The organism is Vibrio sp. YT-19(2023), assembly GCF_033337395.1.
In genome coordinates this window covers 1-47,396 of the sequence record NZ_JAWOQN010000037.1, presented here as the reverse complement: position 1 = coordinate 47,396, position 47,396 = coordinate 1, and the positions used below count along the sequence as shown (strand labels likewise).

46 protein-coding genes, 1 pseudogene and 1 riboswitch are annotated in these 47,396 nt (G+C 40.7%); of the genes and pseudogenes, 30 read left to right on the top strand and 17 right to left on the bottom strand.

All coding sequences use genetic code 11. The features are described from left to right. Positions 1-77 precede the first annotated feature (77 nt). Positions 78-1,334, top strand: a pseudogene (locus R7E78_RS20725) (sulfatase-like hydrolase/transferase); the annotation flags it as partial. A 189-nt stretch (positions 1,335-1,523) separates the two neighbouring features. Here R7E78_RS20725 and R7E78_RS20720 read toward each other — a convergent pair. From R7E78_RS20720 to R7E78_RS20690, 7 genes are all read right to left on the bottom strand, one after another. Beyond that, positions 1,524-2,945: an aspartate kinase gene (locus R7E78_RS20720; RefSeq protein WP_005377768.1), complete on the bottom strand. Its 1,422-nt coding sequence runs from the start codon at positions 2,943-2,945 to the stop codon at positions 1,524-1,526. An 86-nt stretch (positions 2,946-3,031) separates the two neighbouring features. After that, positions 3,032-3,418, bottom strand: coding sequence for an ectoine synthase (locus tag R7E78_RS20715; RefSeq protein WP_005377769.1), 387 nt, complete (start codon positions 3,416-3,418; stop codon positions 3,032-3,034). A 14-nt stretch (positions 3,419-3,432) separates the two neighbouring features. Beyond that, positions 3,433-4,698, bottom strand: a complete 1,266-nt coding sequence (gene ectB / locus R7E78_RS20710; protein WP_017820939.1) for a diaminobutyrate--2-oxoglutarate transaminase — start codon at positions 4,696-4,698, stop codon at positions 3,433-3,435. 34 nt (positions 4,699-4,732) lie between these two features. After that, a complete protein-coding gene (gene ectA, locus R7E78_RS20705; protein ID WP_005393379.1) occupies positions 4,733-5,266 on the bottom strand; it encodes a diaminobutyrate acetyltransferase in 534 nt (177 codons plus the stop codon). 314 nt (positions 5,267-5,580) lie between these two features. Further along, positions 5,581-7,239 (bottom strand): BCCT family transporter, encoded by a 1,659-nt coding sequence (locus R7E78_RS20700; RefSeq protein WP_005377772.1) that lies wholly within the window; start codon positions 7,237-7,239, stop codon positions 5,581-5,583. A gap of 192 nt (positions 7,240-7,431) precedes the next feature. After that, positions 7,432-8,178: a 3'-5' exonuclease gene (locus R7E78_RS20695; protein WP_318058201.1), complete on the bottom strand. Its 747-nt coding sequence runs from the start codon at positions 8,176-8,178 to the stop codon at positions 7,432-7,434. Next, positions 8,178-10,058 (bottom strand): DUF294 nucleotidyltransferase-like domain-containing protein, encoded by a 1,881-nt coding sequence (locus tag R7E78_RS20690; RefSeq protein ID WP_130546075.1) that lies wholly within the window; start codon positions 10,056-10,058, stop codon positions 8,178-8,180. The genes R7E78_RS20695 and R7E78_RS20690 overlap by 1 nt, the downstream gene beginning before the upstream one ends. 438 nt (positions 10,059-10,496) lie before the next feature. Between R7E78_RS20690 and proV the strand changes: the two genes are divergently transcribed. The 6 genes from proV to R7E78_RS20660 all read left to right on the top strand — a co-directional run bounded on the left by proV (position 10,497) and on the right by R7E78_RS20660 (position 16,913). Further along, on the top strand, positions 10,497-11,684 hold the full coding sequence (gene proV, locus R7E78_RS20685) for a glycine betaine/L-proline ABC transporter ATP-binding protein ProV (protein WP_017633996.1): 1,188 nt from the start codon (positions 10,497-10,499) through the stop codon (positions 11,682-11,684). Between the two features lie 4 nt (positions 11,685-11,688). Further along, the gene (gene proW, locus R7E78_RS20680; protein WP_005377778.1) at positions 11,689-12,774 is read left to right on the top strand and encodes a glycine betaine/L-proline ABC transporter permease ProW; all 1,086 of its coding nucleotides are present in this window, start codon (positions 11,689-11,691) and stop codon (positions 12,772-12,774) included. Then, positions 12,767-13,774, top strand: a complete 1,008-nt coding sequence (proX, locus tag R7E78_RS20675) for a glycine betaine/L-proline ABC transporter substrate-binding protein ProX (RefSeq protein WP_054865582.1) — start codon at positions 12,767-12,769, stop codon at positions 13,772-13,774. Before proW ends, proX begins: the two co-directional genes overlap by 8 nt. A gap of 194 nt (positions 13,775-13,968) precedes the next feature. Next, a complete protein-coding gene (locus R7E78_RS20670) occupies positions 13,969-15,918 on the top strand; it encodes an LTA synthase family protein (protein WP_318058200.1) in 1,950 nt (649 codons plus the stop codon). Positions 15,919-16,064: 146 nt separating this feature from the next. Continuing rightward, positions 16,065-16,430, top strand: a complete 366-nt coding sequence (locus R7E78_RS20665) for a VOC family protein (protein ID WP_318058199.1) — start codon at positions 16,065-16,067, stop codon at positions 16,428-16,430. 99 nt (positions 16,431-16,529) lie between these two features. Continuing rightward, entirely contained in the window at positions 16,530-16,913 is a 384-nt protein-coding gene (locus R7E78_RS20660; RefSeq protein WP_005377782.1) for a hypothetical protein, read from the top strand. A 90-nt stretch (positions 16,914-17,003) separates the two neighbouring features. On the opposite strand, the gene R7E78_RS20655 is transcribed toward R7E78_RS20660, so the two are convergent. Both R7E78_RS20655 and R7E78_RS20650 read right to left on the bottom strand, forming a co-directional pair. Next, a complete protein-coding gene (locus tag R7E78_RS20655) occupies positions 17,004-17,738 on the bottom strand; it encodes a chromosome segregation ATPase (protein WP_017820934.1) in 735 nt (244 codons plus the stop codon). Between the two features lie 31 nt (positions 17,739-17,769). Then, positions 17,770-17,928 carry a hypothetical protein gene (locus R7E78_RS20650; protein WP_005377784.1) on the bottom strand — a complete coding sequence of 53 codons (159 nt, stop codon included), beginning with the start codon at positions 17,926-17,928 and terminating at the stop codon, positions 17,770-17,772. 618 nt (positions 17,929-18,546) lie between these two features. Between R7E78_RS20650 and R7E78_RS20645 the strand changes: the two genes are divergently transcribed. The 3 genes from R7E78_RS20645 (at position 18,547) to R7E78_RS20635 (ending at position 21,292) form a co-directional block, all read left to right on the top strand. Continuing rightward, complete coding sequence (locus R7E78_RS20645; RefSeq protein ID WP_318058198.1) at positions 18,547-19,821, top strand: site-specific integrase; 1,275 nt, start codon at positions 18,547-18,549, stop codon at positions 19,819-19,821. A 457-nt stretch (positions 19,822-20,278) separates the two neighbouring features. Then, positions 20,279-20,857 carry a hypothetical protein gene (locus R7E78_RS20640; protein ID WP_318058197.1) on the top strand — a complete coding sequence of 193 codons (579 nt, stop codon included), beginning with the start codon at positions 20,279-20,281 and terminating at the stop codon, positions 20,855-20,857. 123 nt (positions 20,858-20,980) lie between these two features. Continuing rightward, entirely contained in the window at positions 20,981-21,292 is a 312-nt protein-coding gene (locus tag R7E78_RS20635) for a superinfection immunity protein (protein ID WP_153645782.1), read from the top strand. Between the two features lie 86 nt (positions 21,293-21,378). Here the strand turns inward: R7E78_RS20635 and R7E78_RS20630 are convergent, their stop codons facing one another. From R7E78_RS20630 to R7E78_RS20620, 3 genes are read right to left on the bottom strand one after another with little or no spacing between them, the layout of a single operon-like run. Next, positions 21,379-21,750, bottom strand: coding sequence for a hypothetical protein (locus R7E78_RS20630; protein WP_318058196.1), 372 nt, complete (start codon positions 21,748-21,750; stop codon positions 21,379-21,381). A gap of 14 nt (positions 21,751-21,764) precedes the next feature. Next, complete coding sequence (locus R7E78_RS20625) at positions 21,765-22,124, bottom strand: hypothetical protein (protein WP_140101676.1); 360 nt, start codon at positions 22,122-22,124, stop codon at positions 21,765-21,767. An 18-nt stretch (positions 22,125-22,142) separates the two neighbouring features. Then, positions 22,143-22,427, bottom strand: coding sequence for a hypothetical protein (locus R7E78_RS20620; protein ID WP_154204375.1), 285 nt, complete (start codon positions 22,425-22,427; stop codon positions 22,143-22,145). Positions 22,428-23,835: 1,408 nt separating this feature from the next. On the opposite strand from R7E78_RS20620, the gene R7E78_RS20615 reads away from it, so the two are divergent. The 15 genes from R7E78_RS20615 to R7E78_RS20545 all read left to right on the top strand — a co-directional run bounded on the left by R7E78_RS20615 (position 23,836) and on the right by R7E78_RS20545 (position 37,235). Then, the gene (locus tag R7E78_RS20615) at positions 23,836-24,468 is read left to right on the top strand and encodes a hypothetical protein (protein WP_225472869.1); all 633 of its coding nucleotides are present in this window, start codon (positions 23,836-23,838) and stop codon (positions 24,466-24,468) included. 572 nt (positions 24,469-25,040) lie between these two features. After that, positions 25,041-25,658 (top strand): Bro-N domain-containing protein, encoded by a 618-nt coding sequence (locus R7E78_RS20610; RefSeq protein ID WP_318058195.1) that lies wholly within the window; start codon positions 25,041-25,043, stop codon positions 25,656-25,658. Positions 25,659-25,959: 301 nt separating this feature from the next. Continuing rightward, a complete protein-coding gene (locus tag R7E78_RS20605; protein ID WP_140101680.1) occupies positions 25,960-26,181 on the top strand; it encodes a hypothetical protein in 222 nt (73 codons plus the stop codon). Then, positions 26,181-26,348, top strand: a complete 168-nt coding sequence (locus tag R7E78_RS20600) for a hypothetical protein (RefSeq protein ID WP_193237675.1) — start codon at positions 26,181-26,183, stop codon at positions 26,346-26,348. The genes R7E78_RS20605 and R7E78_RS20600 overlap by 1 nt, the downstream gene beginning before the upstream one ends. 244 nt (positions 26,349-26,592) lie before the next feature. Further along, the gene (locus tag R7E78_RS20595) at positions 26,593-28,197 is read left to right on the top strand and encodes a hypothetical protein (RefSeq protein WP_318058194.1); all 1,605 of its coding nucleotides are present in this window, start codon (positions 26,593-26,595) and stop codon (positions 28,195-28,197) included. Between the two features lie 89 nt (positions 28,198-28,286). Continuing rightward, positions 28,287-28,721, top strand: coding sequence for a hypothetical protein (locus R7E78_RS20590; protein WP_318058193.1), 435 nt, complete (start codon positions 28,287-28,289; stop codon positions 28,719-28,721). Between the two features lie 222 nt (positions 28,722-28,943). Continuing rightward, positions 28,944-29,537 carry a hypothetical protein gene (locus tag R7E78_RS20585; protein ID WP_318058192.1) on the top strand — a complete coding sequence of 198 codons (594 nt, stop codon included), beginning with the start codon at positions 28,944-28,946 and terminating at the stop codon, positions 29,535-29,537. Positions 29,538-29,913: 376 nt separating this feature from the next. Continuing rightward, positions 29,914-30,114 (top strand): hypothetical protein, encoded by a 201-nt coding sequence (locus R7E78_RS20580; protein WP_193285748.1) that lies wholly within the window; start codon positions 29,914-29,916, stop codon positions 30,112-30,114. Positions 30,115-30,164: 50 nt separating this feature from the next. After that, positions 30,165-30,674 (top strand): hypothetical protein, encoded by a 510-nt coding sequence (locus R7E78_RS20575; RefSeq protein ID WP_213963562.1) that lies wholly within the window; start codon positions 30,165-30,167, stop codon positions 30,672-30,674. Positions 30,675-30,691: 17 nt separating this feature from the next. Continuing rightward, complete coding sequence (locus R7E78_RS20570; protein ID WP_140260776.1) at positions 30,692-31,762, top strand: S49 family peptidase; 1,071 nt, start codon at positions 30,692-30,694, stop codon at positions 31,760-31,762. Positions 31,763-31,853: 91 nt separating this feature from the next. Further along, positions 31,854-32,699: a hypothetical protein gene (locus R7E78_RS20565; RefSeq protein WP_140260775.1), complete on the top strand. Its 846-nt coding sequence runs from the start codon at positions 31,854-31,856 to the stop codon at positions 32,697-32,699. A gap of 37 nt (positions 32,700-32,736) precedes the next feature. After that, complete coding sequence (locus tag R7E78_RS20560) at positions 32,737-32,901, top strand: hypothetical protein (RefSeq protein WP_169644173.1); 165 nt, start codon at positions 32,737-32,739, stop codon at positions 32,899-32,901. A gap of 9 nt (positions 32,902-32,910) precedes the next feature. Continuing rightward, positions 32,911-33,534, top strand: coding sequence for a phage baseplate protein (locus tag R7E78_RS20555; protein ID WP_140260774.1), 624 nt, complete (start codon positions 32,911-32,913; stop codon positions 33,532-33,534). Between the two features lie 5 nt (positions 33,535-33,539). Beyond that, positions 33,540-35,288 (top strand): hypothetical protein, encoded by a 1,749-nt coding sequence (locus R7E78_RS20550; protein WP_318058191.1) that lies wholly within the window; start codon positions 33,540-33,542, stop codon positions 35,286-35,288. Positions 35,289-35,636: 348 nt separating this feature from the next. Beyond that, positions 35,637-35,736, top strand: a riboswitch (glycine riboswitch). 122 nt (positions 35,737-35,858) lie between these two features. After that, positions 35,859-37,235 (top strand): alanine/glycine:cation symporter family protein, encoded by a 1,377-nt coding sequence (locus R7E78_RS20545; RefSeq protein WP_226083641.1) that lies wholly within the window; start codon positions 35,859-35,861, stop codon positions 37,233-37,235. Positions 37,236-37,352: 117 nt separating this feature from the next. On the opposite strand, the gene R7E78_RS20540 is transcribed toward R7E78_RS20545, so the two are convergent. Continuing rightward, on the bottom strand, positions 37,353-37,919 hold the full coding sequence (locus tag R7E78_RS20540) for a hypothetical protein (RefSeq protein WP_005385713.1): 567 nt from the start codon (positions 37,917-37,919) through the stop codon (positions 37,353-37,355). Next, a complete protein-coding gene (locus tag R7E78_RS20535) occupies positions 37,919-38,554 on the bottom strand; it encodes a LysE family translocator (RefSeq protein WP_017820932.1) in 636 nt (211 codons plus the stop codon). Before R7E78_RS20535 ends, R7E78_RS20540 begins: the two co-directional genes overlap by 1 nt. A 223-nt stretch (positions 38,555-38,777) precedes the next feature. On the opposite strand from R7E78_RS20535, the gene R7E78_RS20530 reads away from it, so the two are divergent. Continuing rightward, positions 38,778-40,250: a carboxypeptidase M32 gene (locus R7E78_RS20530; protein WP_318058190.1), complete on the top strand. Its 1,473-nt coding sequence runs from the start codon at positions 38,778-38,780 to the stop codon at positions 40,248-40,250. A gap of 70 nt (positions 40,251-40,320) precedes the next feature. Here R7E78_RS20530 and R7E78_RS20525 read toward each other — a convergent pair whose 3' ends face one another. The 3 genes from R7E78_RS20525 to R7E78_RS20515 all read right to left on the bottom strand — a co-directional run bounded on the left by R7E78_RS20525 (position 40,321) and on the right by R7E78_RS20515 (position 42,537). After that, positions 40,321-41,271 (bottom strand): LpxL/LpxP family Kdo(2)-lipid IV(A) lauroyl/palmitoleoyl acyltransferase, encoded by a 951-nt coding sequence (locus tag R7E78_RS20525; protein ID WP_318058189.1) that lies wholly within the window; start codon positions 41,269-41,271, stop codon positions 40,321-40,323. 420 nt (positions 41,272-41,691) lie between these two features. Further along, the gene (locus R7E78_RS20520; protein WP_069593657.1) at positions 41,692-42,027 is read right to left on the bottom strand and encodes a DMT family transporter; all 336 of its coding nucleotides are present in this window, start codon (positions 42,025-42,027) and stop codon (positions 41,692-41,694) included. Between the two features lie 123 nt (positions 42,028-42,150). Next, positions 42,151-42,537 (bottom strand): DUF6559 family protein, encoded by a 387-nt coding sequence (locus tag R7E78_RS20515; RefSeq protein WP_047100669.1) that lies wholly within the window; start codon positions 42,535-42,537, stop codon positions 42,151-42,153. A 340-nt stretch (positions 42,538-42,877) separates the two neighbouring features. On the opposite strand from R7E78_RS20515, the gene metA reads away from it, so the two are divergent. The 4 genes from metA to R7E78_RS20495 all read left to right on the top strand — a co-directional run bounded on the left by metA (position 42,878) and on the right by R7E78_RS20495 (position 47,378). After that, entirely contained in the window at positions 42,878-43,819 is a 942-nt protein-coding gene (metA, locus tag R7E78_RS20510) for a homoserine O-acetyltransferase MetA (protein WP_005377792.1), read from the top strand. Positions 43,820-43,998: 179 nt separating this feature from the next. Further along, positions 43,999-44,724: a type IV pilus biogenesis/stability protein PilW gene (pilW, locus tag R7E78_RS20505; RefSeq protein ID WP_017820928.1), complete on the top strand. Its 726-nt coding sequence runs from the start codon at positions 43,999-44,001 to the stop codon at positions 44,722-44,724. A 267-nt stretch (positions 44,725-44,991) separates the two neighbouring features. Continuing rightward, positions 44,992-45,921 carry a phosphate/phosphite/phosphonate ABC transporter substrate-binding protein gene (locus R7E78_RS20500; protein WP_047100670.1) on the top strand — a complete coding sequence of 310 codons (930 nt, stop codon included), beginning with the start codon at positions 44,992-44,994 and terminating at the stop codon, positions 45,919-45,921. After that, on the top strand, positions 45,921-47,378 hold the full coding sequence (locus tag R7E78_RS20495) for a diguanylate cyclase domain-containing protein (RefSeq protein ID WP_318058188.1): 1,458 nt from the start codon (positions 45,921-45,923) through the stop codon (positions 47,376-47,378). Before R7E78_RS20500 ends, R7E78_RS20495 begins: the two co-directional genes overlap by 1 nt. Positions 47,379-47,396: the final 18 nt, after the last annotated feature.

Below are 47,396 nucleotides of genomic sequence, written 5' to 3'. Positions count from 1 at the left end.
GCTACGACGATTAATGGGTGTAGCCGATCAGATCGTAGCTTCTTGATTTAGTTCCATCGATTTAAGCAACAAAGCCCCACGGTATACCTGATTGGGCGCCAACCATTGCAGATCTGTTAAAAGAACAAGGTTACATGACGGGTCAATTTGGTAAAAACCACTTAGGTGACCAAGATAAGCACTTACCGACCAAACACGGCTTTGACGAATTCTTCGGTAACTTATATCACCTAAACGCAGAAGAAGAGCCTGAAACTTATTACTACCCTAAAGACCCAGAGTTTCGTAAAAACTATGGCCCTCGTGGTGTCATTAAGTCTTATGCCGACGGTAAGATTGAAGACACTGGCCCGATGACACGAAAACGTATGGAGCACGCAGATGAAGAGTTCCTAGAGAGCTCTTTGGCATTTATGGAAAAAGCAGTTAAGGCGGATAAACCCTTCTTTATTTGGCATAACGCCACTCGTATGCACGTTTGGACTCGCTTGCAGGAAAAATACCAAGGTAAATCAGGTGTAAGCATTTATGCCGATGGTATGCTGGAACATGATGATCATGTAGGTGTTTTACTCGACAAGCTGGATGAGCTAGGTGTTGCAGACAACACTATCGTTATCTACTCAACGGACAACGGCGCAGAAACCATGACTTGGCCAGATGGTGGCGCAACACCATTCCATGGTGAAAAAGGTACAACTTGGGAAGGCGGTATGCGTGTTCCTCAACTGGTTCGTTGGCCAGGCGTCATTAAGCCAGGAACCAAGATCAATGAAATGATGGCACACCAAGACTGGTTGCCTACATTATTGGCAGCTGCTGGCGTACCTGATGTAAAAGAAAAACTGGCAGAAGGCTACAAAGCAAATGGCAAAGAGTGGCGTGTACATTTAGATGGTTATAACTTCATGCCATACTTTGAAGGTAAGGAAGAAAAAGGCCCTCGTGAGTCGCTGCTTTACTTTACGTCTAATGGTGAATTAAACGCTGTCCGCTGGAATGACTGGAAACTTCACTTTGCAACGCTTGAAGGGAACCTAAGTAACGCAGTTCGTTTTGCTCCGAACTGGCCTAAAATCATCCACCTACGCGCTGACCCATTCGAAAAAGGCCCAAGCGAATCACAAATGTACTTGCGTTGGATGGCTGACAACATGTGGCTATTTGTACCTGTTCAAGACGTTGTGGGAGAGTTCTTTAAAACACTTCCAGAATACCCAATGCAACGTGGCACAGCGATGAACCCTGCTTCACTAAACTACGACTCTCTAAAAATGCAAGAGAAGCTGCAGCAACTAGACAAAGTTGAACAAGAAATCACCAAGTTTAAGTAAACTAAGTTAACGTTAGTTAATCAGTAACATTAAGCCAGCAGACCATTCTGCTGGCTTATATGTATCGCCACACAGGAACTTACTTAAATCGCCTGTTTAGCCTATACAAAGCGGGCATTGTGAGTACAAACTGAAAAACAAAAAAAGGAGAGCTAACCTGCTCTCCTTTGTATTTTAACCGTGGATAAACTAAGCCACATTAACCGATTTAGCTAAACTGCTACTTTGGAAAAACTCATCATGCAATGCGCAAATCGCGTGCTGGTATTCCTTATCACCGACAACAAATTGAACATTTACATTTCTCAATGATGAGTGCAGTGCAACTGGCGTAACACCATTATTCATCAATGCAAGTACACCTTTTGCCAACGTCTTGTTGGTATCAATTTGTGAACCGATGGCTGAGATAAGCGCGACCATACGACCTTTAATCGAGGCATTCGGATAACGTTTCTCGGCTTTATACAATACTTTGTTTAAGCTATCTGTACTGCCACCTAGATAGTAAGTAATAGAGTTCGCGTTCATCTCTTTACCAACCAAACTTACACGAGCATCGGAGATGATTTCCATCAATTCGTAACTAACGTTATCGGCTTTTCCTACCATTGCTTGGTCAAACAAATGCAGTGCAAATACTTTTTCTTTACCTGCGATGATCTCGACTTTGTCTTCTTCCGGACGATAGCTTGAAGAGATTAAAGTACCTTCGTGTTCAGGTTCGAATGTATTTTTAATCTGTAGCTCAATACCACTTTCACGCAAACCCGCAGCGGCATTTGGGTGAATAGCTTCCATGCCAAGGTTCGCAAGTTGGTCCGCTACGTCATAGTTTGTACTACCAATTGGTAATACTTTTTCAGGGCCAACAACGCGTGGGTCCGCTGAGCTCAAGTGGTACTCTTTGTGAATTACTGCTAAATCCGCTTTTGTTATTGCTGCAATTCGGCTAAATGTCATCTCACTATAACCTCGGTCATAAGTGTGCATTAGGCCCTCTTTACAGTAAGCATAACCTGTCACGATTGGCAGTTCTTTTGATACATCGATATCAGCAAACGCGTCACTGATCGACTCATCAAGGCTTCTTGGCGCTTGATTATCCCAACCAGACAGGTCAACGAACTTAGCGTTAATACCCATATTTTTTAGTTTTAGTGCTGTGTTGTAAGCACTATGTGCCTCACCGATAGACGAGAGAAACTCTCGAATTTGAGGCAAGTACTGGCGCAACGAAAATTGACCGTACTGACAGGTTTCTAAAATATTCGCGATACAGTTTTTCGCTTCAGCAATGCGGGAGCGAATGAATTTATCCGCACGGATACGATTCATTGGGTCCGCAAAAATATTTTCATTGGTCAGCAACATACGGCTTTCAACGTACGCTAACGCTTCTTCCCATTTGTCGTCGCGTTTCGCGATAAGCTGATAAACGCCTGGTTTACTGGTTTTTTTACACTCGAGCAGCGCATCGGTCATACCACCGTATGCAGATACGACAAAAATACGATTGTATGGCGTTTTGGGACGAAGAATAATATTGTCGAGAACAGCATCAAATGCTGTCATTGATGTACCGCCGATTTTTTCTACGGTAAATGTCATGATAAGCCTTTTTTGATTGGTAACTTTAAAAAGAAAAAAGAAGAGATAGTAAAGTGTGGGGTGGCAAAGCACCCCACCATCATCTTTTAGTCAACGAGAGGATAAACACCGTTTTCATCGTGCACTTCAGCGCCAGTAATCGGTGGGTTAAACACACACGCCATTACCATTTCTTTATTCTTATAAGCTCTCAAGTAGTGCTCATCGTGTTTATCAAGGATGTATAATGTACCTGGTTTGATTGGGTACGTTTCTCCACCTACAACTTCAATCTCACCTTCACCACTCATACAAAACACCGATTCAAGGTGGTTTTGATAGTGAATATGAGTTTCTGTATCTTCATAAATCGTTGTGATGTGGAAAGAGAAACCCATGTTGTCGTCTTTCAACAACATGCGGACACTTTCCCAGTTATCTGAAACAACACGTCGTTCGCTGTTGCGGCATTCATCTAGAGTTCTGACGATCATAATTAAAATCCTTATTAAGATGCTTGTTTGAAATGTTTCGCAGCGATAGTCTCTACTGCATTTTCAAAGATGCTTAGTCCTTGATCTAGCTCTGATTCGCTGATGGTTAGTGGACAAAAGAACTTCACAACTTCATCGTCTGGACCCGCTGTCTCTATCACCATTCCATTCTCGAAACAGTTTTTCGCAATTTCAGATGCCATGTCGCCATTGATACATTCAATACCAACCATCATGCCGCGGCCTTTTTTCTGCACAAACATTTGTGGAAAGCGACGAACACAACGGTCAATAACAGCACTTACCTTGTCTGAACACTGCTTGATGTGTGTTTCAAAATCATCGTTTGCCCAGTAAATTTCTAGTGCTTTTGCAGCAGTAATAAAGGCGTGATTATTGCCACGGAACGTACCGTTATGCTCGCCTGGCTTCCACTGGTCAAGCTCAGGCTTAAGTAATACGACAGCCATCGGCAAACCGTAACCACCGATCGACTTCGATAGCGTCACGATATCCGGTTGGATACCAGACGGCTCGAAACTAAAGAAAGTACCGGTACGTCCACAACCTGCTTGAATGTCATCGACAATCACAAGAATGTCATTGGCTTTACAGATTTTGCTCAAACGTTGTAACCACTCGTTTGAAGCAGCATTTAAACCACCTTCACCCTGCACAGTTTCAAGAAGTACAGCGGCTGGTTTATCCATACCTGCAGAGTTATCATTTAGCATGGTTTCGAACAGCGCAAGACCATCTACGCCAGCGTAACCTTCAAATGGAATACGAGTGACGTTACTTAGACTAGAACCGTTACCTTGTCTGTGATGCTGGTTACCCGTTGCAGCCAGTGCGCCAGCAGTACAACCATGGAAACCGTTAGTAAACGCAACGACGCTGTCGCGGCCTTTTACTTTTTTAGCCAGCTTCAATGCCGCCTCAACAGCGTTAGTACCTGTTGGGCCCGTAAACTGAACCTTGTAATCCAAGTTTCTTGGTTTAAGGATGTAAGTATCCAACGCTTCCAGAAACGATGCTTTCGCTTCTGAGTGCATATCCAAACCGTGAGTAATACCGTCCATTTCAATGTACTCAAGCAACGCTTGTTTTAGTACTGGATTGTTATGGCCGTAATTTAGAGATCCCGCTCCAGCAAGGAAGTCTAAGTATCGTTCACCTTGTTCTGTTTCTAGCCAGCAGCCTTTCGCTTTACGAAAAACGACCGGGAAATTGTTTGAATATGAGCGTACGTTGGATTCCTGCTTTTTGAAAATATCCATGATGAGACCGTTTTTAATTCCTATTGTTTGAGGATTATTTGAGAGGAATGCGATACAAATATTCTGTATCGTGTTTGCCTTTAAAGTGGGCTTCTTCATCCAAAAATGTGCTTACTTGGCCAGAATTGCCGTTCATCGCATCTAACTTTTTGAACAGTGCCCAAGAGGCTTTATTATCTTCCGTGATGGTAGTTTCTACCGATTTAACACCGCCTAATTCCTCTCGGGTGAGAAGTTCTTTCAACATGCGGAATGCTAAACCATGACCTCTAAAGCGAGGTGAGACTGCAACTTGCCAGACAAATAAAACGTCTTGCTCGTCTGGTTTCTGATAACCGGAAATGAAACCTGCGATTTCGCCTTTTTGCTCAACCAAAATACTGGTTTTGCTGAAATGCGTAGACTGTAGGAAATTGCAATAAGATGAGTTCATGTCCAATGGAGGACAGTCTGCAATCAAGCTGTAAATGTCGTCACCATCAGAGATTTTAGGCTCACGAAAAATCCATTTTTTACTTGAGTCTTCTCCAATCTCTGGATAAAGGACCCAAGGTGCTGATGTGATCATGTGAAAATACATATCCTTTGAGGTCTAATTAAATTTCCTTTTTATTATGGGCATCCCTCGCGACTAAAAATCAAATAATCCGCCTTTTCATCGGCATTTTTGTGACACATATCACAAAAATGAACCTATTAACCAAAAGTTAAAATAGTTCGAGGTCTAATTTATTAAATAGTCACCCAAATGCACAGCACAAAAAATAACCAGAATAAGACCGTTTTCCATGCTGTTCATTTCTCAGAGAAAAATAGAAATCCAAAAAAAAGCGGCATGCTTTCGCATACCGCTTTTATCAATAATTTAACTGCTGATACTAGTTATTTTGATTTCTTAGAAACCGCCTTTGGACGAGGTTCATCCATCAAACCTTTTATCAAAGATACCGTTGCAACAAGCAAAACAATAGTAAATGGTAAACCAGTCGTCACCGCCATTGCTTGAGCAGCAGCTAGACCACCACCCAACATCAATGCAATCGCAACCAAACCTTCAAACGTACACCAGAACACGCGTTGTGGCGTTGGTGCATCGACCTTACCGCCCGCAGCAATAGTATCAATAACCAGTGATCCTGAGTCAGAAGAGGTAATGAAGAACACCACGACTAAGATAATGCCGACAAAAGATGTTATCTCAGCCAATGGCATAACATCTAACATGGCAAAAAGTTTTAAAGGTAGTTCTGCGTTAAACACCGCCTCGTAGCCATCATTAACGTATTGGCTAATTGCGTTACCGCCAAAAGCCGTCATCCATAACACACAAACTGAAGATGGGATAAGAATAACGCAAATAATAAACTCACGAACTGAACGACCGCGAGACACACGTGCGATGAACATACCCACAAATGGTGACCAAGAAATCCACCACGCCCAGTAAAACGCCGTCCAGCCTTGAGAGTAATTCACATCCTCTCGTCCAAATGGCATAGATAAGGCAGGGATATTAGCCACATAGGAAACGATGTTCTCGAAGAAACCAGTTAAAATCGCAATCGTCGGGCCAACAACAATAACAAATAGCAATAGCAGCGCTGCAAGACCCATGTTGATTTCAGATAAGATTTTCACGCCCTTATCGAGTCCAGCCACAACAGAGATTAAAGCGAGCGCAGTAATACCAATAATCAATATAACCTGCGTGGTATTGGTCATTGGGACATCAAACAGGAAGTTCAAACCCGTTGCGGCTTGAGACGCACCGTAGCCTAGCGATGTTGCTAAACCAAAAACCGTCGCTACCACTGCAAGAATATCGATAATATGACCAGTCCAACCCCATACACGCTCACCAAACAAAGGGTAAAAAATTGAGCGCATGGTGAGTGGCAAACCTTTGTTAAATGAAAAGATAGCCAGTCCAAGAGCCAAGAGCGCGTATATTGACCACGGATGAAGTGCCCAGTGGTAAATCGTCGCAGCCATCCCTAATGCCGAAGCTGCAGTTGCATCGCCCTCTGCACCACCTAGCGGTGCCCAGTCAGTACGTACACCATTCTCAACGCTCACGCCACCAATCGCAGAACTAAAATGGGACATCGGTTCTGATACACCGAAGAATACGAGACCAATGCCCATACCTGCAGCAAATAGCATTGCCAACCATCCGGCATAGGAGTAATCCGGTGTTGCTTCAGTACCACCGATTCGCACACGGCCCAATGGTGTGAAGATCAATCCGACACAGACAATGACAAAAATATTACCTGAAGCGAGAAAAAACCAGTCTAAATTGTGTAACAAACCCGCTCGTAGGTCTGCAAAAAACGGCTCTACCTGTTCTCGGAATAATAGTGTTATCACAACAAACATGACGATTGCTAAGCCAGAAATTGCAAAAACACGGTTGTGAATATCAAGGCCAAATGGGCCTACCTTTAGCGCAACGTTATCCTGACCAATTTGATAGTCAGTATCTATTGCGTTTACTTTTCCATCGGGGCGTTGAATGCCACCGTTATTATCGGTGCTCACGGATAATCTCCTTAAAAATACGTGACCAAGTTTAAATTACTTTCGTCGGAGTTCGAGTAATGAAACGTCTTCATCACTACCAAGCACATGTTCATAAAACATTGTTCTTATAAGCGGTTACTCAATCCGCCATCATAATCTTAAAGCCCCCTATCTCTCATTGCATTTTATTGTTTTCACCATAAATAACGCCTATTGCCAAACCGAAGATATTGGCATGTTTCGATTAAAGTGATACTGCAGTTGTGCTTGAAACAGCTCCGCAGTTGCTAACGCATCCGTCAGGGCATGGTGAGGTTGATAAGCAGGGAGGCCATATCTTTCACGAGCGTGCCCTAATCGTACAGAACCGGGTTTCTTGCCTTTCAACTTATTGATAAAACCTCTGCATTCACGGCGTTGTATCGCATACTCAATATCTAACGTATCAACAACAGGAAACTGTATCCCCTCTCCGATGCTATTTAGCAAGGCGTTATTAAAGAACTGCCTTTCAATGTTCTTGTAGTGAACAAGTACCACTTTGCCTGACAACGCATCCAATATTTCACCCAAGATCTGAGACAGCTGCTGCGCGTTTTTAACCTCAGAGTCAGTGATACCGTGAATGATGACAGACTCGTGGTTTAACTCTCTGTTTGGGTTAACGACCCAATGAGCAGAACCATTACATTGAACACGATCAATAGTAAACGGCACAAGTCCGATCGTGAGAATGACATCCTCTTCCGAGTTCAATCCTGTTGTCTCAAAGTCTACCGAGACAAATGGCACTTGTTCAATTGGTGTTTCCCCATTAACCATTGGTGTCGAATAATAGCGTTTGAGCCTCTGGTCTTTCGCTTCTTTAGCGAGTTGTTTGAACAACATTGACCACTCTGGCGTCTGGGATGTATCCAACAACGGCTGTTCTTTTTCTACTTTTTTTGAGAACCACATTATTTGCTACTTCTCTGGTATCGAAACTTAATGAAGTTCTGAGCGTTACTTAGAATTTGAAATGCTGCTTTTAAGTTTCTACGTTCAAATTCAGACATGTTCTCCGGCTCAATATTGTTGTCTGGCTCTTCTCCATTTTCTATATCAAGGGCTTGGTGACGAATTCGAACCATGTAGATTAGCTCCATCGCATCCCTTAAATCCAAACCTCGACCTTTCGGTAAAATGCCAGCATCATTAATGTCATCTAAACGGTCGAAAGAGTTTTGCGATCGCGAACCGATTGCCAGAGAATGCACCCGTATTAAATCGGCCAACGGAGCCGTCCCCCTTCGCTTCAAGTTAATCGAGTTGCGATGACGACCATCTTTCTCCATCACAAAGTCTTTGAAAAAGCCCAGTGGAGGCGTCCTACGTATTGCGTTATACGCCATACAAGCAAGAAAGCGGTTATTTCTTTTCGCTCGTCTCACAATAAAGCTGCTTAATTGCTCCGCCCATTTCACTCGCCCATGCACACCGAGGAGATCAAAAAAGATATTACTATTTAACAATCTCTCAGGGGTTGGATTGTCTATCCAGTTTCCAAAGCATTCTTCCCATTCTGCACGAGTTTTTCGCCATTCTGGGTTGGTAGCCATAATGTCTCCAGTACAATAAGCATAGCCGCATGCCGCTAAACCATCACAAACAAATTTAGCAAACTTTTCAAAGTACTCTCCGTGAATCTCAACGTCATAACTGTTATCGAGAATAAGCGCGTTATCTTGATCCGTTACAATTAGCTGCTCATCCCTCGCCATTGAACCCATTGCGACTAAACAATAAGGAATGGGCGCTGGGCCGAACTCTTGCTCAGCTAATTCAGCGAGGCGTTGTTTGAAACTACTGCCTATAACCGACATGGCTCGACCAATCATATGCGCGTTGGCATCTTCATTGACCATTCTTACGAAACAGTCTTTTACTTGTTCAGAAACCTGCTTGAGATCCTCGACACTGGTTTGCTGAAAAATAGAGCTCACTAGCAATAGGCTGTTCTGAGATTCGTAACGAACGATGTCCGTCATGCCAATAATTCCTATCGGCTTTTTATCTTTTAAAATTGGTAAATGATGCACGTTGTAACGCAACATGGTTAACATGGCCTCAAACACATAGGCGTTATAATCCAATGAAACCACGTCATAACTCATGACCTCACTTACTGGAATATTGGTATCAATACCCTGAGCTAGTACGCGAATGCAAAGATCGCGATCAGTCAATATTCCAAGCAGCTGTTCGTCATCTTCTTCTGTGAGCTCCTCTGTCGGGCGAATAATGAGCAGAGAGGTGACATTTTCCTCTGCCATTAGTATCGCAGCTTCCTGAATTGAAGCCGTTGCCTCCAGAGTTACTGGCTCTCTTGCTAAGATTTTACGTGCCTTAGCGGTGGTAAAGTCATTGCTTTCGGAGCGGCTAGATATTGCGCTTCGCAAACGCGCGCTATCTTCCAGTTCCATGTAGTCCGCAAAGTTTTCAAACTCATCACAAAGTTCATTGAAGATGTTTTCCGGAATACAGTAAACGAGAGTGTCTTCTATCGCTTTGGCTGGCATCCGTACGCGGTTGTTCATCAACAACCCCATCTGACCAAACAGTCCACCAGCATCAATCCTGTTATAGAGTTCACCTTTACGTCGATAAATCTCTACCGCCCCACTTCTCACCATATACAAGTCGCGGATCGTATCTCCGAAGTTAAGGATTTTTGTTCCTTGCCGAAAGTATGCAACCTCGGCATTGAGAGCAATTTTTCTAAGCTGCTCTTCAGGTAGGTCATCAAAAGGTGGGTACTGGCTAATGAAATTGAGCACTTCTAACTGTTCGGCTTCCATTTTTTATTCCATACGTTGCCTAAACTACAGCGATAAATATCACCCTGAGTGAAATCAAGCAATAAATAAATCTAAGGATAACAGTACCTAACCGATTTCACAGGACCAAGTCTTAATCAAAAATTAGAGCTCTAACCTTTTTATATGTAGAGTTCTAAGCTATCACAGCTTATATCTATGCAAGCGAGTTGAGTTGAAATGTACAAAAAAATTCAAAATAAATTCAACCCTACGTCAGGGCAACGTTATGGCGGATAAAAACACATCACAAGCAATTGTTTTAAATATAAAAAACAAGAATTGAACATACCTTGCTCAACGAACTCTCTATGCACGGCAGAACTAGTTAACCAACCCCCTTTCGTTGAAAGTTGAACTAAAATTAATTAGAGTACAAATCGTTAAACAGTTATAAACACACGAAAAAGGACAGATAACATGGATCCCATACTGGAAGTTAAGGGACTGTATAAAGTGTTTGGAGAAGACCCAGAGAGAGCCTTCTCGCTTATCGACAAAGGCGTCGATAAAGACGGTATTTTTGAACAGACAGGTTTAACAGTCGGCGTAAACGATGTATCTCTCACCATAAATGAAGGGGAAATTTTCGTAATCATGGGCCTTTCTGGCTCCGGGAAATCCACCCTTGTTCGACTTCTTAACCGGCTCATTGAGCCGACTAAAGGTAGTGTTTATCTCAAAGGAAGAGATATCGCCCACATCTCCGAAAATGAACTTCGAGAAGTTCGTCGTAACAATATCTCAATGGTGTTTCAAAGTTTCGCACTCATGCCACACATGACGGTGATTGAAAATGCCGCCTTTGGTTTAGAACTTGCCGGCATCGACGTTAATGAGCGTCAGAAAAGTGCCCTTTCCGCCTTAGAAAGAGTGGGTTTAGACCCTTATGCAGAATCTTTCCCTGACGAATTATCCGGTGGTATGAAACAGCGCGTTGGTTTAGCGAGAGCGTTAGCTTGTGATCCAGACATCCTATTAATGGACGAGGCGTTTTCCGCTTTAGACCCATTGATCCGTTCTGAGATGCAAGATGAGCTTATTCGTCTACAGAACGATGACAAACGCACAATTGTCTTCATTTCTCATGATTTGGATGAAGCAATGCGCATTGGCGACCGTATCGCCATCATGCAAAACGGTGAGGTTGTTCAGGTTGGTACACCTGATGAAATATTACACAGTCCAGCAAATGATTATGTCGAAGCCTTTTTCCGCGGCGTAAACATCGCAAGTGTCTTGACAGCAAAAGATATCGCGCGCAAGAAGCCAGCGGCTGTTTTTAAGAAATCGGAAAATGACGGTCCAGGCTCTGCGATGCAGATTCTGATGGATCACGACCGTGATTACGGTATTGTCGTCGATAAATCTAGCCGATATTCCGGCATCGTATCTCTTGATTCACTACGTTTGGCTCATAAAGAAAACCGTTCGTTAGCCAGTGCTCAATTACCGGATGAAGTTACTCTTCAGCCTGATCAGTCAATTAATGACATTTTGGGTCTGGTTGCTGGTGTTCCTTATGCCGTGCCTGTCGTAGATGAGCAAGGAACTTACTTTGGTGTCGTGACTAAATCACGTCTTCTACAAACACTAGATAAGGATTAACACGATGTCTTCAGAGCAAACTAACAATGATCCCTGGTCAAATACTGCTCCTGCGCAAGATGATCCTTGGTCGCAAGGTACAGAGGCCGCGCCAAGTAATGATTGGCTCAACTCAGAAACTGTAGAGCAAGCACCATTCGATATTATGAACCCATTCCAAGATGCGGTTTTACCCCTCGATAGCTGGGTAGAGTCCGGTTTGAACTGGCTGGTGGAACATGGTCGACCTGTTTTCCAAGCAATACGAGTTCCAATCGACTTTATTCTAACGTCGTTTGAAACTGCTTTGGTGTCTACACCTGCGCCTATAATGGTACTCATTTTATTTTTGCTAGCGTGGCAGTTTTCCAATGTAAAACTTGGTTTTTCTACTCTTGTATCCCTTGTTTTCATCGGCCTAATTGGTGCGTGGTCACAAGCGATGACAACGCTAGCACTGGTGTTAACCGCCGTTTTCTTCTGTTTGCTTATAGGGCTACCAATGGGGATATGGTTGGCAAGGAGCCAAACCGCTGCCAAATTTGTTAGGCCAATATTAGATGCAATGCAAACGACTCCCGCGTTCGTTTACCTTGTGCCAATTGTTATGTTGTTTGGTATTGGTAACGTTCCTGGCGTAGTAGTAACGATCATTTTCGCCCTGCCTCCCGTTGTGCGCCTGACTATTTTGGGTATTCAGCAAGTACCTGAAGAGCTTATCGAAGCTGGCCACTCTTTCGGGGCAAACAAAAAACAGATGCTTTATCGCATCCAGTTACCGTTGGCGTTACCAACCATCATGGCAGGTGTAAACCAAACCTTAATGCTGTCACTTTCTATGGTAGTGATTGCTTCAATGATTGCTGTTGGCGGCTTAGGCCAAATGGTACTTCGTGGTATTGGCCGACTTGATATGGGTCTTGCTGCCGTTGGTGGCTTAGGCATCGTTATTCTTGCGATTTTGTTAGACCGTATCACCCAGGTGTTAGGGGTTAATGCGGGCAACACTAAACTTCGCTGGTATCACACAGGTCCTGTTTCATACCTATTAAAACTGAAAACAAAGACGAACCAAGACGATCTAAAACTTAGGAGAAACATCAATGAATAATTCATGGAAGAAAGCGCTCTCTGTTGGAGCTCTAAGTACTATCGCATTTTCAACTTATGGTGTGGCAAGTGAACTACCGGGTGAAGGTGTCACTGTTCAGCCTGTTCAATCAACCGTTGCAGAAGAAACATTTCAAACGTTGATCGTAAACCGCGCACTTGAAGAGCTTGGTTACGATGTTAAACCGACCAAAGAAGTGGACTACAACGTAGGCTACACCTCTATTGCTAAAGGTGATGCTACTTTCTTAGCGGTTGGTTGGTTCCCTCTTCACGCCGATAAGTACACGATGTCGGGCGGTGATGATAAGTTCTTCCGTAAAGGCCAATACGTAAGTGGTGCTGCGCAAGGTTATTTGATCGATAAGAAAACCGCGGAAAAATATAACATCACGAACATTGGTCAGTTAAAAGATCCAAAATTGGCGAAGCTATTCGATGCAAACGGCGATGGCAAAGCGGACTTAACTGGTTGTAACCCAGGTTGGGGGTGTGAAATGGTTGTTGAGCATCAGTTGGATGCTTTCAAACTTCGTGACACAGTAACACACAACCAAGGTAACTACGCGGCGATTATCGCTGATACGATCTCACGTTACAAAAAAGGCGATCCGATTCTTTACTACACTTGGACACCGTACTGGGTAAGTGGCGTTTTAGTTCCAGGGAAAGATGTTGTGTGGTTAGAAGTGCCATTCTCTTCACTTCCTGGTGAGCGTAAGGACATTGATACGACACTAGAGAACGGTAAGAACTACGGCTTCGAGATGAACTCTATGCGCATCGTTGCCAATAAAGAGTTTACGGAAAAAAACCCTGCTGCTGCGAAGCTATTTGAAATCATCAAACTAAATATCAATGATGTTAGTGCTCAGAATATGATGATGAGCCAAGGTAAGAACAGCTCAGCGGACATCGAGTCTCATGTAAATGGTTGGATCAAAGCGAACCAGAAAAAGTTCGACGCATGGGTCGAAGAAGCGAAGAAAGCCGCAATGTAATCATGCCTTTATCAATCTCTAGAGCCAGTTGGTGTTATCAACTGGCTCTTTTTTTACACAAACGCCCCTCCCCCTTACATAGACATACCAACACTTACACTACTCGACCATAAACCCACATTATAATTCACGTTTATTTCACGCTTGCTTTGCTAAAAACAACACAACATAACAATTAAACTATTCGAATAAATATGAAAAACTTATCAAAGAGCTCTGTGTGGGGGCCTTTGCAGCCAATTGCTGCCTTTTCTTTGTTTTCACTTCTATTTCTGTCTATCTCAAGAGTTTTGCTAGCTTTTTGGCAGATTGACCGTATTGACTCTCTAAACGACTTAATTTACATCCTAGGTCAAGGTTTGCGCGTAGATATTGCAACGCTTTGCTGGTTATTTATTCTTCCAGCACTGTTTTCAACCTTCATGCCATTAACCGGTAAGATGGGAGAGTGTTGGAAGCGAATATTACGCATATGGATGGTTTTAGGGCTTTGGGTGCTTGTATACATGGAGCTCGCAACAGCGCCATTCATTCAGGAATACGACCTACGTCCAAACCGCCTGTTTGTGGAATACTTAATCTACCCAAAAGAAGTCTTGAGTATGCTCTGGACTGGCTACAAATTAGAACTGTTTATTGGTGCGTTAGGTACAGTTTTAACCATCACTTTAGGTTGGAAGTGGAGTAAGAAACTGACCGATAAGGCGCAGCAGGTCAACTGGAAATGGCGACCACTATTGGCACTTTTCGTTGTTCTTTTTGGGGTTGCAGGTGCTCGCTCATCTTTAGGTCACCGCCCGCTAAATCCTGCTATGGTCGCCTTTTCTAACGATCCACTGCTTAACGACTTAGCACTGAACTCATCTTACTCATTGTTGTTTGCGGTTAATAGCATGAAGTCAGAAAAGAGCGCGGAGCAGTTCTACGGAAAAATGGACACTCAAAAGATGTTGGAATTAGTTCGCACTTCATCAACAAAGTCCGACTTCACCCCTTCATTACTCCCAACCATGAACAGTAACCCCGCGACTTACCAAGGTAAACATAAAAACTTAGTGATTTTGCTACAAGAAAGCTTAGGCGCCCAATTTGTCGGTGCTTTGGGTGGTTTGCCTCTAACACCAAACCTTGATGAACTCATGAAGGAAGGTTGGCAGTTCACACAAATGTACGCCACTGGTACTCGTTCTGTCCGTGGAATTGAAGCCGTAACCACGGGCTTTCCTCCATCTCCGTCTCGCGCGGTAGTGAAGCTGAGTAAAAGCCAAACGGGTTTCTTTACTATCGCGGACTTACTAAAAGCTCAAGGCTATCACACGCAATTTATTTACGGCGGTGAAGCCAACTTTGACAACATGAAAACTTTCTTCTTTGGTAACGGTTTTGATCAAATAGTAGAAGAAGACGATTATAACAACCCAAGCTTTGTTGGCTCTTGGGGGGTTAGCGATGAAGATCTATATAACAAAGCAAACGAAGAGTTTGAACGCCTTTCAAAAAGCGACAAACCTTTCTTTAGCTTAGTTTTTACGTCAAGTAATCATAGCCCTTATGAGTATCCGCAAGGCAAAATTGAGCCATACGATTCAGAACATATGACGCGTAACAACGCCGTAAAATATTCCGATTACGCTTTGGGCACTTTCTTTGAAAAGGCGAAAAAGTCATCTTATTGGGATGATACCATTTTCATTGTAATTGCAGATCATGATGCACGTGTTTCTGGCGCTAACCTTGTTCCGGTTAAGCACTTTCACATTCCAGCATTGATCCTTGGTAAAGGCATTCAACCACGTAAAGATGACCGCATAGCAAACAACATAGACATGCCGCCTACACTGTTATCTCTAATTGGGGTAGATGCTAAAACACCGATGATTGGTCGTGATTTAACGAAGCCACTGGCTCGCGAAGATGAACGCGCAATGATGCAATACGACAAAAACTTTGGTTATTTAACGCGCGACAATCTCGTTGTGCTTTCCCCTGGTGAAAAGGTATCGACCCTGGCGTACGACTTTAAAGACCAAACCATGAAGCCGCTAGAGGTGGACGAGTCTATTATCGAGCGTGCAAAAGCAAACGCATTATTTGCATCTAAAGCGTATCAAAACAACTGGTATTCTTCCAAACACACTCATTAACACCAATGATTCCGCTGATAAAAAGGAGCTAAACGGCTCCTTTTTCTTATTCTTTCACTTACCTTCGAGAATGTGCTACTGACAACTCCTGTCGTTCCTTTCCGTTAGATTGCCCCTACTATTTCTAATTGATTAAGGAACAAACCATGCTGACTATCAATTCATTCGTTCTCTACGTTGAGGACATCCACATAAGCCAAGTTTTTTATTCGAAACTGTTCGAACGCAAAGTCACGCAGTTGTCTCCAACCTTCGCCGCTATTCCACTGACCGAAGGCTTAACGTTGACACTCAAGCAAAGAGATAATCTTTCACCCTACAGCGGCATTCGAGGTGGTGGTACCGAGTTGTCTTTATCAGTGCCCAACAGGCATACGTTAGAGCGCATTTACAAGCGCTGGAAAGACCTAGGTGTTGAGTTTGTTCAACCACCAGCGACATCAGTGTATGGGTTAAATTTTATGGCTATCGATCCAGATAAGCATCGCATTCGCGTTTTCATGAATGAATAAAAATGCGTTAAAAATGCTTTTTACCCATTCCCAATGTGACTTCAATAAATTAGACTCAAGGAAACATCAAAAGCGGCGTAGTAATAAGAAGGAATGCCCATGAGCTCAAGTATGATCCTTAGCGAATCCCTAATCGAGAGCGGAAGAGATATCCCCCTCAAAGAACTGCTTTATGCAAAGCGCGTGCTGGATAACTACATGGCAGTAGCCAAAGAAAGTAGCCCGCTTGAGCTATTAACTGAGATGAAATCGGCAGCAAAGCAAGTAGAATACTTTACAACGACGAGTAACCCGTGTGAGGCTCGTAATGTCATCAGTCAGATGATTGATAAAATCGACACCGCGGAATCTTTTGCTTCGTTCAAAGCATTAGCAGGTAAGCCATCTCAAGCACTCAATGAACTAATTGAAGATCGAGCTCAGCTGATTAAACACGAACGAGAACTCCTGCTCGCCTCAGGCTATGACGCCTCACGAATCTAATATACGCGACAGGCTAAAAGTCATAGCTAACAACGAAAAAGGAGCTCTTAAAGAGCTCCTTTTGCTTTTCAAAAATCGGATACAAAAGACTTAAAGGCCGATATCTTCCGTTATTGCTTTGATTTGTTTGAGGTCCATTTTATAGACTTCAATCATTTGATCGACCTGACTTAGTCGTGAATTAGCTTCATCATGTTTATCACACGCGTCCGACTTCACGTCCCAAGATTTGCCTTCTAAAAATACGTCACACTCTTTCTTGAGTTTCTCAATCTTAGGTAATAATTTTGACCGTTCTTTCTCGAGAGACTCTAATTCTTGCGAAATTTTTAGCTCTTTCTGGAATACTTCGCGGGACCGCTCAAACATAGTCGCTTGCATATCCGCTTGACGACTCAACTTCTCATTTTCTGACTTCGTCGTGTTGATCTTATCTGCCTGCTGCTTCAATTGAGACTCTAGTGACAAGTTGACCTTCTCGACCTCAGTCAATTGCTTTTGCAACTTCTTAAGTGCTTTCTGATGAGCTTCATCTTTCGCGGCGAGTAACTCACTAACTTGGTTTTGTATTTCTTGGTCGAGCGCCTCTTCACGCACTTTTACTTGAGATGCCAACTGGGTTTTATCTTGCGTTAGTGCTTGATACTTTTCTTCTAATACGTGGTAAGTCGATTCCCACTTGTTCGCAGTGACAACCGATCCAACAAGGCCACCAAATGCCAAGCCTAACACCGCAGCGATTGCGATATAGATATGCGTACGTTTGTCACGCTCTTCAATGACAACTACGTCGTCTTGCTCTTCCATTTTGTTCTGAGAACTCACCGTATACTACTCCAAGGACTCTTTTACTTTGCTAGCGGATCAATTCCGCAAACATAATTGATGCTGTATAAATCAGAAATGCGCCAATTAATGTTATAACGGTCGCTTTTTGGACTTTTTCATTGGTTCGATAACGAAACAGCACAAATGCTACTGCAATCAACACCGCAATGGCTAATAATCTGGTCATACCGCCTCCTTGTCCACTCATGAAAAACTGCCTAGGTCCGTAGACTGTTTCACAAAGGTTCATTGTAACCCATTTATACGTACCATAAGGTCAACTTAGCGTAGATTTTAAAATAAGTGCTCCGATTTTAATCAATTTTGTGTCCTTAATTGAATAACTTATGTCGTAACAATCGAAACACATTTATCGTTCTGAAGTGTTTTTGGGTTCCATTCCCTAACCCAATAAATTTTATTTATGCCGTGACTCGCACAAAAAGATTGGCAAACATACCTTCATGAAAATTGATGAGGTTATTTCATTAAAAATAAATTGACATAGGGTGTTGAAATGGACCAAAAACATGATAGAGTTCACACGTTAATGATGACCAGCATCATTAACTAACCTTTACTCATTTAATTGAGTAATTGTTCCGATGAAGACTGCAGGAGAGTGGTTATTAATCAAATTTTAACATTTGATTAGCATAACTCGCCGAAGAATTAACTATTTCAGGTGCTACCTAGGTAGCGGGGACTGTAGTTGGAGGAACCTCTGGAGATTTAAATTTCTAGAGTTACCTATCTGATATTATTAACTTTCTTAGATGTTACCCACATTTTGGGGTACATTTAAATGAGACATATCACCAAACGAAACAACACCTTTTACTATCAGAGACGAATCCCCTCCCACCTTCAACATCACTATCAAAATGCTAAAGTTGTACGTTTTTCTCTTCATACAACCAACCCTCGTGAGGCTGTAATACTAGCAACGAAACATACTGCAAATTACGATAGAGAATTCTTTCAACTCCAATACATAACATTGTCACAGACTCCTGTTGTAACTAATCAATTTATAGCCGAACGACCCCAAGTTAAGCTTCAGCAGCAAGCAAAGAAGAAAGAGCCGAAACTCTCAGAATGCATAGAATTATTTCTGACAGCTAAAACAGTAGATAGGGTATCTCCAAAAGCCCTAGCTCGGTATCGGTCTAGACTTGAACTACTACTACGCATTGTTAAAGATAAAGGGATTAACTCATTCACCCGTGATGATGCCTTATCATTTAAACACCAACTTGTGCAGCTACCGCCCAATATCAACAACAACCCACGTTACAAAGGGAAACCGATTAAACAAATTATTGCTTTTGGTGATAAACCTATCGGTATTCATACGATTAACGACACGTTGAAGGTGGTTAGCGGTTTCTTTGACTGGTTGGTTTTGAATGAAAAATCAGATAAAAACCCGTTTACTAAGTTGCAAGTACGTAAAGAAATCAAAGCAAGTGAAGAAAGGAAAGTTTTCACACGTTCAGACATTAAAAAGTTATTCACTATAGAACCATACAAAACGACCCCCAAAGAAGCTTGGCACTATTGGATACCACTACTAGGTTTGTACACGGGAGCTAGAATTAATGAGTTGTGTCAATTATATACCGACAACATCAAGCAAATAGATGGAGTTTGGTGTATCTCCATCAATGCAGATAGACCGTATCAAAAGCTCAAAACCAAAGCTGCATTTAGGAATATCCCGATACACAGTAAACTAATTAAGTTAGGGTTTATCGACTACGTTAAAAGCTTACCTTTAGGGCTAGTGTTCCCTACTCTCAAATACTTACCAGAAGATGGTTACGGTAAGTACCCTTCTAAGTGGTTCAGTATTCAGCGTGATAAAGTTCTAAACAAGAATGAACGTTACAAAAAGACATTCCACTCTTTCCGACACACTGTAGCCAATGAGTTCAAACAGTTGGGTGTTGAATATAGTCCAGCTTCTTACCTGTTGGGTCATACAGATGAAACAATGACATATGGTCGTTACGGTAAGGACTACAAGCCTAGGTTGTTACAGGAAGTAATAGAGAGGTTAGATTTTGAATTCAAGTAGGACTACAGGCGGCAACGTGGCCGCCTTATTTACCTTTCAAGTTTGCACCTCTCAGCGTTTGCCAGTGTACAAAGTCATGTTCATTGTTGATTCTTACAAAGGGGTAAGGCGCAGCAAAATAAACTAACTGATTACAGCTAGTACAAAGGTGGGGGATCTGATTGTGTCTCGTTATCGGGTGGTCTTGCGATACACGATAAAAACCTTCACCACATTCACAACGGTATTCTACGAGCAATGCAGATTTTAACTGTCGTGTACAATGGCTCTCAGTAAGTTTCATATTGACACCCTAACATCTAAAGTAATGCAAGAATACACTATAACTGTACATTTATACAGCATTGTGGAGTTTTATCATAAGTGCAATTTCTACACTTTTTGAACTAGTGCAATCTTACTTTAAGGTTAAGGTACTAAAATATGTAACTAGATGAACATGATCTAGGGTGTGTTGATGGCATTGATAACGTGTACAGAGTGTGGAAAGGAATACAGCGATAAGGCAAGCGCATGTATAAACTGTGGTTGTCCAACGGAAGTTAATGTTTCACCACCTCAACAAGAATCTGAACAAACAGAAGAAGAAAGCAATTTAGCAAGTGATTCTTATGGGCTTACACCGCTTCCACATCAGGAAGACCGGAACAGCCTTGAAAGTACCGAAGAAGAAGAACCAACCAAGGAAGCTAAGGCTAGGTCAGTATTCGTATTAGTTTCAATAGTATTAGTCGCTATGACCATTGGGATAAGTAATCTGGAAAACAGTAGGGTAAGAAAAAACGCTGAACAAGCAAATACCTTTACTCACCCTCTCCTCGAATCAGGAGCTAGAGTACCAGAAGGTATCAAAGAAAACCCTGAAGTAATAAATCAACTTGTTAAAATCATTGGTTTATACGGGTACAAATGCAACAGCGTATCGGGGATTGTAGAAATGTCATTTACAAGAGGGTTTTCCGTGTGGTGTAACAACCACAACTACGCCTATCACATTAAGGATAAAGGCGGTAACTGGGTGGTGACACTTCAATGATTCTCATGTGTAGGTACTTCACTAAAATTTTTGCATGATATTAAAAACAGGATCTCAACCAAGATATGATATGAAACCTTATGTTATCATGTCTTCAGTTTAACTTATTAATTAGGTGTTGATATGGGTGGCGTTAGCGTTTGGCAATTACTCATTATTTTAGTTTTACTACCGCTGGCTTTTCTTCCAACGATTATTTCTATCAGAAAAAATCACCCTTACAAAATTCCCATAATCCTTATCAACGTATTAGGCGGATTATTCTGGGGTGTTGGGTGGCTAGTCGCCCTAATCTGGTGCTTCATAGTCCCTGAGAAAAAAACCAATATATCGGGTAGTATCGCTGATGAGATTGAAAAGCTACATTCACTGAAAGAAAAAGGTGTTATCTCTGAAGATGAGTTCAATTCAAAAAAAAGTGAATTAATGCAATAGGTACACACTCAAATATCAGGTAACAACGTTACTTGCAGCGCAAAAAGGAGCATAATTGCTCCTTTTTAACTATGCCAAGTGTGACTTCAATTACTGACTCCAAATCCCATTACAATCTCACAACCAACAACCTTTTCTTTGTTGTAGAGCCTCACAGCATCATTGAACGCTTGTGTGAGTTCTTCTTGTGTTGGTGGCGAAAAAGGTAAGCCTGTATTTTCAACAAATTGCTGTAGTACAAAAATCAAATGATTGAACCCACCAGTTTTTAGAACGCTAAACAGTGTTTCATGCTCAGTCAGAAGAAATCCAAACAAAGCTTCTGAAGTCTCTGTTGATGTAAGGCTGATTAACGGACAGTATACCCCTTTCTCTTGGATCTCTTCTTCACTGTAACCAAGGTGTGTTAAGTATCTGTATAACAGTGAGATGTGCTCACCAATAAATCGAATTTGCATAGTACACCTCTCGATTAAAGTTTAGGGAGAAGAGAAGATTTACTATCACTCGCTTTCGGTGTTGCCTTCTCTGCTTCTTTGACAGCTTCAAGAGCTAAGACAATCTGCTCACTGTCTTTGATAGATTTTTCTAAATCTGTAACCAGTGATAAGGCCATTTGAACCGCTTTCAATTGGACTCCTGAAATATCCTTGTTCTTACCTGTGGCGGCGTCGAGGATAACCTTTGTGAGCTTTGGGAATGCTTTCGTGAGATCACCTAAGCTTTTATTTTTCTGCGTAATCAGGTCTAGGATTTGATCTAGTTGCTGGTCAAGAATTCGCTGGTTTGTATTTTTTGGTTGAACTGGGATGTTCACTGTTACGGCTGACATTGTGTTGTTTCCTTATTTTTATAGGAGGTTGGCTTTTGTGTATAGTTCATGAGCTTCGAGTTTTAGTAACTTCACTGTGTCTTTGAATCGACTAGAAATTTTATAAACGGTCGTTAATGTCGGGGATGAGTTGTGTACCTGTGGCTGAAGTTCTACCACTTGCTTAGGTGTTAGGTTCAAACCTAATAACCAGACTGTGATTACCGTACTCTCTGCGATCCTTGGTGTATCACCTATCAATGAGAACGTAAGAGTTCTTAAATCTGATTGAATTAATTCTGCAAGGCGTTGTTTTGCTGTCATTGGGATACCTTGATGTGTTGAAATATCGTGTAAAAAGGTGTGCTGCTTACTTTTGTCCAAACACGCCAATATTTAATATAATTTGCTTATATTTCAGTATCTTATGAAAGTTCTTGGTGTACTGCTTAAAATTGGGGTATTTGGACTAGTTCGGGAAGGATAGAAATATTTCTATATGTCTAATTATACCATAAACAACATATTTATTCTTAAAAATACGCATATTTATGAAATTAAATTTGACACATAAGCAGTTAAAATATTGGCTCTGGTGTAGATATGGCAAAATATCTAAATGGATAGATAAGGTAATGCTGGCAAGGTTTTGAAGTTCAAAATTGAGGGATCGAGTCACTGAGCACGGCACACACGCCCAGATTTGAAAATCGTAGAAATGTAGAAATATTTATGCTCTTTACCTGCATAAAGAAGACACTCTATTCAAACACCCCACTCTATGTACGTCCGTACAAGCACACACAGCCGCTCTAGGACAACTCGATGCAAGTGCATTCTTCACACAATTAACCTTCTCTCAGAAGCGTACATAAGCTTTAAACACTATCCTTTGCAACGATGTTGCAGCTACAATACATTGTCACGGTGTGACCAACATAATTTCATTAAACAATACAAAAATTATTATGTGCGCACCAAACCACAATCATACACCAAGCCTTATACAGTAAGGGATTCGAGCGTTTTACTACCGTAATAATAACATTTCAAGTGCGCGATAGATCCATTATGTTAAATTAGGCTGTTCTAATATTCATGAATTGAGGTTGAATGGTGTATTTTCGATAGTTTTCTATCTTTAAAGTTGGGAGTTTTGAACAAGAAAAGTTTGAAATTATTTGCACTATATTGGGGCATTGCAAAAACAGGTAGCTTTGTATAGATACCTCACCAACATCGTATATAAAGATAAATTAGAATTTACTAATGCACTATTCATTATCTCCCTCCCTCTAATCACATCCTAACCAACATTAATACAATCACACCAATTCACCGCTAAAACGCTTGTCTGAGCCGCATAGAAGCATTTGCACACCAATTACCCCCACACTCACACATCCAGTGCACAAATCGACTTAATATCTGAGTATTTTCATTTATATTGCACATATGGTCTATATGCATTTATTGAATTATTATTCAGCATCGAATGTTGCATTTTTGGTAAATTGATTACCATTTATGAAAAGTTTTAATCTGTGGGGTAAGAATGGATAGAGAGGTTTGTTTAGCACACCTCTATAAAGCTTCATTGATAAACTGTACTGCTTAACTACCTATAAATAGAACTGTAAATATGTTGATGCTGCTTTGTGAGCAGGCTAGATAACATGATTATTCAGTGTGCTAAGGTATTTGATTCTCTGATTTAATTAAGGAAGTTTAAATGTCCTATACAAACGATCTCAACATACATTTCCTTTACGGTAGACACCTTGATCGAAGAAATCCCAAGAATATCCACCTAGAGTTTGAACAAAATGATCTTATGTCGTCTAACTCTCTCCCCTCATTAGTTATGAAGAGTGGTAAAATTGAGTATGTAGATGAACATGAGTTAATAGATTATGTGATCGGTTTAATTCCTGTTTCTCCTCGTAGAAACCGAGTAATTAAGGATATTGAGAAAATTGTACCTTATATACTCACTGCAAATGATAAAGCAATTATCTATGATATTGAATCTGTTTACTTTAATTATGGAGATGGTTTTAAAAAGACTTACCACCCTCAGATCACTGGTGGTTGTGGTGGACTATTTATCTACCTCGAACATGGAAAAGAAAGCTATGAGACGCTACAAATGGACTCTCAAGAATTACAAGCGTATCGAACATTTATCAAAAATATAGGTTCTAATGACCCAGAAGTAGATTTAAATGAGGTATTTGCACGTCAATTGACTAACATAGTCAGCATTGAAAGAAGTAAGGACAGAACTGCACCATCCCCAGAAGCAACAGACCTTGCCAGAAAGTTATGGGCTGTGATTGATGGTGAAATCACTGAACTCATCTAAATAATAAGTTGACTAGAAACTATTACCAAGCTCAAAACTAACCAAATCAAGGCATCACGATTAGATGTTCCCTACTCCTTACACCTTACAGCACCGTGGGGATCTTTCTTACAGATTGATCCGTCCGACCCCCTCAAGTTTCCGTGAGCATCTTCTCGCCACGTATTACCCTTGTTATCCCTAATGATTCCGTTTGAATCAGTCTTATATATTGAGCCGTCTGAACCTCGTATAGCTCCATGAGCGTCAACCTTATACGTTGTTCCGTCCGATGATCTAACAGTGCCTTGTGCGTCCGTCCTGTACCTTGTCTCTACCCCATTGGAGTCCTTACAACGTGTTATTCCTATCGCATCGGTTTTACAGATGGTTTCTGCTTGGGTAACAACTGGGAGTAGACAGAGAGTAGCTAGTAATAATCGTTTCATGGTGATGACTCTTGTACTTCTGAACAGGGTCCAAACAACATGTTTGAGTATAGCAATATCATCAAGTTTTAATTTGATTTCCTAGTTAAAATTACTCGGAAGTCTTATGTATAAAGGGTTCTGGTTACTACATAGTGTATATGAGTGGAGGAAGAAGAAGAAGAAGAAGAAGAGAGAGTGAGAGAGATTAATAATATATATATATACATGAACAAAGAAATGCAGATTTTTGATTACGATGGTATGAAGGTTGAGACAATTCTTCATGAAAACGATAAAGGTAAAACAGTACCTTATTTTCATGGAAGCAGTGTTGCTATCATCTTAGGTTATGAGAATCAACAACAAGCTGTAAGTCATAACTGTACTAAGGTTCTCAAACTGTCTAAGCTTGATATTGCTAAAAATTCAGTATCTCTACAGGATAGTAATGTTACGCCATACAAGTCCCTCACTGATAGTGGTTACTCACATGGAGAGATTATTGCTAAACAATCGTGGATTCCTGAGTCAGATGTATATCGCCTTGTAATGAAATCTACATTACCTAGTGCTGAAAAATTTCAAGATTGGGTGTGTGAAGAAGTGTTACCTAAGATTCGTCAAGATGGAATGTATATTGCTGGGGAAGAGAAGGTAGAATCTGGTGAGATGTCGATTGAAGAAATGACATTGAAAGTGCATGAGTATTTACAGAATAAGGTGAACCGACTTACTCTTAACGATTACTTTGAAATCAATAGCTTACCCACCCTCACTTGACAAACTATTTTTAAATGGTAGATTGGTAAGTATAGATATAAACAAAAGTCAACTCCAAATACGTTAAGCTTGATATAAATCACAAATTAGTTGTTGACATTGATTCTCATTTGTAATAAAATGGTTGTATAGCGTTGAGAAATACGCCTTTCAAGAGAACTCCCCTCCTCCAATAGCCAAACAATCTGACCAATCATTCTCATTAGAGAATTACACTATCTGCCTTTACCCAAAGGAATCACAGATTGGTGGACTTTTGCTATTTGAAATTTATAAATCAATAACACAAGGAAATATTAATATGAATATCCCCAAGGAATTAACACTACACACTTTACCAGTGCTGACACAATATCAGTTACAGCGTTTAATTGAAGGTGATACAAATCCTGTAGCTAATTCAAAACTTAAATCAGAGCGTAGTAAGAAAGGCAGACATGAAGAAGCTTTTAATATTGGCTTAGCATTAAGCCTATTTCGATTACTCCAAGAGTTCAACAGTAATATTAAAGAGGAAGTTTGATGAATAAAATTGATGATGAGAGAAAGAAAACTATAGACCGTGTTATTGAGTTAGAACGTAAATTCTATAAAGGACAATGGGAACATAAAGACGGTGAGGAATATGCTTACTTAGTAACTGGGAATTATATGATATGGCTTACTCCTGAATCATTCCTATCCTATTAATCTAATCCTCCACTCATATACACTATAGATACTCTGTAGCCCAAGCCACATAAGGGATTGAGTTAATTTTAACTATAAACTGAAATTAAAAATCAACGGAGAATATCAATGAGAGCAACAATATATAACGAGCAATCAAAGCAAGTAATTGCAGAAATGGCACAACAACAAAACAAATCTATTAGTTACATCATTAACCAACTTGTTTACAAAGCTATATCCCAACAAGAGGAGACGGAAACATATGCAGGGAACGAAGTACGATAATAAATCTCACCCTAAAGTAAGAGAGCAATCCCCCCACTTCATTGACAACGTTTACTCTTCATTAAAACAAACCGAAATCAATATAGAATATAACGGCGGTGTTAAGTTTCACAGACAATACAACCGTGTCATTAAACAACTACAAACCCTATCAGGCAGTAAAAAATCCTATGGTGCAAGGCTTTTCCTTTACATGGTTAATCTTGCAAAAAGCCGTAATAACGTAGGGTTCAAAGTTAGCCTAGATAAACATCTATTCAAAGACAAAGGTAAGGATGATGTATCTTTTCAATCATGGATAGACATGCTTCAGGTTGCGGTCAATGAAGGATATGGGGCACTTTACATTGGCGACAGTACAAATGAAGAAGGGATCTGTAAACAATACGTAAGCGTGTTTCAACTTAGTGATAAAGCATTCACTTTACTTGATGGGATGAACGAAGATAAAGCACCGAATACCAAGATTAAAACCCTTAGAAACAGCGTAAGTACAACTATCAAACACAGTAAAGTTTGGGAAGAAGAAGTTCCAGCAAAGGGTAAAAAGATTCAACAGGGACGATTGAACGAACTGAACACACATCTACTCGATTTCACTTTTAAAAATCATCTTGGCGTAATTGTCGATCCACAAATGGGTAGAAAATTCTCTTTGTATTCCAATGAGAAAAAGAATAATGGTTTAACGATGTTCGATAGCTATGGTCGTTATGTGAATGCATTTCAAAGTATGAGACAGCCACAGCGTAAGGACATTACGATTAATGATTTACCAGTATGTGAAGGAGACTATTCATCGAATCATGCTTTCATTGCCTACGAATTAGAAGGCATTAGGCCAGAGCAAGCGCACGGAGAGTTTAAGCCATACATGATCCCTGATTGTGATAGCCCAATTAAAGGAACCCAAGAGGCTAAACGTGCTGTGTATAAACTCGCAATGATGATGATGTTTAACAGTGGTAATCCTGGTAAGAGTTTATTCAATGAAATAGATAAGATTTTCACTAAACTGGATAACTATTTACCCTCTGAAATTGTCGGTGATAAGGCTTTAGTCTTCAAAGACCTGCACAGACAACCAACAGAAACTGAGTGTCATGATATTGTTCGCCAGCTACGGAAAAAGAACCATAAGATAGAAAAGTATTTTGATGGTAAATCGGCTGCCCTACTACAAAATTATGATAGTCGTATTGCTGAGCAAGTAATGCTCTACCTGAAAGCGCATGGCCTACCATACATCTGTATACATGATAGTTTCATTACTTTCTCATCTGCATGGAAAGCCTTAGTTGATGCAATGTTTTATGGCTGGCGAGAAGTATTGGGTTCAGACATGAATTGTAAGGTTGATTTCAAATACGGTAAACCAGCACCAACGGAAGATCTAGAAGAGCGTGAAGATTATGATCTATGGATGGAAACAACTACCGAGCAAGAACGCCGATTATTTGTTAACGGTGCGGTTCAACACTTCTTTGATTGGGAACAACTTGCAGGAGTTTGGCGGCAGTCAGGTCGTGAGTTAACCCCATTAATGATAAACAATAGAGATAATCTACCCATCCCCTTTTAGCGCAACGCTAACACCAAAACTTACCTAGCTACCATAGACTACACTGAAATAAATCTGATACATGCTTTGAGCACAACGTAGGCACTCTAGTGAGCTTTGAAAATGTACCAAAAACAACACAAGAGGAAAATTTTATGAACACTGAATTTCACATTTTAAAACCAGAACAAGATCTTAATACATTATTCATCACACAATCTGAAGCTGTAGCGGAAAAAGTATTTAAAACTTCAACCGTACCTTTACAAATCGCTAGCTTACCAATCACTAATGAAGACACACTAGAACTTGTTGAGTATTTTGATGGTGAATGGATTGACCTTCACGATTACAAATACCCTTGTGAAAAGAATGGTAATACATACACATATGACATTTTATCAAATGAAGAGTTTCTAGGACTTCTTGTTATGCACCCAAATATTATTAACAAAATGTTCACCATTGATTACTACCAAGATTGTGAAGAAATCACTGAAGAACTAGAGCAAGAATTGTATAAGTTTTTCCTTGAAGAACTGTAAGAAGGCTAAAACTCTCCTTAATACTCTCTCTGCACCACCTTAACACCCATCTAAATAAAACTAATACATCGCCCTCTATACGTGCTTAATCGCTTGTAGGCACGTTCTCGCACGTTATATAGGGCAGATATAACAATAAGGAAATCATAAACGTGAAGAAATACCGAATTAGAAAGCTGAAGCAATTTCGCCGCCGTTTTAACTATGCAAGGTTGGTGTGAAATGGAAGACTTACACAAAAAGTATGAAATGCTTCTTTCAAAACTAGAGCCAAAGAAACAGGAAAAGCTTAATAAACTGGTTAATGAATGGCTACCAATCTACAAACAAGATTTAGCTTGTGTCCTAGCTAACACTGATTATGTCATCGAGCAAAGCCCTCAATTGATACCTATGGGTGGTGGATTATCAGTTTCTAAAATAAGGTTTCAAGCTTACCTAAAACACTCACAGACATGCAAAACCGTTCTTTTAGATGTAGGTTTCAACGCTTATAAAAGCAAACCTGAAAAGGCACGAATGCCTTATTTAAATAACTGGTTAGAACGTTCTTTATCACCTCCTAAGAGACAAAAACCCGTTAAGACACTGAGTGCAAGGTTCATTAAGATGCTCAAAGACTTCGACGCTGGCGCAAGTGTAGATAAACACATGACAACTTTAACCGAAGTCAACCGATTAATTCCACATATGAAGAATGTTATAAACTGTAAAAGACAGCCTACCGTTTACGATTGGTTTTATAATACTAAGATACCCCATGCTGAACTATGTATTTTAATTCAAGAAACTCATGATCAGTTAACACAAAAATAAGCAATAGTCTATATTATTTTAATGTATTTACTATACAAATAAATATATTTTTGGTATAATACTTGTATAGAGTGATTTAAAAGACTTCTCTAGTTTTATTCGACATCCTTCCTATGTTTTCGATAAAATTTTCCTTTGTTACCTCTAGTGTTGCAATGCTAAAAACGTTACTCCAAGCGTTTTACTCAACTTATTTTATTAGTGATGAGGCTCCTCCTTTCCTCTATCTAATATAAAGTTGAGGTTTTGCACCATTTAATTGTAGTCAAAAAGTTTACAATTACTCTATACCTTCTAATCACTTCCACAGTGAATTAACAATCTTATACTCTCACTTAATTTAAACCTAATCCAATTTAACAATGGAGGTCAACCCATGCCTAGAAAACGGATTTTATATAGTTCACCTGAAGAACTATTAAATGAATTGATAACCGGAAGTCGTAACATTAAAAATGTATATATCATGCGATTGAGAGCTAGAAATCTATATGAAGATGAAGAGCAATTTGAAATTATCGATGCCGCTTTAAAAATGTATCAAGCTTCTAGAAAAATAAAATCAATCGATTTCTAATCTATCCCCTACCAATAGCAGCAACACTATAATAATAAAAAGGAAGTAACATGAAGATAACTGAGCTTATCGAACTATACCCACAGTTAAACAAACAACAATTAATTAAATTGAGAAGTCATTTTTACAGCATTAAAGGTCGCTGTAATAGTAAATGTGAACATCATAAACACTATCACGATGTTGATTTTAACTTTACAGACTTAATTGAATTCATCGACTTTATTCTATCTGAAAAATCGAAAGGTCGTGATTACTTTACAATCAAAAATCCACATGTTTGTAGACTCTTCGATAAAGGCGAATATTCCCCGACTAATTGTATTATCCGGAGCAGAAAGGCCAATATTAGAGAAAGTTCTGGATATGAATTCAAGATTTACGACAGTCTGACGGGAAAGGTCGAGTATTTTAATAGTGTGAGGCTTTTCTATGAAATCAACAAGAATGTATTAGACATTTCACTCGCTACATTATATCGACGTATCACAGATAATAAGATTATTAATGTAAACGATGGCGTAACATTTGGCTATATCAAAATTTCCTACATCAAATAACTATAACAAGGCATATCATGAATTACCTTTCAAAAGAAATCTTATCTCGACCTCAATTAGCGAGTGTTGAACTTTTTACAACTGTTAGTGAGATTCTTGAAGATCGAGAACTTCGAAAGCAATTAGCCTCTGATAATAGCGGCTTTAAATCTACAAACACTTTGATTAATAAAATTGAATCATTACCTAACACGAAGGTTTTAAATGTAGAGGGTGCGTGTACTTACCGCAGCAATCCGTATCAAATGTTGTGTGGTGGGTGCAGTTATCAAGACCTTGTATCACAAATGGAAAGCTATGCAGCTAATGGAGTTAAAACCGTTGTCATGCTTGCCGATTCTGGCGGCGGTGAGGCTATGGGAGTGTTTCAAGCTGCAACCACAATCAAACGTATTGCCAAAGAGAATAATATTAAGCTCATTGGATACTGTGATGGAACGGCAGCCAGCGCTTGTTATGCACTTTTAGCGATTTGCGAGAGCATTTATACACATCCTATGGGTCAGCTTGGTTCTATTGGTGTAGTTGTTCAGCTTACTGATACATCAAAAGCTCTTGATATGGCGGGAATTAAAAGAATTTTCGTATCTGCAGGTGAGTCCAAAATTAGCGTGAATGAATCAGGGCACTTCAAAGATGAGTTTTTAGCAGACCTTCAGCAAAGCGTCGATGAACTTTATACAGATTTTATCAATCATGTAGCATCTAACCGCCCTATGTCAGCTAAACAAGTAAGAGATACGCAAGCTAAGGTTTTCTCTGCCAATAAATGTTTAGATATTGGCTTAGTCAATGGAATCAAAACACCAGATGAGTTTCTTCAGTTTTTGAAAAATTCAAAACCACATCAACCTGTTAATTCACAAACAAAAGCGTCTACATCAACCTCTAAACCAACTTCAAGTACTTTAACTGGCTATGAACGTGCTAAAGCCGTAGCACAAGCAAGTGTTAAGCCCGTAGTCAAGAGTGATGAGCCAGAACCAGAACTAACTTATGAGCAAGAGAAATTAGAACACAAACTTAAACTTGAAGCAGCAGTTCGTAGAGCAGCGATGAAACGTAAACAAGAACAAGGTGGTTTGTAATATGTCAGACGAAACAAAAACAGTATTACAAAAACTTCGAACTCTCCAATCTCTAACTCTAATTAAAAAACAAAAATAAGGAATAACAATAATGAGCATTGCAACTACTAACACCCTACCAAATGTCCAAACTGTTGAAGAATTAATTAAAGAGTATTACCGAACTCAAGTGACTAAACCAGAACAAATTGATCAGGAACGTGTTGATAAGGTGGTTAATTTCAACCTAGCCTCTTATAACCTTCCTTATATCTCCACGTCCGCACCTAAAGCATTTAGTTCACGTAAGGATGAAATTACATACCTTTTAAGTGGTAGCAACCTTGTAAAAGAAAATAAACTGTGTGCATATCACCATGAATTTATCCGAGAAGGATTACAACAGCTTCTAGTAAAGCATGCTGAGTTAATTGATCGAGGTTTTAAAACAGTCTCTAATCAAGAACACAATTTATTCCATCAATTGAGTGTTAATAAGCTTATCTTGAAGAAGCCTGATTGCTTGATTGAAAAAGATATTAAATTTCTCAAAGAGAAAGTTTTATCTATTCTTGATGAACTCAACGAAATTGAACGTAAAGAAAAAATGGATGTTGTAAAAGCAACGAATTGGGCGCAAAACAAGCATTCTGAACAGAAAGCAGCTTATGATAAAGCTATTGCTGAATTAGCAGCTAGTGAAGCTAATAGCCTAAATGATATGTATGTTAATTTCTCACAATACTTTGATAGCATTGAGTCAAGAGATTATTGGTTCTTCGAGGATGTACAAGCAATGTGTGGTGATGCTGCGAATAAAGATATTGAAGAAGTTCTTACCCATTTAAATTTCATCCCTCTTCGTAAATATCTCGCTGATGATAAACAGCATAAACTTTGGGTGAAAGAAAGTGAAGCTGAAAATCTAGACTATAAGAGTATCCAATATAACAAATAAAATGATAACTGCCCCTTTTAACTAAGGGGTTAATAAAATGCCTATGGAATTTATACAACTACCTCCCCTCCTTCTGATCCTCATCCCTATTCTAATTATCAATACCCTATTTGGTAAACCAAAAGAGAAAGATCCTAAAGAAGATTATCGAACAGTATTGAAGAAGATAAAGAAGATTGTGGATGAAGAACTGAGAAAATAAGGAAAGATTATGATCACACCTACCTATTTGATGTCTAATGATGACCTTGGTAGATTTTATGCCGATGCTTTTACCGAAATCCTACCTAGTTATCAAGCTAATGCTACCAAATACCCAGTAAGCGATAAGAGCGTTATCACTTCAAATGTAGTTAAGAGCAACCCTACATTATCACTTACCTGTTACGTTGGTAAGAATCCCCTCTCAAATATAAATGGTAATTTGTTAAGTATTGATGACAAAGAGCAACGCCCTTTGAATGCCCATCAAATTCTTCTCAATTGGTTTAACAAAAGCACTAAGTTAACAATCGTGAATGAGTTTTACAATTTAAATGACTACGTCATTGTTAAATATACGCCTCGACAAGTCAACACAACTGATTCTATGGAATATCGACTCCTATTAGAACATATCCGCAACGTGTCTTATGAAAAGGGATACCTTCTAACGTTTGCCGATGAACAAAAGTCACTTGATGGTCAACGTAAAACTAACAGCTCTAATAATGGCTTTAGTGGGAAGGTGAATAAACTACCTGATTTGTATAAAGATGGTTATGTAAATCTCATGGGATTAGAACAAAAATCGAATGAACAAATTATTAAAGAATTTTTTAACAGAGAAGGTTAATTCATATGGCTCGACAACTTCATAAATTTACAAACACGATTGCATGGAAGCTCGATCGTCCGTCTTGGAATAAGGTGTTGAAAGATAGTAAAAAGCTGGCTCGACAACTCGATAAAGCTAACCCTGAAAATGTTCTTGGTGTTGGTGGTTCTCCTAGAGCTAGGCGACAACGACAACAAGATCAAGACGCTCACATCAAGCACTATCGTAAGCTCCAAAAAGAACAAGAGCAAATCGAGGCTACACAGAAGAAAGTGTTGCTACGATTTGCTCAATCCACAAGTGCAATTCGTGACATGGGTGTTGCTGAGAAGAAAGTTTTACTGAACAAGCTCAAACAAGCTTCAAGCACAGAAGAATTGCTTCACCTTGAGAAACGATTGAAAAACCAAATCTCAGATCGCAACCGCCGCGAGAAACAAAGGACACGAGAACTTGCTAAACAGAGCGCACTTATAACCCATCAGCACAATGAACGCCGTAAGGCGGCAGCGTCATCACTCAAACGTGCTGGTATGGCAGCAGGTTTAACGGTTGGTAGTTTAGCCGCTTTAGGTATGCAACAATCGTTACAACGAGCTACCGAGCTGGACCAAGCCATTAAAAAGAGTGGTTTAGATGCTATCACGTTTCAAAATATTAGCGCCGCCTCAGAAAAGTTCGGTTTATCAATGGACAGCGTTTCAGACCAGTACAAAGACTTCGCAGACAAGCTCGGAGACTACCAACTAACAGGTGGAGGCGAATTCTCCGATGTGGCTGAGTGGTTGAAGAAGAACAATAAGATCTCCGAGGAGATGCTAAAAGAGCTAAAACCTCTCGAAGCAATGAAGTTGATTCAAGAAGAAGCTAAACGCCGTGGAACGGATATGAATAAGCTCACGTTCCTCATGGAAAGTTTCGGTAATGACGCAATCCTCCAGTTCAAAGCGATGGCTAATATTGAGGAAATTCGAGCACAACGAGAACGATTTAATCTCAACCTCACACAGCAAGATATTGAAACATTAGTAAAAGCACGTCAAAACATTTCGTTAATCGGGGAAGGGTTTGGTCGCCTAATGGATGAATTTCTTGTTGGGTTTGGTGGAGGTAATATCAACTCCATTATGACTGACTTAAAAGAATTACAGCCTACTTTCCGACAAATGGGTGAATCTGTAAGGTCTTTCGTTAACACAGCTGTTAAACATGGTGATGAGATTATCACGATTGGTAAAACAATTGCTTCAATTTGGGTCGGTTCGAAAATCTTTACTGTATTAAGCGGTGGCTTGAGTGTTGTAAATACATTAACAAATGCATTCAAAGGTTTGTTCAAGCTTATTAGCCGTGCAGCAAGTGCACTAGGTCTTGGTAGTGCAACAAGTGCAAGTGTTAAAGGTGGTGCAGCCGCACGAGCAGCAGGTGGAGCACGAGCAGCAGCAGGTATGGCAGCAAGAGCTAACCCTTGGTTAATGGGCGGATACGCTGTATATGAGGGCAGAAAAGGCGGCTTGTTAGATCCTGAAAACTTTTTTGGTAAAAATAAATATACCGAGTTCTTAAATACCGATATCTTCGATCTAATTGGTCGTGCTGGTAGAGAGATCAGTTCAATTCAAACACAACATCAAAAAGTAGATGTAAATCTTCACGTTCGTTCTGATGTTGATAATTCTGGTAACATCATCCCTGTTGTTCGTGGTGAAATTGACCGCGCTGAGGATGATCGAATGGTGGCATTTTATAGCAACCTATCACCTTCAAACTAGAATCTAAGATATGACATTACCCCACCTTATTGGTGGGGTTTTTTATGCTATCGAATACACAAGTTGGGGTACAAATTGGAGTACATCGACTTAAAACACTATGAAAAATACTTGACCTATATCTCATAGTTGGTAAATTATGCGCTGTTAGCAATAGGCTAACTATCTGATTATCTGAGAGTTATGTAACAACTTAGTAACAACTGAGAAACTTATATAAATCAAAGGTAATTGTTCCGATGAAGACTGCAGGAGAGTGGTTATTAATCAAATTTTAACATTTGATTAGCATAACTCGCCGAAGAATTAACTATTTCAGGTGCTACCTAGGTAGCGGGGACTGTAGTTGGAGGAACCTCTGGAGAGAACCGTTAAATCGGTCGCCGAAGGAGCAAGTCTTGCACTCACGCAAGGTGAAACTCTCAGGCAAAAGGACAGAGGAGTGGAAAGTTACAACCTAACTATTTTGCTTGGCCTTCCCGCCTACAACCAATAGCTTAGTTCTTTTAGAGATCGTTGATCTCGTCCTTTCCCTCTTCTCCTTATTAGTTGTTTTATTAAGGGGAAATCATGAACAACCTACAATCTTTACTACAAACCATCGATAATTTTGTCTGGGGTCCACCGCTGCTTATTTTGCTAGTAGGTACAGGTGTTTACTTCACTTTTAGCCTTGGCTTGATCCAGTTTAAACACCTCCCAACAGCGCTAGCGATGGTATTCAGTAAAGATAAGTCATCTAATACTCAAGGTGACGTTTCTAGCTTTGCAGCTCTTTGTACTGCGCTCTCAGCAACAATTGGTACTGGTAACATTGTTGGTGTTGCCACAGCAATCAAACTCGGTGGACCAGGCGCTCTATTCTGGATGTGGCTCGCTGCCCTTTTCGGAATGGCGACTAAATACGCCGAATGTTTGTTGGCGGTTAAGTACCGAAGAGTCGATGATAAAGGCCAAATGATTGGTGGCCCAATGTATTACTTGCAATACGGTGTTGGCTCAAAAGCTCTCGCGATCATGTTTGCAGTGTTTGCTTTGGGTGTTGCTTGTTTTGGTATCGGTACGTTTCCACAAGTAAACGCGATTCTGGATGCAAGTGAGATATCTCTTGGTGTTAACCGTGAGCTATCTGCCTTCGTACTAACTCTTTTGGTTGCTTTCGTAACTTTGGGTGGCATCAAATCCATTGCTAACGTTGCAGGAAAAGTGGTTCCTACCATGGCTGTATTTTATGTGTTGGCGTGTTTAAGCGTGATCATCATGAATGCAGACCAATTGTTCAATGCCGTTGAATTAGTGCTGGTTTCAGCCTTTACATCAACAGCAGCGACTGGTGGTTTTCTAGGTGCAAGCATCATGTTGGCAATCCAATCAGGTATCGCTCGCGGTGTGTTCTCAAATGAATCTGGTTTGGGTAGCGCGCCTATGGCAGCAGCAGCAGCGAAGACAGACTCTTGTGTTAAACAAGGCCTAATTTCAATGACGGGTACCTTTTTCGATACCATCATTATTTGTACCATGACAGGCCTTGCTCTAATCCTGACCGGTGCATGGCAAAGTGACCTAGCAGGCGCCGCGATGACGACTCATGCTTTTGCGGTGGGTTTAAATGCAGATACATTTGGCCCTATGCTCGTCTCAATCGGTTTGATGTTCTTCGCTTTTACCACCATTCTTGGTTGGAACTACTACGGTGAGCGTTGCGTTGTGTTCCTGTTCGGAACTAAAGCTGTGCTTCCATACAAACTGATTTTCGTCGGCTTGGTGGCATCTGGTGCATTCCTTCACCTCGATATGATTTGGCTACTGGCTGATATCGTAAACGGTCTGATGGCAATTCCTAACCTAATTGGTTTGATCGCACTGCGTCACGTCGTACTGGCAGAAACCAAACTGTTCTTTAGCTCAACATCGCAATCAGGTAAAGTTGAAGCAGTGAAAGCTTAGTGAAACGGCAGGTTTGCGGTCACAAACTGTCAGTCACAGAGAGCAAGACACATTAGAAATGGTAAAACACAAAACCCGCTATTATTTAGCGGGCTTTATTTATCTTCGGTTAAATGGTTAATCTCTCAACCATTGATGCTCAACGTTTTCTCCACGTTCTTCAAAAAACTTCGCATTTTTTTGCTTGAATTGATCCGCTTTCAACTCTGATAGCGGCCAGTCTAAAAATGCTTCTGTTACAAACGAGTCGCCGACACCAACTTCAATCGATTCCAGATGTTTCCCGATGTAGCGATAAAAGTAGCCTTGCCCAAACGCATCGCACACCATAGGTACATGCCTGACACGTTGATGATTGACAGAGACCGAAGCCCAAGTCGTCGTTTTAGGTTCACAGGTTTGCTCTTTTACAACGTCAACCTCAAATTTATTGTCCATAGTTGTCGAAACAAAAACGACAATAGCGTCATGCAAATACACACGCCTGAGCAATAACTGTTTAGTATCTTGAGTTCGCGTTTGTTGTATTCCATTAGCAAAAGGCTCGAAGTAGCCCCAGTGCCAAGACCAGATCATGCCGCGTTGCGCAAACTGTACTTGTGGCCACGTATGCCAAGCAACAGCGGCACCTATCCCCACAATAAATACAGCGAGTAGTATCAACAATCGATAAATATTACGCATTAAACGGGTTTTTCAATTAATAACTTCACACCAAGTGCGACTAATACTGCGCCCGTCGCGCCTTCCATCCACTTCATAAAGCTTGCATTCTTTAGTAGATTTTTAGCCGAGTTAAGCGCGCCAGCTAAACCACACTGCCAAACCATCGCAATAGCAAAGTGTACAGATGCCATCATCATTGATTGAAGCAAGGGTGAACCTTCTGGATTCACAAACTGTGGCAAGAAAGCCAAATAGAAGACCGCCGTTTTCGGGTTCAAGACGTTAGAAAGAAAGCCCTCTCTAAAAGAGCGCTTACCATTAAACACTTCGTGAATCTGCTCGGTCACGGTCAATCCATCTTTCGACGACATTAGCGCTTTTAAACTGCTCAAACCAAGCCAGATAAGATAAGCTGCGCCAATCATTTTTACGATTTGGAACAACTCTGCTGATTGCGCAAGAATCGCCGAGATACCAACCGCAGAAAAAAAAGCATGTACGAATAAGCCAAAGCAAATCCCTAGACTGGTTGTACATCCATCTTTTAGGCCCGAGCGGCTAGTGTTACGGATAACAAGTGCAGTATCTAAACCTGGCGTTAACGTTAAAATCGTAATGGCAATAATAAATGCCTCGAAATTCAAAATATCCATATTATCGTGATAATTAATTGTCAATCCTTCATCAATACCGCCAATCCACAAGATTCGCAAGCTTCTTTTTTAAGAGAGCTATACAACTGGGTGAGTTTATGGACAATGGGTTGGAGTTAATTGTTAATTATTAGTAAATTAACGCAGGTTGCTTAGTGCAACACCATATGAAGGACCCGTTATCGGGTGTTTAGGGAAAGAACAAAAGAATAAGAGTAGTCACATGAACGCATTTACAAAACTCGTTGAACATTCCAAAAAAGTGGCAAATTTTGAGCATCTATCTGCCATCATAGATTGGGATCAAGCAGCGGTCATGCCACCTGGTGGCGCTGAAGCACGCTCGAATGCCACGGCAGAGCTTGATGTACATATCCATTCTTTAATGACTCAACCGCACTTGGGAGAGCTTTTCGCTCAGGCAGAAGAAGAGACGCTGTCTACAAAAGAAAAATCTATCCTAAGAGAAATGAAGCGTGGGTGGCAGCAAGCTAACTTACTACCAGAATCATTAGTTCAAGCTCAATCTCTTGCTGGCTCCAAATGTGAACATGCATGGCGTACACAACGTGGAGAAAATGACTGGGCTGGTTTTGAAAAGAACTGGGCTGAAGTAGTAAAGCTATCGCAGGAAGAAGCGCAAATTAGAGCCGAAGCAAATGGCACGACTCCTTATGATGCCATGCTCGATGTTTATGAACCTGGCACAACGTCTGCGTCGTTAGACATTCTTTTTGCTGACGTGAAAACCTGGCTTCCTACTTTGATCGATGAAGCGCTTGAAAAACAACAATCAGACAACATCTTATTGCCAACTGCACACTACCCTGCGGAAAAGCAAAAAGCGCTCGGTTTGGAAGTCATGAAGCTACTTCAATTCGATTTTGAACACGGTCGACTTGATGAGAGTACCCACCCATTTTGTGGCGGTGTACCGACAGATGTACGTATTACGACACGTTATAATGAAAACGAGTTTGTCCAATCATTGATGGGGATTGTCCACGAAACTGGCCATGCTCGATACGAGCAAGGGCTACCAAAAGATTTATCAGGAACACCCGCGGGAGAAGCTCGCTCTATGGGTATTCATGAATCACAATCACTCTTCTTTGAAATGCAAATAGGACGAAGCAGCGCGTTTATCGATCACCTCGCTCGACTGGCTTCTAACCATTTTTCTGGTAGTGAATTCGAAAAAGACAATTTAGCCAAAATTTACACTCGCGTAGAAAAAGGCTTTATTCGCGTAGATGCTGACGAACTTACATATCCTGCTCACGTTATTCTTCGATATGAAATTGAGCGAGATCTCATGAACGGCGTTATCAAACATACATATGTACCAGAACTCTGGAACGAAAAGATGAAAGCGTACTTGGGGCTATCAACCGAAGGAAACTTCAAAAATGGCTGTATGCAAGATATCCATTGGACAGACGGAAGTTTTGGCTATTTCCCGTCCTACACGCTCGGTGCGATGTACGCTGCACAATTTATGGCAGCAATGAAACAAACCGTCGATGTAGATGCGGTTATTCGTTCTGGCGACTTAGCTCTGATATTCAATTGGCTCTCGGAAAACATCTGGAGTAAAGGTAGCTTATTCACCACTGATGAGTTGGTAAAACAAGCCACGGGTGAAACACTGAATGCTAAACACTTTCAAGCTCACCTAAAAGATCGCTACTTATAAAGCGAAAAGAATAGAAAGTAAAAGCCCAAGGTTCGTATGTTCCTTGGGCTTTTTGTAGGCTATCTATGTGTTATGCCAAGCTAGGGATGAGCCTAGGCTTGTACAAACAGTCCTCACCCTCTGGTCTAGTTTTAAACCGACGATGAAGCCACATATACTGGCTCGGACTTGCCATGATTGATGTTTCAACTATTTGATTCACGAATGCGGCGGCGCGTTGATGATCCTCTTTCGGGAAACCGTCGACGGGCGCACTAATGGTTAGGGTATAGTGTCCGTCTTTTCCTCTTACCATCGTAAAAGGCACAATGGCGCAATCTGTAGAATCAACCAACAAACTTGTACCTGTCGTAGTACAAGCATTTTTAACGGCAAATAACGGTGCAAATGTCGAGCGTCGGTTACCATAATCGTGGTCCGGTGCATACCAAACCCGCTCACCCGTTTTAAGTGATTCAAGCATGGCTTTGACGTTTTTACGATCAATCAGTGTACGATTAGAGCGAGAGCGTCCCTTATACTGAAAATAATCAAAGCACGGATTATTGTTTGGGCGATAAACACCGGTTCCAGACTTTTTAATGCCAAAAGCTCGAGCACCTAACTCTAGATTCATTGAGTGTACGGCCAACATTAATGCACCGTTGCCTGACTTCTCTAAAGCCTCTAGATGCTCCATGCCTTTTATCGTGACGTGTTTGTTTACCCGTTTATCTGACCAAAACCATGCCATTGCGGTCTCAAAAAGTGCGATGCCAGTATTGTCGATGTTGTCTTTTAGAATTGCTTCGCGTTGGCATTCTTCCATATGAGGGAAGCAAAGCTCAAGATTGCGTCTGATAGTAACTTGACGTTTTCTCATGATTCGCATAGCTAAACGACCAATGTTGCGTCCCAAAGCTAGTTGAACTTTAAAAGGAAGGAGGCTAAGTAAGTACATCACGCTAATGATAATTAACGTTCCCCAGTAACGAGGCAAAAGAAATTCGGCCTTGAATGCAGGCTTTTTGTATTTGTTCATGTAAGTATTGTCAGATGTGCCCATCTATAAGTGATAAAAACAATGATAATGGACTGCACTTTTATCATTGATAACGCTAATAACATAAATTAAAGCGCGCGGATTCTATGGTTCTTCGACACACTACACAATAAGAACTTTGCAGAAATATGTAGGGAATGAAAAAGCAGTAAAGATGAGTCGCCACGTTAACATCTATCGGAGTGATTTATCTACTGCCCTTTCCTAAAGTTTGAAGAAACATAACTTTGTATTTTCAATGCGCTAAATAATGCCTGTTTTTCAATCACATAATGCGACCGTGATGAATACAACAATAAGACGTCATATCAATACTCGCCATTAGCGATTGAATTTGTACTAAAAAGCCGCAGCAATTTCTCGCTGCGGCTTCTTATTCACTTAACAAGTAGAGTGGCGTTATTCGTGCCCTACTGTTTTGGATAATAAATTTACGATCAACACACCAGCGATGATAAACCCAATACCAACTAGGGCTGGTAAGTCTAGACGCTGTCCGTAAACAAAGTAACCAACCGTCGCAACCAAAACGATCCCAGCACCACTCCATATGGCATAAACAACCCCGACAGGCATTGTTTGCACTGTGACGGAAAGCAAGAAGAAAGCGATGCCGTAACCAATCAAAACGACTGTGCTCGGCATTACTTTCGTAAATTGCTCTGTTTTGGGAATATAAGAAGTGGCAATCACTTCACATACAATCGCTATCGACAGCGCCAACATTGGTGGCATAGAGACAAGCATTTTGAACATAAGGCATTAACGCTCAACAGAAATGTAACCGACAACATGTCCGGATAATTAGGCCGCGCATTATACCCAACTCATCTCACGATGGAATACCACTAACGATGTTTACACACCATCACTTTCGCTTACTTTTTGATGACCAGGTGAAAGGCTGACGTTTTGGTGCTGACGAGAAATTTCAAAGTAGATATGCATATCAATCGGCTCAGGTGTATTGAGTAGCATCTTACCTACTTCACGTTGGAAATGAGCATAATTACCTAGCTCATCCGTTAGTTCTAGGAGCTCGTAAGAGGCTTCATCGGCAAACATTCCATACGCATACTGATAATGACTGATATCCTTGCTCTTATCATAACCCAGCTTTTGAAGAGCTTGATCAATCTCTTCCGGCGTATAAATGTCTTTATCACCAAACGAATGCAGTAGCACGCAAGGAACTTCTTGAGCTATGCTCTGAATCTTTGTCTTTCTCTTGAAAATACCGAACATAATGTCCTCCACTGACGATGTTTCCAAATATGCACATTAATGCAAAATGGTGAGCTGATTGTTTTTAGTATGGCTCATTAATTTGAGACTTCCTTACTACGAAGTCACCTTCACATATTAACGTGATCGCATAATTACCAGCAAATAGTACACACTGCGTTTCAAACCTATCTCATCAGAAACTCTGCTTTAGTCACAATTGTGTGACAACCCCGAGTACGGTTTACCATAATGTAAAGAGTAGATTGAAAAGTCGGATTTCGTATCGACATCTAAACTTAATTAAGTTAGCTTTAGAAGTATAGACGTCTAGATTGACTATACTTAGGGAGAGAAAGTCGTGCCAATTAGAATTCCAGATCAATTACCAGCTACCGATGTATTAAGGACAGAAAACATCTTCGTGATGAGTGAAACGCGTGCAGCGAGTCAGGAAATACGTCCTTTAAGAGTGCTGATCCTTAATCTGATGCCCAAAAAAATAGAGACTGAAACTCAGTTTCTGCGTCTACTCTCAAACAGCCCACTACAGGTTAACGTCGAATTACTGCGCATTGATAACCGCCCGAGTAAAAATACGCCAACTGAACATTTAGACACGTTTTATCGCCAATTTGAAATGGTGCGAGATAAAAACTTCGATGGCATGATCATTACTGGGGCTCCATTAGGTTTGGTACAATTTGAAGATGTCATTTATTGGGATCATCTCAAAACCATCATGGAGTGGGCAAAAGATCATGTGACATCCACTCTTTATGTTTGCTGGGCTGCGCAAGCGGGACTAAAGCTACTCTACGATCTACCTAAAAAAACGCGTAAAGAAAAACTTTCAGGCGTGTATCATCACCAAATCCATCATCAATTTCACCCTATCTTACGTGGATTTGATGACACGTTTTTGGCTCCTCACTCGCGTTACGCAGATTTTTCGCCTCACTTTCTAGAAGAGCATACTGACTTAGACATTTTAGCGACATCGGATGTCGCAGGTGTGTACTTGGCCACCACAAAAGACAAACGCAATGTCTTTGTCACAGGACACCCTGAGTATGATTCTCACACCTTACATAATGAATATATCCGAGATTTAAGCGAAGGTATGGAGCCCGCTATTCCTGTCAACTATTACCCAAACAACAACCCAGATAACCCACCAATTGCAAGCTGGAGAAGCCATGGACACCTCCTCTTTTTAAACTGGCTGAACTACTGTGTTTATCAGCAAACACCGTACGACCTCGATCACTTCAGTGAAGATGCTTTCACTAAAGACGATTAGCTTCAAAATAAGCAAACAAAGCACTCATCATTACCGAAATGTAATATGTGAACCAAGCCGCCATATGGCGGCTTTTTCATAACAGTTTGCAAACCTGATCGCATAGTGTTTTTTCCTCAATAGGCTTTTGCTAAGTAATTCATATCATGCAGAAAGATTCAGGGATGTAGGGATAAAGAATGAAAACAGCAAAGCTCGGTGCACTAATATTATTGTCTCAGTTTGCACTCGTGGGTTGCGTGACGGTGAAAGAAGATGGAAGCCCTGTCGTTAAAGCCGATCCTGTGGCAATGGCAGAATCACGTATCGCACTTGGCTTAGGTTATTTAGACGGCGGTAACATGATTCGCGCGCATGATAACTTACAACAAGCCTTAAACCACGCACCTCAATACTATCGCGCGCAATTATCTATGGCTCACTACTACGAAACGGTTGGTGAAGATATTAAAGCCGAACAGATGTATAAACGCTCTCTACGCCAACACACTAAAAACGGAAATGTGCTCAATAACTACGGTACTTTTCTTTGCAAGCGAGGTGACTTCGAAAAAGCCGATCAGATGTTTAATCGAGCCATTGAGCAGCCTTATTACTACCTTATTCCAGCGAGCTATGAGAATGCAGCTTTTTGTGCTCTAAAATCACAAGATAAAGACAAAGCGAGATACTACTTTACTAGAGCTATCGATCATGATCCCCATAGACCAAAATCGATTTTGCAACTCGCTAAAATAGAAATTGATAGCGGTGATTATACTGAAGCTAGAATTCGATTAATGAGATTCAATCAAATGTATGGCGTGAAGAAGCCCTCTTTGCAACTCATGATTCAACTTGAACGTGCAGCAGGCAATGAAGCTCTCGAGAAAAAGTATCAAAAACAATTGGAAAAATTTTCTTAGTACAAAATAGCGATACATAAGGCGCATTAGCTCACAGCCAATACAGCGCTTGACCAAGAATCCAGTGAATTCAGACTCACGGTGATACATTCATCCTGTACATAAACGTCAAATTCGGTACTATTTGAACGGAATAAGTGACCAAGTCACATTATAAAAAGTGCGCACACAACGAAATTTGTACATCATACTGTTTTTAAGATTGATTTCGGCACATTGATAAATACTAAATATTACTGACATGCACCAGAAGGAAGTTGAAGCCGGATGAAACCTGCCTGCACTCTGTTATTACTCACTTTGCTGAGTTCACCTTTTGTCGTCAGTGCACAAGAAAATATTGAGAAAACATTCACATTTGGCATTGTGTCCAATAAAGCCCAAAGCAAAATCAAAAAAGCGACGCCCCTTACTCAGTATGTAACTGAAAATATGGCTGAATATGGTTACGCAAAAGGGGCGGTAAAGGTATTTAAAAACTATCGTCAGCTCGCGGTTGCGCTTGAAAATGGCACCGTTCAAATTGCAACGGCGACCCCCTTTAATGCGATGACCTTAGAAAAGGAGTCTAATAGCCAAGTCCTCGCTATACGATGGAAAAAAGGCCTGCAAAAATATCATACGGTGTTCTTTACTAATAAAGAGAGTGGCATTGAGTCATTTTCTGACCTGCGCGGAAAAACGCTTGTTTTCGAAAAGCGCACGTCTACCAGCAGCTATTACCTACCTGCGATTACATTGCTGAACCACGGAGAAAAACTGCAATACCTTCCCTCTCCTGATGACAAACCGGCCAAAGACAGTATTGGTTATTTATTCCTTGATGAGCAACTCGCTCAGTCAAATGAAATCAACCTATCTGTATGGGTATATAAACAGAGAGTTGCAGCAGGAGCATTCAGTAACTTCAACTGGAACAATCCCAAAGATTTGCCAGAGAACATGAAAGACAAACTAGCGATTTTTTCTCGTTCTGTTGAAATACCCAGGGATTTAATTCTCGCTTCTCCAAGCATGAGCCTAGAGCAACAGCGTAAAATCACGTCCATACTGCTTGATATGGATACAACTCACGAAGGCTCTCTCGCACTTAAAAAGTTTCAGAACACCAAAAAATTCAGCGCGCTTACTCCAGAAATGCGAGCCTCCTTAAGTACAGTGCGCAAGTCAGTTCACTTGTTACCGAAGGTGGATTGATGTTTCAAAAGCTCTCACTCGAAACCAAATACATTTGCTCGACAATGTTCGTTGTCTTGTTTGTTGTGGTGATAAATCTTGCGTTATACATGCACGGTTACGATGCGTATTCAAATAGCTTAACTCAACAGATCACGAACAACTCTCAAGAAAAAACAGAATCTTACGTTAAGCAAAAAGGGTTGGTTTATGCAGAGCTATTATCAAAACAGCTTTTTGATCCACTCTATACAGACAATATCAGTCAAGCGTATGAGCAAATTAAGGCAACATTGAGCCAGCCAGATGTCTCGAAAATACATGTTGTTGACAATGAAGGGCTAATCTTTCACGACGGCACTACTCAGCTAAGGATGTTTGCCCAACCTCATTACCGCTCTCCTTTTATTTTGAAAGCAATAGAAGAATCCAGAACTCTCGTTTCCTTTTCCAAGCATCAGTTGGAGATCGCAGCGCCGATTCAGCAATCAAACATTACTCTTGGGGCGGTATATCTTGAGCTTAACTTGATACATCTACTGGAAGAGAAAGAACAGAACATTGAACAAGTCCAAGCGATTACCTCAAACGATAAACAGAAGATGTTTAACTTGCTGCTAACGATCAGTGGGATATCCGTTCTATTCGGTAGCATCATCGCTTATGCTTTGGGGCGGTCGTTAACTAAGCCACTCAAGCAACTAAAAGATCAATTTTCAGAGTCAAATACCCAAGCGCTGCCAGTCACCGACATACAAAGCAAAGATGAAGTGGGAGAACTTATTTCGGCGTACAACAAAATGTCAAACAAAGTGAACCGATACACCAGCCGAGTTGAGTTCATGGCATACCACGATATTCTGACTTCCCTGCCAAACCGAGAAAAGTTACTCATTGATATTCAAACGCAAATAACTGACCACAAATCCCCCTCACTCGCGGTTGTGTTTATTGACTTGGATGACTTTAAGCACATTAACGATAACTACGGACATAACATTGGGGATAAATTGCTAGGCCATCTTGCCTCAGAGCTTCAAGGCCGTTTGCCGAGTTATTTTAAGCCGCTTTACCGCCTTTCGACCATCGTAAGTCGAGTAGGTGCGGATGAATTTGTACTGGCCTTTCCGTGCTCGGGCAGTCATGAAGCTAGAGAAAAAGCGAACGATATTCATCGCCAACTACTCTCTCCCTTTAGTTTGGAAGAGAACGATATTCAAATTACGGCAAGCCTCGGAATTGCTGTGTATCCAGAATTTGGTTCAAACGCTGAGTCTCTTTTACAGCTATCCTCTCTTGCGGCGCAGGAATCTAAAAGACGCGGTAAAGACATTATGACGATATACGATTCCACGTTTGATGAAACGATTAAACAACGTTTATACATAGAACGAGAACTGCGTCGTTCAGTACGTGACTTGATCTGCTCCAGCCAGACTGGACACTCCATTAAGCGACATTTTGTTGTTCAAAGTTAACTGGGCTTAGATACCCGA

Coding starts and splice junctions, on each gene's coding strand:
- R7E78_RS20565 (WP_140260775.1), top strand. CDS start 31,854: ATGAGCATTGCAACTACTAACACCCTACCAAATGTCCAAACTGTTGAA.
- R7E78_RS20635 (WP_153645782.1), top strand. CDS start 20,981: ATGGGTGGCGTTAGCGTTTGGCAATTACTCATTATTTTAGTTTTACTA.
- R7E78_RS20580 (WP_193285748.1), top strand. CDS start 29,914: ATGCCTAGAAAACGGATTTTATATAGTTCACCTGAAGAACTATTAAAT.
- R7E78_RS20500 (WP_047100670.1), top strand. CDS start 44,992: ATGAAACCTGCCTGCACTCTGTTATTACTCACTTTGCTGAGTTCACCT.
- R7E78_RS20640 (WP_318058197.1), top strand. CDS start 20,279: ATGGCATTGATAACGTGTACAGAGTGTGGAAAGGAATACAGCGATAAG.
- pilW (WP_017820928.1), top strand. CDS start 43,999: ATGAAAACAGCAAAGCTCGGTGCACTAATATTATTGTCTCAGTTTGCA.
- R7E78_RS20570 (WP_140260776.1), top strand. CDS start 30,692: ATGAATTACCTTTCAAAAGAAATCTTATCTCGACCTCAATTAGCGAGT.
- R7E78_RS20550 (WP_318058191.1), top strand. CDS start 33,540: ATGGCTCGACAACTTCATAAATTTACAAACACGATTGCATGGAAGCTC.
- ectB (WP_017820939.1), bottom strand. CDS start 4,698: ATGGATATTTTCAAAAAGCAGGAATCCAACGTACGCTCATATTCAAAC.
- R7E78_RS20520 (WP_069593657.1), bottom strand. CDS start 42,027: ATGCCACCAATGTTGGCGCTGTCGATAGCGATTGTATGTGAAGTGATT.
- R7E78_RS20540 (WP_005385713.1), bottom strand. CDS start 37,919: ATGCGTAATATTTATCGATTGTTGATACTACTCGCTGTATTTATTGTG.
- R7E78_RS20670 (WP_318058200.1), top strand. CDS start 13,969: ATGAAAAACTTATCAAAGAGCTCTGTGTGGGGGCCTTTGCAGCCAATT.
- R7E78_RS20695 (WP_318058201.1), bottom strand. CDS start 8,178: ATGTGGTTCTCAAAAAAAGTAGAAAAAGAACAGCCGTTGTTGGATACA.
- R7E78_RS20615 (WP_225472869.1), top strand. CDS start 23,836: ATGTCCTATACAAACGATCTCAACATACATTTCCTTTACGGTAGACAC.
- R7E78_RS20660 (WP_005377782.1), top strand. CDS start 16,530: ATGAGCTCAAGTATGATCCTTAGCGAATCCCTAATCGAGAGCGGAAGA.
- R7E78_RS20620 (WP_154204375.1), bottom strand. CDS start 22,427: ATGACAGCAAAACAACGCCTTGCAGAATTAATTCAATCAGATTTAAGA.
- R7E78_RS20720 (WP_005377768.1), bottom strand. CDS start 2,945: ATGACATTTACCGTAGAAAAAATCGGCGGTACATCAATGACAGCATTT.
- R7E78_RS20560 (WP_169644173.1), top strand. CDS start 32,737: ATGCCTATGGAATTTATACAACTACCTCCCCTCCTTCTGATCCTCATC.
- R7E78_RS20630 (WP_318058196.1), bottom strand. CDS start 21,750: ATGCAAATTCGATTTATTGGTGAGCACATCTCACTGTTATACAGATAC.
- R7E78_RS20555 (WP_140260774.1), top strand. CDS start 32,911: ATGATCACACCTACCTATTTGATGTCTAATGATGACCTTGGTAGATTT.
- R7E78_RS20495 (WP_318058188.1), top strand. CDS start 45,921: ATGTTTCAAAAGCTCTCACTCGAAACCAAATACATTTGCTCGACAATG.
- R7E78_RS20595 (WP_318058194.1), top strand. CDS start 26,593: ATGCAGGGAACGAAGTACGATAATAAATCTCACCCTAAAGTAAGAGAG.
- R7E78_RS20585 (WP_318058192.1), top strand. CDS start 28,944: ATGGAAGACTTACACAAAAAGTATGAAATGCTTCTTTCAAAACTAGAG.
- R7E78_RS20715 (WP_005377769.1), bottom strand. CDS start 3,418: ATGATCGTCAGAACTCTAGATGAATGCCGCAACAGCGAACGACGTGTT.
- R7E78_RS20530 (WP_318058190.1), top strand. CDS start 38,778: ATGAACGCATTTACAAAACTCGTTGAACATTCCAAAAAAGTGGCAAAT.
- R7E78_RS20600 (WP_193237675.1), top strand. CDS start 26,181: ATGAATAAAATTGATGATGAGAGAAAGAAAACTATAGACCGTGTTATT.
- R7E78_RS20645 (WP_318058198.1), top strand. CDS start 18,547: ATGAGACATATCACCAAACGAAACAACACCTTTTACTATCAGAGACGA.
- proX (WP_054865582.1), top strand. CDS start 12,767: ATGAATAATTCATGGAAGAAAGCGCTCTCTGTTGGAGCTCTAAGTACT.
- ectA (WP_005393379.1), bottom strand. CDS start 5,266: ATGATCACATCAGCACCTTGGGTCCTTTATCCAGAGATTGGAGAAGAC.
- proV (WP_017633996.1), top strand. CDS start 10,497: ATGGATCCCATACTGGAAGTTAAGGGACTGTATAAAGTGTTTGGAGAA.
- R7E78_RS20650 (WP_005377784.1), bottom strand. CDS start 17,928: ATGACCAGATTATTAGCCATTGCGGTGTTGATTGCAGTAGCATTTGTG.
- R7E78_RS20525 (WP_318058189.1), bottom strand. CDS start 41,271: ATGAACAAATACAAAAAGCCTGCATTCAAGGCCGAATTTCTTTTGCCT.
- R7E78_RS20535 (WP_017820932.1), bottom strand. CDS start 38,554: ATGGATATTTTGAATTTCGAGGCATTTATTATTGCCATTACGATTTTA.
- R7E78_RS20515 (WP_047100669.1), bottom strand. CDS start 42,537: ATGTTCGGTATTTTCAAGAGAAAGACAAAGATTCAGAGCATAGCTCAA.
- R7E78_RS20545 (WP_226083641.1), top strand. CDS start 35,859: ATGAACAACCTACAATCTTTACTACAAACCATCGATAATTTTGTCTGG.
- R7E78_RS20605 (WP_140101680.1), top strand. CDS start 25,960: ATGAATATCCCCAAGGAATTAACACTACACACTTTACCAGTGCTGACA.
- proW (WP_005377778.1), top strand. CDS start 11,689: ATGTCTTCAGAGCAAACTAACAATGATCCCTGGTCAAATACTGCTCCT.
- R7E78_RS20690 (WP_130546075.1), bottom strand. CDS start 10,058: ATGGAAGCCGAACAGTTAGAAGTGCTCAATTTCATTAGCCAGTACCCA.
- R7E78_RS20665 (WP_318058199.1), top strand. CDS start 16,065: ATGCTGACTATCAATTCATTCGTTCTCTACGTTGAGGACATCCACATA.
- R7E78_RS20575 (WP_213963562.1), top strand. CDS start 30,165: ATGAAGATAACTGAGCTTATCGAACTATACCCACAGTTAAACAAACAA.
- R7E78_RS20625 (WP_140101676.1), bottom strand. CDS start 22,124: ATGTCAGCCGTAACAGTGAACATCCCAGTTCAACCAAAAAATACAAAC.